The 57,671-nt window shown below is 32.5% G+C and carries 46 protein-coding genes and 1 other RNA gene (1 of these 47 running past the window's edge); 18 read left to right on the top strand and 29 right to left on the bottom strand.

From position 1 onward, the window contains the following. Window positions 1–592: 592 nt before the first annotated feature. The 12 genes from IRZ83_RS11505 to IRZ83_RS11560 all read right to left on the bottom strand — a co-directional run bounded on the left by IRZ83_RS11505 (window position 593) and on the right by IRZ83_RS11560 (window position 15,544). The gene (locus IRZ83_RS11505) at window positions 593–1,018 is read right to left on the bottom strand and encodes a hypothetical protein (protein ID WP_194568879.1); all 426 of its coding nucleotides are present in this window, start codon (window positions 1,016–1,018) and stop codon (window positions 593–595) included. Window positions 1,019–1,469: 451 nt separating this feature from the next. Then, entirely contained in the window at window positions 1,470–2,576 is a 1,107-nt protein-coding gene (locus tag IRZ83_RS11510) for an alkene reductase (protein WP_194568882.1), read from the bottom strand. A gap of 74 nt (window positions 2,577–2,650) precedes the next feature. Then, entirely contained in the window at window positions 2,651–3,607 is a 957-nt protein-coding gene (locus tag IRZ83_RS11515; RefSeq protein WP_194568884.1) for a polysaccharide deacetylase family protein, read from the bottom strand. A gap of 37 nt (window positions 3,608–3,644) precedes the next feature. Then, on the bottom strand, window positions 3,645–4,118 hold the full coding sequence (locus IRZ83_RS11520) for a nuclear transport factor 2 family protein (protein WP_194568886.1): 474 nt from the start codon (window positions 4,116–4,118) through the stop codon (window positions 3,645–3,647). Window positions 4,119–4,189: 71 nt separating this feature from the next. Beyond that, window positions 4,190–5,563: an alginate export family protein gene (locus IRZ83_RS11525; RefSeq protein ID WP_194568888.1), complete on the bottom strand. Its 1,374-nt coding sequence runs from the start codon at window positions 5,561–5,563 to the stop codon at window positions 4,190–4,192. Between the two features lie 14 nt (window positions 5,564–5,577). After that, complete coding sequence (locus IRZ83_RS11530; protein WP_194568908.1) at window positions 5,578–6,597, bottom strand: MBL fold metallo-hydrolase; 1,020 nt, start codon at window positions 6,595–6,597, stop codon at window positions 5,578–5,580. 209 nt (window positions 6,598–6,806) lie between these two features. Next, window positions 6,807–8,576 carry an amidohydrolase gene (locus tag IRZ83_RS11535; RefSeq protein WP_194568910.1) on the bottom strand — a complete coding sequence of 590 codons (1,770 nt, stop codon included), beginning with the start codon at window positions 8,574–8,576 and terminating at the stop codon, window positions 6,807–6,809. Window positions 8,577–8,609: 33 nt separating this feature from the next. Further along, window positions 8,610–9,629 (bottom strand): alpha/beta fold hydrolase, encoded by a 1,020-nt coding sequence (locus IRZ83_RS11540; RefSeq protein WP_194568912.1) that lies wholly within the window; start codon window positions 9,627–9,629, stop codon window positions 8,610–8,612. 46 nt (window positions 9,630–9,675) lie between these two features. Continuing rightward, window positions 9,676–10,464 (bottom strand): alpha/beta hydrolase, encoded by a 789-nt coding sequence (locus IRZ83_RS11545; protein ID WP_194568914.1) that lies wholly within the window; start codon window positions 10,462–10,464, stop codon window positions 9,676–9,678. Window positions 10,465–10,859: 395 nt separating this feature from the next. Next, window positions 10,860–12,809: a sigma 54-interacting response regulator gene (locus IRZ83_RS11550; protein ID WP_194568916.1), complete on the bottom strand. Its 1,950-nt coding sequence runs from the start codon at window positions 12,807–12,809 to the stop codon at window positions 10,860–10,862. A 14-nt stretch (window positions 12,810–12,823) separates the two neighbouring features. Beyond that, a complete protein-coding gene (locus IRZ83_RS11555) occupies window positions 12,824–14,362 on the bottom strand; it encodes a sensor histidine kinase (protein ID WP_194568918.1) in 1,539 nt (512 codons plus the stop codon). Window positions 14,363–14,653: 291 nt separating this feature from the next. After that, the gene (locus IRZ83_RS11560) at window positions 14,654–15,544 is read right to left on the bottom strand and encodes a LysR family transcriptional regulator (protein ID WP_194568920.1); all 891 of its coding nucleotides are present in this window, start codon (window positions 15,542–15,544) and stop codon (window positions 14,654–14,656) included. 128 nt (window positions 15,545–15,672) lie between these two features. Here IRZ83_RS11560 and IRZ83_RS11565 point away from each other — a divergent pair, with 128 nt between their 5' ends. Both IRZ83_RS11565 and IRZ83_RS11570 read left to right on the top strand, forming a co-directional pair. Further along, window positions 15,673–16,230, top strand: a complete 558-nt coding sequence (locus tag IRZ83_RS11565) for a hypothetical protein (RefSeq protein ID WP_194568922.1) — start codon at window positions 15,673–15,675, stop codon at window positions 16,228–16,230. A gap of 11 nt (window positions 16,231–16,241) precedes the next feature. After that, window positions 16,242–17,216 carry an NAD(P)H-quinone oxidoreductase gene (locus IRZ83_RS11570; RefSeq protein WP_194568924.1) on the top strand — a complete coding sequence of 325 codons (975 nt, stop codon included), beginning with the start codon at window positions 16,242–16,244 and terminating at the stop codon, window positions 17,214–17,216. A 263-nt stretch (window positions 17,217–17,479) separates the two neighbouring features. Here IRZ83_RS11570 and msrA read toward each other — a convergent pair whose 3' ends face one another. The 3 genes from msrA to IRZ83_RS11585 all read right to left on the bottom strand — a co-directional run bounded on the left by msrA (window position 17,480) and on the right by IRZ83_RS11585 (window position 19,631). Continuing rightward, on the bottom strand, window positions 17,480–17,974 hold the full coding sequence (gene msrA / locus IRZ83_RS11575) for a peptide-methionine (S)-S-oxide reductase MsrA (RefSeq protein WP_029273609.1): 495 nt from the start codon (window positions 17,972–17,974) through the stop codon (window positions 17,480–17,482). Between the two features lie 266 nt (window positions 17,975–18,240). Continuing rightward, window positions 18,241–18,930 (bottom strand): SIMPL domain-containing protein, encoded by a 690-nt coding sequence (locus IRZ83_RS11580; protein WP_194568926.1) that lies wholly within the window; start codon window positions 18,928–18,930, stop codon window positions 18,241–18,243. Between the two features lie 53 nt (window positions 18,931–18,983). Continuing rightward, window positions 18,984–19,631 (bottom strand): rhomboid family intramembrane serine protease, encoded by a 648-nt coding sequence (locus tag IRZ83_RS11585; protein WP_194568928.1) that lies wholly within the window; start codon window positions 19,629–19,631, stop codon window positions 18,984–18,986. A gap of 112 nt (window positions 19,632–19,743) precedes the next feature. Here IRZ83_RS11585 and IRZ83_RS11590 point away from each other — a divergent pair, with 112 nt between their 5' ends. Then, a complete protein-coding gene (locus IRZ83_RS11590) occupies window positions 19,744–20,616 on the top strand; it encodes a lysophospholipid acyltransferase family protein (RefSeq protein ID WP_029273612.1) in 873 nt (290 codons plus the stop codon). Between the two features lie 213 nt (window positions 20,617–20,829). After that, window positions 20,830–22,314, top strand: coding sequence for a glycosyl hydrolase (locus IRZ83_RS11595; protein WP_194568930.1), 1,485 nt, complete (start codon window positions 20,830–20,832; stop codon window positions 22,312–22,314). A gap of 78 nt (window positions 22,315–22,392) precedes the next feature. Here IRZ83_RS11595 and glmM read toward each other — a convergent pair whose 3' ends face one another. Further along, window positions 22,393–23,781, bottom strand: coding sequence for a phosphoglucosamine mutase (glmM, locus tag IRZ83_RS11600; protein ID WP_194568932.1), 1,389 nt, complete (start codon window positions 23,779–23,781; stop codon window positions 22,393–22,395). A gap of 258 nt (window positions 23,782–24,039) precedes the next feature. Here glmM and IRZ83_RS11605 point away from each other — a divergent pair, with 258 nt between their 5' ends. The 8 genes from IRZ83_RS11605 (at window position 24,040) to IRZ83_RS11640 (ending at window position 41,691) form a co-directional block, all read left to right on the top strand. Further along, window positions 24,040–24,624 carry an ACP phosphodiesterase gene (locus IRZ83_RS11605; RefSeq protein WP_029273615.1) on the top strand — a complete coding sequence of 195 codons (585 nt, stop codon included), beginning with the start codon at window positions 24,040–24,042 and terminating at the stop codon, window positions 24,622–24,624. A 35-nt stretch (window positions 24,625–24,659) separates the two neighbouring features. Continuing rightward, the gene (ggt, locus tag IRZ83_RS11610) at window positions 24,660–26,342 is read left to right on the top strand and encodes a gamma-glutamyltransferase (protein WP_194568934.1); all 1,683 of its coding nucleotides are present in this window, start codon (window positions 24,660–24,662) and stop codon (window positions 26,340–26,342) included. A gap of 84 nt (window positions 26,343–26,426) precedes the next feature. Then, entirely contained in the window at window positions 26,427–28,211 is a 1,785-nt protein-coding gene (locus IRZ83_RS11615) for a chloride channel protein (RefSeq protein WP_194568936.1), read from the top strand. A gap of 115 nt (window positions 28,212–28,326) precedes the next feature. Continuing rightward, on the top strand, window positions 28,327–31,158 hold the full coding sequence (uvrA, locus tag IRZ83_RS11620) for an excinuclease ABC subunit UvrA (protein WP_194568938.1): 2,832 nt from the start codon (window positions 28,327–28,329) through the stop codon (window positions 31,156–31,158). Window positions 31,159–31,172: 14 nt separating this feature from the next. Beyond that, the gene (locus IRZ83_RS11625; RefSeq protein WP_194568940.1) at window positions 31,173–34,985 is read left to right on the top strand and encodes a hypothetical protein; all 3,813 of its coding nucleotides are present in this window, start codon (window positions 31,173–31,175) and stop codon (window positions 34,983–34,985) included. A gap of 348 nt (window positions 34,986–35,333) precedes the next feature. After that, complete coding sequence (locus tag IRZ83_RS11630) at window positions 35,334–36,062, top strand: TIGR00730 family Rossman fold protein (RefSeq protein WP_029273620.1); 729 nt, start codon at window positions 35,334–35,336, stop codon at window positions 36,060–36,062. A gap of 278 nt (window positions 36,063–36,340) precedes the next feature. After that, window positions 36,341–39,091, top strand: a complete 2,751-nt coding sequence (locus IRZ83_RS11635; RefSeq protein WP_194568942.1) for an aminopeptidase — start codon at window positions 36,341–36,343, stop codon at window positions 39,089–39,091. A 188-nt stretch (window positions 39,092–39,279) separates the two neighbouring features. Further along, window positions 39,280–41,691, top strand: coding sequence for a thiamine pyrophosphate-dependent enzyme (locus IRZ83_RS11640; RefSeq protein WP_194568944.1), 2,412 nt, complete (start codon window positions 39,280–39,282; stop codon window positions 41,689–41,691). Between the two features lie 203 nt (window positions 41,692–41,894). Here the strand turns inward: IRZ83_RS11640 and kdsB are convergent, their stop codons facing one another. From kdsB to IRZ83_RS11655, 3 genes are all read right to left on the bottom strand, one after another. After that, a complete protein-coding gene (gene kdsB / locus IRZ83_RS11645; RefSeq protein WP_194568946.1) occupies window positions 41,895–42,629 on the bottom strand; it encodes a 3-deoxy-manno-octulosonate cytidylyltransferase in 735 nt (244 codons plus the stop codon). Between the two features lie 118 nt (window positions 42,630–42,747). Next, complete coding sequence (ygiD, locus tag IRZ83_RS11650; protein ID WP_194568948.1) at window positions 42,748–43,578, bottom strand: 4,5-DOPA dioxygenase extradiol; 831 nt, start codon at window positions 43,576–43,578, stop codon at window positions 42,748–42,750. 89 nt (window positions 43,579–43,667) lie between these two features. Beyond that, window positions 43,668–45,092, bottom strand: coding sequence for an ATP-dependent RecD-like DNA helicase (locus tag IRZ83_RS11655; protein WP_029273625.1), 1,425 nt, complete (start codon window positions 45,090–45,092; stop codon window positions 43,668–43,670). Between the two features lie 283 nt (window positions 45,093–45,375). On the opposite strand from IRZ83_RS11655, the gene IRZ83_RS11660 reads away from it, so the two are divergent. Next, entirely contained in the window at window positions 45,376–46,197 is an 822-nt protein-coding gene (locus IRZ83_RS11660; protein WP_029273626.1) for a DUF3822 family protein, read from the top strand. Beyond that, window positions 46,194–46,796, top strand: coding sequence for an RsmD family RNA methyltransferase (locus tag IRZ83_RS11665; protein ID WP_029273627.1), 603 nt, complete (start codon window positions 46,194–46,196; stop codon window positions 46,794–46,796). Before IRZ83_RS11660 ends, IRZ83_RS11665 begins: the two co-directional genes overlap by 4 nt. A gap of 52 nt (window positions 46,797–46,848) precedes the next feature. Here IRZ83_RS11665 and IRZ83_RS11670 read toward each other — a convergent pair whose 3' ends face one another. Then, a complete protein-coding gene (locus tag IRZ83_RS11670; protein ID WP_194568950.1) occupies window positions 46,849–48,963 on the bottom strand; it encodes a TonB-dependent receptor domain-containing protein in 2,115 nt (704 codons plus the stop codon). A gap of 294 nt (window positions 48,964–49,257) precedes the next feature. On the opposite strand from IRZ83_RS11670, the gene IRZ83_RS11675 reads away from it, so the two are divergent. Continuing rightward, the gene (locus tag IRZ83_RS11675; RefSeq protein ID WP_194568952.1) at window positions 49,258–50,616 is read left to right on the top strand and encodes a sensor histidine kinase; all 1,359 of its coding nucleotides are present in this window, start codon (window positions 49,258–49,260) and stop codon (window positions 50,614–50,616) included. Between the two features lie 10 nt (window positions 50,617–50,626). Beyond that, entirely contained in the window at window positions 50,627–51,316 is a 690-nt protein-coding gene (locus IRZ83_RS11680; protein WP_194568954.1) for a response regulator transcription factor, read from the top strand. A 31-nt stretch (window positions 51,317–51,347) separates the two neighbouring features. Here IRZ83_RS11680 and IRZ83_RS11685 read toward each other — a convergent pair whose 3' ends face one another. After that, the gene (locus IRZ83_RS11685; RefSeq protein WP_228520685.1) at window positions 51,348–51,719 is read right to left on the bottom strand and encodes a hypothetical protein; all 372 of its coding nucleotides are present in this window, start codon (window positions 51,717–51,719) and stop codon (window positions 51,348–51,350) included. A gap of 9 nt (window positions 51,720–51,728) precedes the next feature. Next, entirely contained in the window at window positions 51,729–51,896 is a 168-nt protein-coding gene (locus tag IRZ83_RS19505; RefSeq protein WP_228520686.1) for a hypothetical protein, read from the bottom strand. A 222-nt stretch (window positions 51,897–52,118) separates the two neighbouring features. Between IRZ83_RS19505 and IRZ83_RS11690 the strand changes: the two genes are divergently transcribed. Beyond that, the gene (locus IRZ83_RS11690) at window positions 52,119–52,313 is read left to right on the top strand and encodes a hypothetical protein (protein WP_029273632.1); all 195 of its coding nucleotides are present in this window, start codon (window positions 52,119–52,121) and stop codon (window positions 52,311–52,313) included. 4 nt (window positions 52,314–52,317) lie between these two features. Here IRZ83_RS11690 and IRZ83_RS11695 read toward each other — a convergent pair whose 3' ends face one another. The 3 genes from IRZ83_RS11695 to rnpB form a co-directional block, all read right to left on the bottom strand. Further along, window positions 52,318–53,232, bottom strand: a complete 915-nt coding sequence (locus IRZ83_RS11695) for a ketopantoate reductase family protein (protein WP_194568956.1) — start codon at window positions 53,230–53,232, stop codon at window positions 52,318–52,320. Between the two features lie 88 nt (window positions 53,233–53,320). Further along, the gene (locus IRZ83_RS11700; protein WP_194568958.1) at window positions 53,321–54,571 is read right to left on the bottom strand and encodes a cation:dicarboxylate symporter family transporter; all 1,251 of its coding nucleotides are present in this window, start codon (window positions 54,569–54,571) and stop codon (window positions 53,321–53,323) included. Between the two features lie 30 nt (window positions 54,572–54,601). Beyond that, an RNA gene (gene rnpB, locus IRZ83_RS11705) (RNase P RNA component class A) lies at window positions 54,602–54,919 on the bottom strand. 123 nt (window positions 54,920–55,042) lie between these two features. On the opposite strand from rnpB, the gene IRZ83_RS11710 reads away from it, so the two are divergent. Continuing rightward, complete coding sequence (locus IRZ83_RS11710; protein ID WP_029273635.1) at window positions 55,043–55,336, top strand: hypothetical protein; 294 nt, start codon at window positions 55,043–55,045, stop codon at window positions 55,334–55,336. Window positions 55,337–55,488: 152 nt separating this feature from the next. Here the strand turns inward: IRZ83_RS11710 and IRZ83_RS11715 are convergent, their stop codons facing one another. From IRZ83_RS11715 to IRZ83_RS11730, 4 genes are all read right to left on the bottom strand, one after another. Beyond that, window positions 55,489–55,860, bottom strand: a complete 372-nt coding sequence (locus tag IRZ83_RS11715) for a LysM peptidoglycan-binding domain-containing protein (protein WP_194568960.1) — start codon at window positions 55,858–55,860, stop codon at window positions 55,489–55,491. A gap of 7 nt (window positions 55,861–55,867) precedes the next feature. Next, entirely contained in the window at window positions 55,868–56,347 is a 480-nt protein-coding gene (locus IRZ83_RS11720; protein ID WP_029273637.1) for a BON domain-containing protein, read from the bottom strand. A gap of 107 nt (window positions 56,348–56,454) precedes the next feature. Next, window positions 56,455–56,937, bottom strand: coding sequence for a hypothetical protein (locus IRZ83_RS11725; protein ID WP_194568962.1), 483 nt, complete (start codon window positions 56,935–56,937; stop codon window positions 56,455–56,457). A gap of 150 nt (window positions 56,938–57,087) precedes the next feature. Beyond that, window positions 57,088–57,671: the 3' portion of a DUF1963 domain-containing protein gene (locus tag IRZ83_RS11730; RefSeq protein WP_194568964.1), read on the bottom strand. 565 nt of this gene lie beyond the right edge of the window; 584 of the gene's 1,149 nt are visible here — the last part of the coding sequence; its start codon lies off the right edge, out of view — the gene reads right to left on this strand; the stop codon is at window positions 57,088–57,090.

A 57,671-nucleotide genomic window follows, 5' to 3' on the forward strand; every position in this document is an offset into this window, starting at 1 on the left:
TCAGTTTATCAGCATTTACAAGTTTTTTTTTCGCTTTTTTTTATTTTTTTTTAAAACTTTTTCTTAACAATCTGATAATGCTAAATTTAGAATATAATTTATTTTTTAATTAATAAAGAATTTTCTTTCTTTTTAAAGTTTTTCATAACATCGCCCTTTGGAAAAAGTACGTTTTTATCGAACTGATAATTTTTATTGCTGTTCTATAACAACTTTATGAACCCTTATATAAGATCAATTTGATATTAAAATTTGAAAAATTATAAAACCAGTTTTTTAAGTAGTAACAAATACTTAAATTTTACATGCATTTATGGGAGAATTGTGGTACATGCAGCTTTAGTAAATTAAAAAAATCGCTATAGACAACATATTCTTAATTTGAATTCGATGTATAAAGTTCCAAAATCAAATGCCTTACACTATCCACATACTATATATGATGTAATATGAAATTAATTCAATTACTATCCTTAATAGTTATTTGAGTCGTTTTGTTTTTAAATAATTTACTTAAAGATTGAATTATTCGAATCTGAATTCAATACGCAATTATAATTTGGTTAATTTAAATGGTAAATTGAATTATTTTCTATTCTTTAATTAGCTTATAAACTTCAATTTTCCCTATTACGTCAAAATCCAAAGTGTAGTCAATGTTGAATTCATAATTTTTATCCATTAAGACAATGTTCATCGCTCTATAAATTTGATTATTTAAACTCGTATTTTTTGACAAAATAAGATACCAAGGCAATAAACTTTCAGATAAATCATTACTGACCAGCAGGTCAAATCCTTCTTTTCTGGTTTCTTCAACAAAGTAAGAACTAGGAAAGTTATGTTGATTCTCATCTATAAATCTTTTAAATAGCTCAAGATCTGATTTGTTAAAAGAAAGTGCCTGTAAATTTAAATTGCTAAACTTATCAAGTTTAAACCATTTAATATTTACAATTAATTTTTTAGAATCTAAATTGTATTTAAAATAGGCAAGTTGCGTATTTATAGTATACATGGATAATATTTCTAATTAAATTATTACAAGACAGTTTATATACAATTCTTCACAATTGGATATATAATATTGCTAAGGCTGCTAAATCAAAAAATTGGTGTTTTGATTTTAAAAACAGTACTTTTTAAATAATGGCTAATTTAGTATGAATTGGAGTATAAAAAACAATTAATCTAACATTTAGAATTATTCTAATCAGTAGGAAAAAACTTGTAGTTATGTCTTTATTGCTCTTTAGCTTTTAATAGCATTTTTATATATAATGCCATCTGTCTGGGAAGTGGATACCTTTTCTGCTACAAAAACGTAAGGCTGTTTATTAGAAATTTTACATTAAAAGAAGGAGTGAACTATTTTTTTTTTAATTAAACTAGAATATTAAATATCAACAAATTAAGCGTAAAACCAATTGAAAAATATTAAAAAATTGATGTTTTAATCTGGTTCGTTTTTACTTCATAAAGGGATAATCTGTATAACCTCGCTCTGTACCACCTCCAAATAAGGTATGATTGTCTATAATTTGATTTAAGCTTAGATTTCTTTCTACTCTTGCAGGATAATCTGGATTAGTTAAAAAATTTCTTCCAAACCCAATTAAATCGACTAAATTTTCTTGAAGTAACATCTCACCCTCTTCAGGAGTTTTATTACCAGTAGCAATAATTGTATTTTTGAAATTAGATCTAAGATCTATTCTAAAATCTACTGGAATTTGAGGAGCATCATCCCAATCTGCCTCACAAAGATGAATATAAGCTATATCAAGTTTATTTAGTTTTTTGACTGCAAGCATTATAGTATGTAATATTTCCGGATCGTTCATATCTTTAAAACTGATAAAAGGAGAAAGTCTTACTCCTGTTTTTTCTTTTCCGACTGCATTAGCTACTGCTTGCGAAATTTCAATCAGTAAACGAATTCTTTTCTGCTTTGTTCCTCCATATTCATCAGTTCTTGTATTGCTATTGCTTCGCAAAAATTGATCAATCAAATAACCGTTTGCACCGTGAATTTCAACTCCGTCAAAACCGGCTTCAATAGCATTTTTTGCGCCCTTTACAAATTCGTCAATTACAGTATTTATATCCGTTTTGTCCATTTCTCGAGGTTGTTCTACCGGAACAAAAGTTGCATCTCCATTAACAGCACCATCAAATATATAAACATTTGTATTTTGAGCTAATAATGCTGAAGGAGCTATAGGCTGTAATCCATTAACTTTTGAACTGCTTACTCTCCCAACATGCCATAACTGCAAAAATATTTTACTTCCGTTTTTATGTACTGCCTCTGTTACTAATTTCCAGCCTTCCTTTTGTTCTTTACTGTAAATTCCAGGAGTTTTAGCGTAGCCCTTTCCTTGTAAAGAAACCTGAACTGCTTCTGTAATTATGATACCGGCTGTGCTTCGTTGCGCGTAATATTCTGCCATCAATGCATTGGGAATATCGCCCGGCTGTGAAGCTCTAGAACGCGTCATTGGAGCCATTAAAAAGCGATTTTCTAAATGATTGCCACTTAAATTGTACTGCTGAAATAATTTCTGATACTTCATATTATTTATTGTTTTTATACATAAAAAGTTTATTTTTTTATTTTAAAATCAAACACTTAATTGCCCTTGCATCATCATTCGCGTATAATGCTCTTATCCTGATAAGCCATTTGAGCAATTTCATCTTTTCTTTTAAAACTTACTCCTTTATGTTTTTGAATGTAGCTGATGATTTCTGTAGTCGCGCTAACCATTTGCGGTGTGCCTCCTATTCGATCGTGAAAACTTATTGAGAGCTGTCTCCGCTTTTTTTCGGATTCCTTATACAGCTGATCAAATTCCATTATCACCTGACGGGCAAATTGATCTGCGCTAAAATTTTTCCCTTCTACTAATACAATATCGTTACAGCGTATCGTATACGGAACCACCGCAAAATCATTTCCTTTTACCTTTAATAAAAAGGGCTCGTCGCGGCTTAAATCATCAATATGATATTTAAAACCCAATTCCTGCAAAATTTCGAGTGTATTTGTGCCGCGTCTTAACCAGTTTGCATTATAACCAACGGGTTCAAAACCAGTTACTTTTTTTATGGCATCTGCTCCGTCTTTGATGAACTTTTTCTCTGTTTCATAAGGCATAGAATATTGCGTAGCCCAATCCATTCCGTGAGCAGCGGCTTCATGTCCTCTTTGTACTATTTCCTTTGCTAGTTCCGGATTTTTAAATACTGCTGATCCTACCATATGTGAAGTCACTTTGATTCCGAAGTTATCCCAGTTGTCCAGCATTCTCGGTATTCCTTCCTTATATCCGTATTGATACCAGCTCTCACCCGGAAGATCTACAAATCCTTTCTGCATATTTTGCGGAAACGGGCTCTCTGAATTTACAGGTTGTCCCCCCGCTTCAAACTGCATAGAAACGGATACGACCAAACGTGATCCGTCAGCCCACTTAGTTGGAGAAACTTCTTCATTAGTTTGTAATTTTGGTTGTAAATCACCTGCAAGTAAAGTGTTTGTTGGCAACAATCCTGCAATTCCAACAAGGCTTGCTTGTTTTAGAAATGTTCGTCTGTCTTTCATATTTTATAATGTTAGGTTTGATAGTATTTATTGCTTTTTATTTAAGCACTTTTTCAATAATCAATGTTTCTTCATAGAGTGAAAATTTGCTTATCAAATTATTTTCCACTGTAATATGAATCGCAAGTGGCATTTTAAAATGTTTGCCATTTTTTTTCACAGTTCTTTCGACAAAACCAAAAACAGCAACTTCCTTTCCCCTCAATAAAAAAGACTGTGCTTCAAGTTTTTCGCTTCCATCAAAAAAATAACTAAAGAGCGTTTTAAACAATTCTGAAATTTCTTCGCGTTTGGAGCGATGTCCCGTCCAAGGCATATATTTCGATTCGAAAATATACCAGTCCACTTTTTCAGCAACCATAGAGGCAATCTTTTCGGGATCTTTTTCTGCTATATATTTAAAGAACTTTTCTGCAGTTTCTTTTGTTTTGATTTCTTCGTCAGTATAAACTTGCGCTTGTGCCGAAAAATTAATCAATAGCATCACCACTATCCATTTTATAATTTTCATTTTTGTTTTAAAGACCCCTTTTTTCATAAGATTGTTTTTTTTAATTATTTTGACCTAACTGCATTCTACGCTTAAAAATGAAGCTGCATCGTAATTCCCGTAAAGAATATATTTTTACCTGTTCCAGATGCCTGAATGTACTCTTTGGCCTGAAACCAAGTTGCTTCGAGTCTGAAATACAAATATTGATTGGGTTCCCAGATGATTTCACTTTCGAGCTGATTTCCTATTTTCTTTTCGGTTGTTGTATCTCCCGGATAAATCAAAGTTGTATTAGGTGCATAAATACCGTCGTTGCTGCTGTATCTCCAAAACATATCATAATCAATAACCCACTCTACATTTTTAGCTACTTCTAAACTCAATGAAGGATGAAAATCAATTAAATTGGAAGGTCCGATAACAGAAGCAAGACCAAAATAAGCACCTCTTGGAAATAGCGGATTAAAGGTTTGCAAACTTGTATCGCCTGCCGTTTTATCTCCGCTGATTACTTCAGTTTTAAAACCAATTTCGGGACGAAACTTCACAGCATTAAAACGATAACCTGCATTAATCGAAGCCGTCCACGCACTAATGTTTTTAGCCTCTACAGTACCAAATTGGTAAACAGCTTCTCCGTCATAACGCCAGTTTTCTGTTTTTCCCCAAATTCTTGTGCCTACAGACTGTCGGTTTTCTTTACCCGATGCATCATTAAAAGCAGCATTAGCCCTCTCATAACCTAAATAATAAATATCAATGTTTTTGATTGCTGGTATTTTATTAAAGACAAAATAACTTCCCCATAGTTGCCTGTCCTTATTCGATGCATCATCAAAAATACCATCGTGTGCTACGACGTAATGTGTATAAAAAAAGTCTGTTGTTAAATTTTGTCTGGACACTATAGCTTTTATTCCGTCAAACGATTGTCTGTTGTTAGGTCCTTCTCTAACAGCCACCAAACGCTGTGATCCGTAAGTGAGTTCCTGCCTTCCTACTCTTAAAATAAGTTTTTTATTGTCCTCATTTATAATATTAAAATCTGCAAAAGCCTGATGTACTTCAAGCGGGTTTTGTTCTACAGGATTCGGATCAATTCTACCATCTGCCATACTGCTTTGCGTCTGAACAAAAGTTCTAAAAAATTTTCCGGCATGAAAATCGGCATGAAATAAATATCTTCCTAAAACATAACCATCGTTATCCTGCGGACCATCGCCCCAATTTTCATTTTTAGCATAGAAGTACTGAAAACGTATATCGCCCCCAAAACTGATATAGGTTTCTTTAGAAGCAGAAACTGGCAGGAATTTCACTGTTTTATACCAGCCATTGCTTACGGTATCGTTTTTCAAAAACCCATAATTTTCATCAAACCGAAGTGATTTAAAATCAGGATACCGCTGTGCAAAACCAGAAAATGAAAGCATTAAAATCACTAATAGGATCTTGTTTTTCATAATTCAATTTTTAATTACTTAACCCCATTTTGCTTAATATCCTTGTACGCATTTGGCACATTGAAATTAAAATGAAGCCAGTTAAAAAGTTCGTAACCTTTATTAAATTCTTTCATGGTTACAGCAGCTTTGGTTTCTTCTAATGTCAAGCCTTTCTTCACTGCCTGCTCCACATTCGATTGCAAAGCCGTTACATAATCGATGGTATATTTGATTCCGGCTTTATTCGTAATGCGTCCGTGTCCGGGAACTACAATATCTTTATCCGAAATCATATTGTAAATTTTGTTCAGGTTTTGTACCGGTTCTAAAAAGTAGCCATCAAACAACCACGGAATTGTCGGGCTTTCTGCAATAAAAGGGTTTCCTGCCCACAACACATTCCCTGAAGCTGATTTTAAATACACAAAAAGATCTGCCGGAGATTGTGCCGTTCCCACATTAATTACCTCCACAATATTGCCTTTTCCCATATCAATTTTCATCGTCTGATTGATTGCTATTGTAATATCCGCTGGACGGTACACACTTTCTTCAATTCCTCTTCCTTTACCAAAAAGCATAATCATAAACTGTTTGATATTATCGTAATTTTTAGCCAGATTTTCTTTGCAGAATTCGTTCTGAATTACAATAGTTTCTTTTGGAAGCAAATAATTCCCAAAACAATGATCACCGTGATCGCTGGTATTTATGGCATAAATAATAGGTTTTGGCGTAACAGATCGGATTAGTTTATAAAGTTGATCGTACAATCCTTTACTTAGCATTGTTTCGATTAGCAAAACCCCTTTATCACCAACAATAAATCCTGCCGAAGTAGCCTGGGCAATTCCTTTTGTGGTTTCTGTTTCAGTTGTACTTGGAGAAACTGCATATACATTCTCTGCAATTTTATGCAATTTTAAAGTTACTTTGTTGGCGTCCCAAATGGGTACATGATCGGGCATTGGAAATTGTGCATATGCCTCTGTATTGGCTGAAACACAAAGTAGGATAATTGCCAATCGCAAAATTATTTTTTGAATTTTCATGATCTAAATTTTAATGGTGAGTTGTGAGTGGTGAGTTGTGATTTGTGAAATGTAAGATGTAAAATGTGAAATGTGAGGTTTGAGGTTTGAAATGTGATATATAAACTGCTCATTTTTATTTTCACATTTCACATTTCACATTTCACATCTTACATTTCACAAATCACATCTTACATTTCACATTTCACATTTTTTCACATTTTTACTTTTTACTGCTTCTTTTGATAGCCACCAAAGTATTTTACTGGCGACCAATCTGGAATTACCGGAGCAATTTCAGGATCAAATGTTTTAAAATCTCTGGTAGCGTATACTATTTTTCCATTTACAATTGTCAAATCCGATTCGATATTTCGAACTTTGTCTGCTGAAATTGTAAAATAATCCTCTGATAAAATCGAAAAATCAGCATACATTCCTTTTATCAGTTTTCCTTTTTCTTTTTCTTCGCCAGAAAACCAGGCGCTTCCTGAAGTGTACAATTGAAGTGCGGTGAACTTATCCAACACCTGATCTTTTGGCCAAAACTGCATGCCTCCTAAAGTTTTTCCGGTAATGAGCCAATGCAGTGCCATCCACGGGTTGTATGTTGAAATGCGCGTTGCATCAGTTCCCATTCCGACAGGAATTCCCATTTCAAGCATTTTTTTAATAGGAGGCAGTTGTGTTTTAGGAGCACCATACATTTTCTCGTATAATTCTCCCTGAAAGTACATTCTAAACTGAACTGCGATTCCTCCGTTTAATACTTTTACTCTTTCCAATTCCTGAGGTGTAATGGTTTCGGCATGATCAAAAAACCAGCGCAATCCGTTAAACGGAATTTCTTTATTGACTTTCTCAAAAACATGCAGCATTTTGTCAATCGATTCGCCGTAAGTGGCATGCAATCGAAATGGCCATCTGTTCTTAACAAGCAAGCGAATAATGGGTTCAAGATCTTTTTCCATTTCATCAGAAAGTACAATTCTTGGTTCCAGAAAGTTTTCGAAATCTGCTGCAGAGGCCACAATATTTTCTCCCGCTCCTTCTTCGGTATAACCGTTGGCTGTCAAAAGATTATCATTTTTATTGATAACCGTTTCAGCAACCCATTTTTCATAATCCTGAAGTTCTTTGCCTTTTTGCTGTGCAAAGAGATAATACGAAATTCTAAGATTCAGTTTTCCCTGTTTGGCCAATTCCATCGAAGTCGCATAATCTGACGGGAAATTTTGTGATCCACCAGCTGCATCAATCGCCGATGTTAAACCAAAGCGATTGAGTTCTCGGTTAAACTGAAGCGAACTGTTGATCCTTTCTTCGGGAGTCAACTTTGTGGTTAGTCCTAAAGTGGTATAAATGGCTTTTGGCGTTTCTTTTGCAAACATTAATCCGGTTAAATTTCCGTTTTTATCTTGTTCCAAAACGCTTCCTTCATAATGTGTATCTTTAGTATAGCCTAAAACTTCGATTCCTTTTTTATTCAAAAATGCTTTACCATATAAATAGGTTATGAAAACAGGTTTGTCTGGAACTGCGGCGTTTATTTCTTCAATAGTGGGCTGTCTTTTTTCTTCGAATCCAAATTCATTCCAGCCTCCAATAACTTTAATCCAAACTCCGGGCGGTGTTCTTGCTGCTTGTTCTTTCAACATTTCCATTGCTTTTTTCAGTGTTTTTACACCATCCCAACGCAATTCTGAATTATAATTAAGTCCTTCACGAATCACATGAATATGACTGTCGTTTAAACCTGGCACTACAGTTTTGCCTTTTGCATCAATGATTTTTGTTGCTGTGGTTTTATAACTTTCTAAAATGTTTTTTGAAGTTCCTGTTGCCAGAATAATTCCGTTTTTTATCGCCAGTGCCTGAACAAATTCATTGGATTTCTGCATTGTTGCAATTTTCCCGTTATAGACAATTAGGTCTGCTTTTTCCTGAGACTGTACCAACAGACCAAAGAAAAATAATAGTATTAAAAATATTTGCTTCATTTTTTTAGATTTAATTGGTCTGTTTTTGGAGTTTTATTTTGAAAGAAAAAATGCCAGTAAATCTTTTTGAACTTGTGCCGTATTTTCCTGAACCAGCCAGTGCCCAGAACCAGCAATTTTCGATTCGGTTACATTTTCGGCAACTAATTTAGAATGGTCTTTCAGGAATGCAGCCGCAAAATATTCGCCACCCATTGCAAGCAAAGGCATTTTAAGTTTCGTTTTGGCCAAAACCAAATTGTCTTTTCCGTCCTGAGGAAATGCTCCAAACCATTTAAAAGTAGATTTTGCGCCATCTTTAACAGAATAGGCTCTAATAAATTCTGCCGTTTCTTCAGCTGTAAAAGGGTCTTTTGCATGTCCTACAACCGGCCAGAAATTCGTTAAAAATTCTTTCTCTTTCCCGCTCACAATATCTCCTGAAGCCGGCCACGCAAAAAATCCAAACCACCATGCCGAAGCCGAAACTTGCGACCAAACAGGTTCTATACCAGGAAGTAGCGCATCCATTAAAGCTACTTTTTTAACTTCACTTCCGTATTGCGCCGCGTATGCATAAGCTACCATAAGTCCAATATCATGTCCTGCTAAATTGATATTATTATATCCTAATTTTTTAACTAGTTCATGAATATCTTTTGCCATGTTTTTTTTATCATATCCTCCTTCTGGCTTATCAGATTCTCCCACACCTCTCAAGTCTGGAGCGATAACTGTAAAATGTTTTGAAAGTTCTGGCAGCAGACGATTCCACATGTACCAATTTTGTCCAAAACCATGAACCAATACAAGAGGATCACCTTTTCCTCCAATTACATAGTGAATTTTAACTCCGTTTACATCTGCGTAAGCATGTTTAAAATTTGCTGGCGGATTTGCAGGTTCAGTTTGAGGTGCTTCAGACGATGCAACAGGCGTTGTTTCTGTTGCAGGAGTTTCTTCTGTTTTTTTATTACAGGAAATTAACGTCAATAATAAAAAGCTAAACGTTATAAGCTGGGCTGTTTTACTTTTAAAGTTTAAAAAAGTAATGTTTAATAAATTCGTTTTCATAATTTTAATTTTAATTGGTTACTAAATAATGGGTTATTATAATTTTTTATACTGGCAATTTTGAAATCCATTCTTGTATAAAGACTGCGATTTCCTGCCAGCCGGGCTGATTTAAAACAAAGTGATTTCTTTCGGGAAAAACCTTGTAATCTGTTATAGAATTTTTATGCGTATATTTTTTGAAGTTGGAATAATTGAGCGATTCCGGAATAGTGTGATCTGTTGATCCTGCAATTAGTAATAATGGATTGTGGGCTGTATGAAAATCTACTCTTGCTGCTGAAGTTATTGTATCGCGGACGATTAACTTAGATTCAGGAATAACATAGTCACAATATGCTTTTTCCTGCCATTCTTCGGGCATACCATTAGTAAAAGCATACTGCCACTGGCTAAAACTCATTAAGAAAGTTTTTTTTGCAGAAGTAAAAAAACCGAGAGGACCCCAACCTGCTTTTAAAAAGGAAAATTTAAAAGTCATAATTCCCTGAGGCGGAACCGAATGTATAGCAATTGCAGCCGAAGCCAGATTGCGTTGTAAAAGTATTTGAGCTGTAAGTCCGCCAATAGAATGGCCGATTATAATTGGCTTTTGAGGAAGGTCTTTTGCTATTTTTTCAAAATGATCTATTAACTGCGTTAATCGCAAACCTGCAATCTGCGGATCTGGATGACGAGAGCGCAAAACATCAACTGGAGCATCTTTATAAGGCCATGCCGGTGCAAGGGTTTTAAAACCTTTACTCTCAAAAAAGGTTTGCCATTCATCCCAGCATTTATTGCTTACAAATGCACCTGTAATAAAAAGTATTGTAGTAGGGTTTTCAGTCAGCATAATACATATTTTAATGTTATGCCAAAGTATAAACGAAAACCGAACCTTTTTATTAACTACTTGATTATCATTACTTTATTATTTAAACGATAATTTTAAACGACTGTATTTCGTCGTAAAACGAAACTAAAGCAACTTAATATCGTTTTTTGAGTTGTGAAATGTGAGTTGATTTGTGAATTGTGAAATGTGAAATGTGAAATGTGAAATGCAATATGTAAAATTTGGAGGTAAAATATAACGAAATATATTTCGACTAAATTTAGATTCCACAATTTATAACTCCTAACTCATAATTCACATTTCACATTTCACATTTCACATATTGCATTTCACATTTCACAACTCACAACTCACATTTCACATTTCACAATTCACAACTTATAACTCCTAACTTAAAAATGACTTCTCTTTATGCCCAATTTTTGCATTCTGGAAGCAAGCGTAGTCGGCGGAAGTCCTAATATCTCTGATGCCCCGCCTGCTCCTCTGATTCTTCCGTTGCATTTTTCAAGTACATTGATAATATGCTCTCTTTCATTTTCCTGAATAGTTTTAAAGTACCATTCATTTGTATTATTATTTATTTTGGTTTCTTCAAAAGCCGGAAGCGGAATGTGCTCAATGGTATCTGTCTTTGCTAAAAGAATACTTCTTTCAATAAGATTCTCCAATTCACGAATATTTCCCGGCCATTGATAGGATAAAAGACTCTTTAAAGCGATTTCTGATATTTCGGTCACATTTTTCCCCGTTTTAGAACTATAGAAAGCAATAAAATGACGGGCAAGAAGTCCGATGTCTTCTTTACGCTCTCGCAATGGCGGCAGTTGAATAGGAAATACATTAAGCCTGTAATACAAATCAAGCCTAAAACGGCCGTCGGCAACTTCTTTTTCCAGATTGCAATTGGTAGCCGCAATAATTCGGACGTTTACTTTTATGGAAGCATTTCCTCCAACACGTTCAATTTCTTTTTCCTGAATTGCCCTAAGCAACTTTGCCTGCATTTCTAAAGGCATATCACCAATTTCATCCAAAAATAAAGTACCATTGTCGGCTTGTTCAAATTTACCTATTCGTCGTTCTGATGCTCCTGTAAAAGATCCTTTTTCATGTCCGAATAGTTCCGATTCAATTAAGCTTGCAGGCAGAGCAGAACAGTTTATTTTCACAAAAGGCTGATTGTTTCTATTAGAAAGCTCTTTAATACTGTGGGCAATACTTTCTTTTCCCGTGCCGCTTTCTCCAGTAATTAAAACGGTTGTATCGGCTGGCGCAACTTGCAAAATATGATCGAATATTTTTAACAGCGCCGGACTTTTACCTACAATCGATTCAAAACCTGATATCTTTAATTTTTTTCCCGTACCCGGATTTACAGATGACGTATTTTTTTTGTCTAATTTTTTGTCATGACTGATTAAATTTTCAATGGCATAAATTAAAGGTTCTTGAAGCCTTTCACAAAGCGTTAAATGATTTTTGTTATAATTATCAGGCCTTCTGCTGAAAAAAGACAGATACAGTCCGCCATTCTCACTGAGAGATAAAGGAACGGGCAGCATTAAATTCGATTTCATGTTCATTGAATTTGCGATTAGCTTTTTGATCGGAGTTTTATCGCATATTTTTACAAAATCCTGATTATTATAAAATGTAGCTTCGGTTTCCACTCTGCTTCTATCTCGTAATTCATTTATTTCAGATTCTTTTAACGCAGTGATATTCTGCAATTCTTCAATGCCAATTCTCTGATATTCGTGCAAACCTGTTCTCGCATATCCCAAAACTCTGCTTGATAATTTATTGTCCATATAAAAAACAGCCATTACAAGATCAAAAGAAATAAGAGATTGCAGGGAAGTAATGATATTAAGAACCCGATCGTCCCAATTGCCACTTTTTGTTACTATTGTTTTTAATTGTTTTTGAAACAAAAGTTCTTTTCTGATAGAAGATTCAATGCCATGCTGTTGATGATATTCGGCAATTTCAATTGTTACCAATAAATCTTTTTCTCTAAAAGGTTTTACTAAAAAGCCGTACGGATGAGTTAGTTTCGCTTTGCTGAGCACTTCTTCATTAGAATTAGCAGAAAGATAAATAAACGGAATATTATCTTCTTTTAGTTTTTCAGCCAGATCAATACCCGTTTCTTTTCCGGAAAGAAAAATATCCAGAAGCACCAATTCCGGTTTTTCCTGAGCAATATAATATTTAGCATCAGGAACCGAACGTGCCATGCCAATTATAGAGTGACCGGCTTTTTTGAGCATTAACCGCAAATGATTTGCCTCAACAAACTGATCTTCAACAATGAGAATTTTTAATGGTTTTGCCATTTTGCAGAATTAAATTAATGAGAATTATTTTCGTCGAAAGTAAATTCCAGCGTTATTTTAGTACCGTCCGCATTAGTGATTAGAAACTTCCCATCAATATCTGCAGAAAGTCCATGCATTAATTTCACTCCTAATGAAGGATTGTTATAAGGGTCAAAATCATCAGGAAGTCCGATCCCGTTATCCTGAATAATTAAAGTATAATTATGATTATCAGTTGTTTTAAGCGAAATATTTATTATGCCGTTTTCATTGTTGGGAAAGGCGTATTTAATAGCATTAGTAACAGCTTCATTAAAAATTAGCCCAATAGGAATTGAATGTGATAAAGGCAGGTTAAAACTATCAATATCAAGTATAAATCGTATTTCATTTCCGATTTCGAATGAATCTTTTAAATATTCGGTTAATTCGAATATATAAGACGGCATATTAATTATCGATAAATCTTCTGATTGATATAATTTCTGATGAATCAATGACATTGAATAAATTCGGTTTTGACTGTTGTTGATCGCCTGGATCGCTTCTTCATTTTTCAAAAATTCAACCTGACTTGCAAGCAGTCCTACTACCATTTGCAGGTTATTTTTTACTCTGTGATGAATTTCGCGCAAAAGCCATTCTTTCTCCACCAGCATATTTTGGAGCTCCACATTTTTTTGATTGATTTCCTCCTGCTGTACTTCTAAAAGTCTGTTTGTTCTCTTTTTAAAGGTAAACCTTTTGTATAATAAGCCGAGAATGATAAGCAAAAGCAACAAAAATGTTATCATAGAATTTCTTAAAAATGCCTCATTCTTAAGCCTGCTTTGCTGCAACAAGGTTTTATTTTTAAGTTTGACAATATCCATGCTTTTCTTCTCGGTCTCATAAATAATATTAAGCCTGACGGAAATAGGATAAATATCGCTTTCTTTAAGATTGGCCGCTTTATAGAAAAATATCGCTTTTTTTAATGAATTTAGAGAGTTGTGAAAATCGGATATTGAAAAATACAATTCGCTGATTTCTCTGTAACAGTCACCGCTTCTTTTATTGTTTCCCGACTTTTCAAATAACGATGCGGCTTTAAAAATTGGCGTCAATCTTTCTTCTATTGGTGCATCAGTACGCATTTTGGCCGACCATACCATTACCCATGCCTCTCCCAAATCATCTGTTTGATTTGTTTTACTTAACATTTCTATTGCTTTTCTGGCATTGACTTCTATCATTGAATTGTTATTTCTCAACTCTTGCACCATGGAAAGCTGTAGATAACATTTACCGGAATAAATATTAGAATGAAGTGCCTGACTTATCTGAAGAGCTTCTTCAGCATATTGATATGCCTTTTGCAATGTTATAGGGTTACTATAAGAAGCCTCATACCAATCGCTTACTTTTAATAACGTTTTTATCTTATCAATACCCTGCAATTCTTTTAAGGAACTTTCGTCTTTTTTTACCTCTATCTCCGTATACAGCGGGATCTGGGCATTTATACCAAACGAATTACCTATTATCAGCAGGATAACGATAAAGTATTCTATGCAGGCAGACGTTTTCATCTAATTATAATAAGAGTTAAATGCTCATCCAAAGTTATTCATAAATTGGATTTTAAGACTCTTAAATTATATTTTTTAAGACCAACGATATATCGTTGTTTTCATTTATGCTTTCCTTTAAAGACCTGCAAAATTTGATGAGATTTTTGTTTTGCCCTTATAAAAGAACATTTTGGTTCAGGCTTTCCAACTTTTTTACACAAAATAAATGTTGAAATTGTTTATTATGCAATTGTCATTTAAAAAAATAGAAACTTAAAGAATTTAGTAAAATGCAGATTTGCAATTCTCTTATGCTAAGTTCGTCATCTCAGCCTTTTTCTTTATTAAATTATGAAAAAGTAAAATTGACGCCTTTCTGTAAATTCCCGCAGGAAATATTATAGTGGCTTCACGGCTCATATTTTTACCTTCAATTGGAACTGCAATAAGTTCAGAAAAATCAAATAAGGATGAATTCATTAATACAGTAAACCATTTTTTTGTACTAACCAGTTCCAATAAACTATGGATATCATTGATTTCTATTTTTGCCTTCAATTTTATATTGTTTTTTAGAAGCGTTTCGTCCAGAAAATTACGGATACTGAAACTCGGAGAGGGCAATACCAAAGGTAATTCTGTTATTTTTTCAAGTCCTATTTTTTTAAGCTTACTCCACGGATGCGATTTATGAAGAATCAAAGACAGATTGGCAGAGAATAATGGCATTATATCAAACTGCTTATCTTCAGATGGAGGCATAAAAGACAGCATACAGTCAATTTCATACAAGCGTATTTTCTGCATCAAATCTGAAGTAGACCCCAGTACAACCTCAATCTGGATATCCGGAAATTCTTCATTAAACTCCGTGATCGTTTGAAGCAGTAAATTTACCAGTCCATACGTAGATCCGATCGTTATTTTTCCGGTTTTTACATTATTCAAATCCATTAAAACCTGCTTTCCTTCTTCTGCCTGACGAATCGTTTTTCGGGCGTAATCCAGCATAATTTCACCTGCTTCCGTAAGTTTAACCCGCTTTCCTACTCTGTCAAAGAGAAGAACCGTTAATGAATTTTCTAATTCTTTTATTTGATGAGATAATGTACTTTGAGTAATGTATAAATCATCTGCAGCCTGAGTGAAATTTAAAAGTTCTGCCGCGCGGACAAAGTATTTCAATTGACGAAGTTCCATTTTCTTTAATTTTTTATAAAAGTAAAACTCTAAATCGAAAATTTCGATCGATTACATTTAAAAATTTCATTTCCACGATTGGTTTATATTGCAGACCTTTGACATAAGTTAATTAAAAAATAGAAAAGATGGAAATTTTACAAACACCCGAAAACGCATTATCAGCATCAATTGTTTCAGCAATAATTAATGCTCCAATTGAAAAAATTAATATTGCCGACTGGCTGCTTAACCTGCCAGATGCAGAATATCAACGTTGCTCTGTTAACCACATTGCTGCCGGAATAACTTCTAATTTTGAAGGTATACCGATGTCTATTAATGTCGAATATGTAGGAACAGCACTTGTTGTACAGCATTACATTTTTGATGAATATAGTCCTGATTATTGCCGAATGCTTTCAATTTCTGATACAATTACTGCAGGCGGAAGATCTAAAGTACAGGTTCTTTGGGAGTTGAAAGCAGATAAAATAGATGATACAACAACAAAATTTACTAATACCATTCATGCAACCGCGACTCCTGAATTTTTAGATTTCATCAAACAACACGGAATTTCTCTAGCCGATGCTGCAAAAGCAAGACAGGATGCTTCTGACGCCCATAATCATGAAGAAACACCGCTGTTTGCAAAAAGTATTGAGAACAAAGCGCTATTTGGAAAATATAATCTACCTTTTTAAAAAATTAGATTATGAAAGCGATTACAATCTCAAAATTTGGAGGGCCTGAAGTTTTGCAATTGGCCGAAGTTCCTGATTTAATTCCATCACAAAATGAAGTGTTAATTCAGGTAAAAGCTTCCGGCATTAACAGAAGTGATATTTTGCAGCGTCAGGGAAAATATGCTGCTCCAAGCAGTATTTCTAATGAAATACCAGGGCTGGAAGTATCTGGAATTATCGTAGACTGTGGTCCAGAAGTTACGCAATGGAAAAAAGGTGATCACGTTTGCGCCTTACTTCCCGGAGGAGGCTATGCATCATATGTTACTGTAAAAGAAGGACAATGTTTACCTATTCCTAAAGGTTTAAATTTTATAGAGGCAGCCAGTTTGCCTGAAACAGTATTTACAGTCTGGTCTAATATTTTTGAACGAGCAAAATTAAAACCAGACGAAACTTTATTAGTTCACGGAGGCAGCAGCGGTATCGGAATCACAGCTATTCAGATTGCTCATGCTTTTGGTTCAAAGGTTATAACAACAGTTGGCACAGATGAAAAAGCACAATATTGCTATGAATTAGGTGCTGCTCTTTCTATAAATTATAAAAAAGAAGACTTCGAAGAAATTTTAAAAACCAAAGGTGTAGATGTTATTCTTGATATGATAGCGGGAAACTATTTTCAAAAGAATCTTACTGTTTTAAACGAAGAAGGAAGGCTTATTCATATCAATGCCCAAAATGGTAAAAACGTAGAACTGGATATCTGGCAGTTAATGCTAAAAAGAATCACTATCTCAGGAAGTACACTGCGTGCACGAAATTACGAATACAAAAAACGATTAGCCGCAGAAGTATTCAAAAATGTCTGGCCATTAATTGAAAATGGGAAGTTCAGACCTGTTGTTTACAAAACTTTTTCGTACGGCAATGCTGTAAGTGCTCACGAATGCATGGAAAATGGCAACCATATTGGAAAAATAATACTCGACTGGAAATCATGAAAATTCTTTTTTGTATTGAAAGTATTACCACATTGAATTAGTTTTTAAAATTTGCTGGTGTATTTTACAGTTTTCTGAATGCGCTCCTTTAAGATAAGCTATGCTTATTAGAAAGTCATTTACAATCTTACCGCCTGTAAACTTGAAAGTAATCCAATAAAATAAAGGTTAGCTATGCATTTACCCCTAGTTCACTATAAATTTATTGTTTTTTGTGCCATCCTGAAATCCAGGTTTAAACCTAGATATTTATCATCTTTATTTTATAAAAAAGAAGTGCCAAATCGCTCAAAATGGCAAGTATATCCATTTGGATGTTTGATAAGATAATCTTGATGATATTCTTCAGCTGGCCAAAATTTAATAAAAGGTTCTAGCGTTGTGACTACATTACCGTTCCATTTACCCGATTGATCAACGATTTTAATTACTTCATCAGCAATTTGCTTTTCTTCTTCATTTTGAATGAATATTGCAGATCTGTAACTTGAGCCTCTGTCATTTCCCTGTCTGTCAACAGTCGTTGGATCATGCATTCTGAAAAAGTAATCTAACAGTTCTTTAAAAGAAGTTTGATTAGCATCATACGTAATTTCGATTCCTTCAGCATGTCCCGGGTGGTTTTCATAAGTTGGATTTTCATTATCCCCTCCAATGTAACCTACCTGAGTATCTTTTACGCCTGGACGTACACGAAACAGTTCTTCCATTCCCCAAAAACATCCACCGGCTATATAAGCTTTTTTTAAACTTTCCATAAATAAGATTAATTTTTAAATCAATATTGTTCAATCAGTAAACATTTTAGTTATTCACCTAAAATTGAAAATTTCGATTAATAACATATTTACTAAGATACGTATTCTCCAGAAAAGAAAGCAGAATTTAAGTTATAATTTCTCTTCAAAAACTAAAACGTCCTAAATTATTTGGTAAGTTGCTTTGAAGAATTTACAATAAAAAAATCCAAACCCCAATATTAAATTGGAATTTGGAATTTAAAAAATATTGAGATTTAAAAGCCTTAGTCTAATATAAAGCTTACGCTTACATTTGCTGTGATTTCGATTTCTCCAATAGCTAAAGTTTCATTTGCTGGCGCAGCATCTGCAGATTCTTTCATTCTCATTGCAGCATACATTGGCTGCGGGTGATATACTTGAGAGTTGTCTGAAATAGTTATTGCTTTACCTACTTTTTGTCCTAAAACTGATACGTAATCTTCTGCTTTAGCTTTAGCATCTTTAATAGCTAATTTTCTAGCTTCTGATTGGTATTGCAATAATTTAGATGATTCAAAAGAAACGTTATCTAAACGGTTAATTCCTTGTTGAACCAACCCTTCCATTAATTCATCATATTTAGATAAATCTTTTAGAAGAATTTCTACAGTTTGTGTAGCATTGTAGCTTGTTTTCTTTTTTTCGTAATCGTATTGCGGATTTAACGCAACTTGTTTTGTTCTAAAATCTGCTGCTGGAATATTCATTTTTTTGATGAACTTTAATACAGCATCCATTTTTTCGTCATTTTGTTTTTTGACGTCTTTAGCATTATTTCCTTTTGTTTCAACTGTAGCTGAAATAGAAACCTGATCTGGAGCTATTTTTACTTTTCCTTCTCCATTTACATTGATCTGAGGAATTTGTTTGGTTTCTTGGCCGTAAGACATAGTCATAAACATGATTGTTAAAAATAATACTAGTTTTTTCATTTTTGTTATATTTTAAAATTGTTAAAAAGGATATTTCAAAAGTTGTGCCAGCATTACAACTTCCCTAATTTAGCCATAACAAAAAGGATTAAAATTGGTATTGCCAATAAAATTACCATTAAGCTGTGATCCACAATTAACGAAGGTTCTTTCACTAAAGTAATCAAATAACCGCCTATGGCACCTCCAAAATGTGCAGTGTGTCCAATATTATCATTCTTGGCTTTCATTCCGTAAATTGAATACAATAAATATAAAATTCCGAAAAGATATGCCGGAATCGGAATTATACCAAAAATCCCCAGCATCATATCAGGCTGCAGTAAAATTGCCGAATATAAAACACCCGTTACAGCACCAGAAGCTCCAACGGCGCGGTAGCTGTAATCGTTTTTATGGAAGAGCATTGTAAGCAGACTTCCAAAAATTAAACTTCCAAAATAAATTAAAGCGAAAGAAATACTTCCCATCCACTGTATTACAACAGGTGCAAAAAACCAAAGTGTCAGCATATTAAAAAATAAATGCATATAATCGGCATGCAAAAAACCAGATGAAATCATTCTGATCTGTTCTCCACAACGAATGCTTCCGACATGAAATTCGTATTTCCTAAAAAAGGCATAATCATTAAAACCTTTATAACTAATCAAGGCATTGGCAACTATAATCCCAACTAAAATGGTATTAACGGTATTCATAAAAAATGTTTAATGTGAAATGTAAATATAGTCATTCTCCTATACAAGTTGGCTGCAAACCAAAATATCCGTGGTTATTCATTTTTGCTTTATATTTGTAAAAAAAAATTACATGCAATTTCTCGTTTATATTTTAGCCTATCCTTTGCTTTGGCTTATCTCTATACTTCCTTTTCGCATATTTTATTGGTTTTCAGATTTTGTATATTTTATTATTTACAGAGTCGTGGGGTATCGCAAAAAAGTGGTTCGCGAAAACTTAGCCCTTACTTTACCACATTTAAGTGTTGAAGAAAGAAGAGAAATTGAAAAGAAATTTTATCAGCACATGTGCGATATGTTCTTAGAAATGATCAAGACGATGAGTATTACGCCTGAGGAAATGGAAAAAAGATTTACCATTACCAATATGGATCTTTTTCATGAATATGAAAGAAAAGGCAAAAGCGTAATTTTAGTCGCTTCGCACTATGCGAGCTGGGAGTGGCTGTTAACTCTTAATAAAAGAATGTTATTTAACGGTGTTGCTGTTTACAAAAAAATTGCCAATCCTTATTTTGATAAATTAGTTCGAAAAATTAGAGGGAAATATGATGCTCAATTAGTCGAAACTAAAAAGGCAATTCCGATGATGGCTCAAAATCAGCGCGACGGAATATTAAGTTTATACGGTTTAGCAAGCGACCAATCTCCTAAATTAGACCGAATTTTTCATTCGATGAAATTTATGGGAATTGAAGTTCCCGTGCACACTGGAGCAGAAATGCTGGCTAAAAAATACGATTTGAGCGTTATTTTCATCAAAGTAAAAAAAGTTGGAAGAGGATATTATGAAGCGACAATTGTTCCGATTGCAGATAATCCAAAAGAATATGAAAATTTTGAAGTGACGGAAATGTATTTGCGTGAAGTAGAAAAACAAATCCTTGAAGCTCCAGAATATTATTTATGGACACATAAAAGATGGAAACATAGAGTTCAGTAAAAACAAAATTAAAGTCTGAAAAAGCAATGTCGCTTTTTCAGACTTTTTTATTTTGCAAAAGTTCTTAAAACTGTTCTAAAACTTATAAAAGATATTTTGATGGGTTTTTGTAATGATTTTTTTTGAATTTGAAAAAATGATAATTTCAATAAACAGCATACATTTGAAGTTGACTAAATCCTATCCCAAAAAACCAAATCAAAATTATAACTCATGATTAAAAAATTATTTTTTGCATTTTTAATAGCATTCATTTCGACAACAGCTTTTGCTCAAAGTCCGAAACGAGGCATCGCGTACGTAAACAATTCTACAGCAGATTTATTAGCGCTTAAACCCGGAATTTCTTGGTGGTATAATTGGGGAACTATACCAGAAAATGACACAAATGCCAACTACGAATCTATTGGACTTGAATATGTACCAATGGCTTGGGGAAAACAAAGTGATGCCGATGTACAGACTTTTATCAGCAAAATAAAACCTGGCGCTAAATATTTATTAGCTTTTAATGAACCCAATTTTAATGACGGCGCAAGATTAACACCACAGGAAGCTGTAAATGCGTGGGCAAATGTTGAGAAAATTGCTGCCGCAAAAAATCTCGAAATAGTAAGTGCTTCGCCGGCTTATAATGGACCAAATAATTATGGAGGATTTAGCGATCCTGTTGCGTGGCACGATCAATTTTTTCTTTTATGTCCAAATTGTAAAGTAGATTATATTGCATTTCATACATATGATAACACAGCCGGTTCTGTAATTGGAGTAACAGGAAACTTAAAAAAATATAACCGTCCGGTTTGGGTTACTGAATTTGCCAATAGAGTAATTCAAACAGAAGCTCAAAAGATTGCTTTCATGAAAGATATAGTTACCAGTTTTGAAAACGATCCGGATATTTACAGATATTCTTGGTTTACTGGAAGAGTTCCTGCAGATTGGACAGACATGTTAGAAGGACAATTATTAAGTCCGACAAGCGGCGTTTTGAAACCTATCGGAACTGAATATGTAAACGCAACTTATACGAATAAAAAAATGAACGTTCCTGGCCGTATTACGGCAAACAAACATTACAGAAGGAAAGGAACTGGCCTGCAAAATACAACAGATTCTGGAACAGGTCAAAATGTATGTTTTATTGAAAATGGAGATTGGAACGAGTTTATGCTGAATGTGGCTGACGCAGGAACTTATAATCTTACTTTTAGAGTGGCATCACCAACGATTCCGGGGAAATTTGATATCAGCGTAAACAATGTTATTGTCAAAACAGATGAAACTTTTCCCGTTACTGGAGGATATCAAACGTATGCAGACAAAATAGTAAACGGAATTAATTTGCCTAAAGGCGAAGTTTACCTGAAAATTAAATTCAAATCAAACGATATGAATTTTAATTATATTGATGTTGTAGCAACAAATTTAGGCGTAAACGATCCCATTGCAGAAAAAGATTCTTTTAACGTTTATCCAAATCCTTTTAAAAACCAATCGACCCTGCATATTAAATCTTCCATTACAGAGCCATTAACTTTAAAAATTGTTGATATGAAAGGCGCTGTTTGTTATTCTTCAGATGAATATTTTACCAATGAAGATATTAAAATTGGAGATAAACTTGCCACGGGAATTTATATTGTAAATGCTTCGTATGGTTTGGTTAAAAAATCAATTAAGATTATTAAGAATTAAAATCTAAGCTTCGAGAATAAAAAAACACCTCTTTCATAAACTGGATAGAGGTGTTTTTATTTGGATTAAAATTTAAAATTAAATTCCAGCAATTGCTTTTATTTCATCAATAATTCGAAGTGCTAATACATCTGCTTTTTCTTGAGATGGAGCTTCTGTATAAATACGAATAATGGGCTCTGTATTTGATTTTCTTAAATGTACCCATTCTGAAGCAAAATCAATTTTCACACCATCAATTGTGGTAATATCTTCGTTTTTGTATTTTTCTGTCATTGCAACTAAAATCGCATCAACATCAATTTGCGGAGTCAATTCGATTTTATTTTTACTCATATAATATTCTGGGTATGAAGCACGCAAAGCTGAAACTGACATTTTCTTATTTGCCAAATGCGTCAAGAATAAGGCAACTCCAACTAAGCTGTCTCTTCCGTAATGAGATTCTGGATAAATAATACCGCCGTTTCCTTCTCCACCAATAATAGCATTATTTTTTTTCATTAATTCTACAACGTTCACCTCGCCTACTGCGCTGGCTTCGTAACTTCCATTATGCAAATTTGTAACATCGCGCAACGCACGAGAAGATGACATATTCGAAACCGTATTTCCAGGTGTTTTGCTCAAAACATAATCGGCGCAAGCCACTAAAGTATATTCTTCTCCAAACATTTCTCCGTCTTCGCTAATAAATGCCAAACGGTCAACATCTGGATCTACAACAACTCCTAGATCTGCTTTTTCTTTTACAACCAATTCAGAAATATCCGTTAAATGTTCTTTTAAAGGTTCTGGATTATGAGGAAAATGTCCGTTTGGTTCGCAGTACAATTTAACAACTTCAACACCCATTAATTCTAATAATTTCGGAATAATAATTCCACCAGAAGAATTTACTCCATCAACAACTACTTTAAATTTTGCCGCTTTTACCGCTTCAACATCAACCAATGGCAAATTTAAAACCTCGTCGATATGAATATCCATATAAGCATCATTCACAGTAATTTCGCCTAAATTATCAACATCAGAGAAATCGAAAGCTTCAGCTTCAGCAATTTCTAGAATTTTTGCTCCTTCATCTCCGCTTAAAAATTCTCCTTTTTCATTTAGCAATTTCAGAGCATTCCATTGTTTTGGATTGTGAGATGCAGTCAAAATAATACCTCCATCTGCTTTTTCTAGCGGAACAGCAACTTCTACAGTTGGTGTTGTCGAAAGGCCAAGATCAATCACATTAATTCCTAAACCTATTAAAGTATTTACAACAAGATTGTGAATCATCGGTCCAGAAATTCTGGCGTCACGACCAATTACAACCGTTAGTTTTTCTTTTGAAGTATTGTTTTTAAGAAAAGTTCCGTATGCCGATGCAAATTTTACCGCATCAACAGGAGTCAGGTTATCTCCTACTTTCCCCCCGATTGTTCCTCGTATACCTGAGATCGATTTTATTAAAGTCATTTTTGTGAGTTATGGTTACCAAATACAAATATAGAAAAGTTGCTAAGATACTAAGTTGCTAAGGGACTAAGATTTTAAAAAAGTTGCTAATAGACTAAGATGCTGAGATATTAAATAGTTAAGTTTAGAAGCTAAATACCAATCCTTAAAAACGATGTCAAAAAGTTTTCATACTTTTACTAAAATAAGCTTAGCAGCTTAGTCCCCAAGTTTCGGGATATCTAAAAAAAAACTTAGTGCATCAGCAACTTTAAAAAAATGAACTTCCTAGCCCATATATATCTTTCAGGAGACAATGATTTGATCAAAATTGGTAATTTTATGGCCGATGGAATTCGCGGTAAACAGTTTGAGCATTTTCCTCAAGATGTTCAAAAAGGAATTATTTTGCATCGATTTATTGATACTTATACTGATTCGCACGATATTTTCAGGCAAAGCACAAAGCGTTTGCATGAAAAATATCATCATTATGCCGGCGTGATTGTAGACATTGTTTACGATCATTTTTTAGCTAAAAACTGGAGCAAATATTCTGACGAAAAACTGGAAGATTTCATTAATAGATTTTACAATTCATTACACGAAAACTATTCTATCCTGACTGAAAAAACACAAGGTTTAATGCCTTACATGATCGAAAGAAACTGGCTTTTGAGCTATCGAACAGTCGAAGGTATTCATCAAATTTTAACTCAGATGGATCGAAGATCAAAAAACATATCTAAAATGCAATTTGCCAGCGAAGAACTAAAAGAATTCTATGACGAATTTGAGCAGGAATTCACCTTGTTTTTTGAAGAAATTCAACAGCAGGCAAAACAAAAACTGCATTCATTGTAAAATCTAGCTGATTTTATAAAACCTATATTCTTTTTATGAAAAAAACCACTTTCTTACTTTATTTTGTTTCTCTTTTTGGTTTCGCACAACAAACTGTAAAACCAACCGGATTAGTAGCTTCAAAAGCTATGGTTGTTTCTGCTCGAGCCGAAGCATCAAAAATTGGTGTCGAAATCATGAAAAAAGGAGGTAATGCTTTTGATGCTATGGTTGCCACCGAATTAGCCCTTGCAGTCGCGTATCCGTTTGCTGGAAATCTTGGAGGCGGCGGCTTTATGGTATACCGAAAAGCCAATGGCGAAGTAGGCTCACTAGACTACCGCGAAAAAGCACCCTTAGCAGCCACAAAAGATATGTTTTTAGATAAAGACGGAAATGTTATTAAAGGAAAAAGTACTGAGACAGCTCTAGCAATTGGCGTTCCTGGAACTATTGCCGGTATTTTTGCCGTTCATAAAAAATTAGGCTCTCTGCCAATGTCAGAAATTTTAAAACCTGTAATTGCTCTGGCTGAAAGAGGTGTAATTGTTACTATAAAGCAACAAAAACAGCTTGAAAATTATCATGATGCTATTGTAAAAGTTAATGGTCCAACCACGCTAATGGCTGGAAAATTCAAAGAAAATGATACCATAAAATATCCGGCGCTTGCTCAAACTCTAAAGAGAATTTTAAAAAACGGAAAAGACGAATTTTATAAGGGTGAAAGTGCAAAGATTTTAGTTGATTACCTCCAGAAAAAAGGCGGAATAATTACACTTAAGGATTTAGCCAGTTATGAAGCTAAATGGAGAAAACCTCTGCAGTTTAATTATAAAGATTTAAAAATCACTTCGATGTCCCCGCCAAGCAGTGGTGGAATCTGTCTTGCTCAAATCCTAAAAATGATCGCTCCCTATGACTTATCAAAAATGGGACATAATTCGGAAGAATCTATTCAGGTAATTGTCGAAGCTGAAAGAAGAGCTTACGCAGACAGAAGCCAATTTTTAGGTGATCCAGATTTTGTAAAAATTCCAATTAAGACTTTACTGGATGATCCATATTTAAAAGAAAGAATGTCTAATTTTAATGTAGAAAAAGCAAGTTTATCTTCAGAAATAAAAGAAGGAAAGGTAACGTACAACGAAAGTCTTGAAACAACACATTATTCTATTGTAGATGCTCAAGGAAATGCAGTTGCAGCAACGACAACCATAAATGACGGTTTCGGTTCAAAATACTATTGCGATGAGCTGGGTTTCTTTTTAAACAACGAAATGGACGATTTCAGCGCCAAGCCTGGATCTCCAAATATGTTTGGTTTAGTAGGAAATGAAGCCAACAGCATTGCCCCTCAAAAAAGAATGCTCAGTTCGATGACACCTACGATTGTCGAGAAAAACGGAAAGCTGTTTATGGTCGTTGGTTCGCCAGGCGGTTCTACGATTATTACAACTGTACTACAGGCAATTTTAAATGTTTACGAATACAATCTGAGTATGCAGGATGCGGTAAATGCACCCCGTTTTCATCATCAGTGGCTTCCGGATTTAATAACATTTGAACCTAATGCTTTTGACAATAATACAATTGACAAATTAAAAGCAAAAGGATATTTAATTAATGAAAAAACAACGCCAGTAATTGGAAAATTAGATTGCATTTTGGTTCTGCCCAATAAAAATCTTGAAGGCGGTGCTGATTTTCGAGGTGATGATACTGCAGTTGGTTTTTAAATTATAAAATATTTGTCTTAAAAATTATACAATTTTGAATGTTATAGGCTAAATTTGCAATATCCCTAACTTTTTACAAACAGAATGCTAAAAAAATATTTTAGAAAACTAGAAAGCATTATTGCTTTGGCACAATCCTTAATGACTCCAAAGCAGTTTATTTTTTTATCAAGTGTTCTAATTGGTATATCATGCTCTTTGGCTGTAATTGTTTTAAAAACTTTTGCTCACAGCGTTTTCTCATTTGCTACTTATATCAACGGAATTTTAAAATTGAGTTTCATTAACAGTATACTTCCTATTATCGGAATTGTGCTTACTGTTTTTGTTGTAAAAAGAGTTTTAAACGGAAGTATTGAAAAGGGTACTTCGCAAATTTTGTATGCTGTTGCTAAGAAAGCAAGTATTATTCCTAAAAAACAAATGTATGCGCAAATTGTAACTAGTTCGTTAACTGTTGGTTTAGGAGGTTCTGCGGGTTTAGAAAGTCCGATTGTGATTACAGGGGCGGCATTTGGTTCAAACTTTGCCCAAAATTATAAATTACCTTATAAAGACAGGACTTTACTTATTGGGTGTGGCGTTGCAGCGGGAATTTCTGCTGCTTTTAATGCTCCAATTGCCGGTGTTTTATTTGCAATTGAAGTGCTATTGGTTGATGTAAGTATTTCAGCCTTTACTCCTATTATGATATCGGCAGCTACAGGTGCTTTGGTTTCTGCAATTGTTTTAGATGAAAGTATTTTATTGTCCTTCAAGAAACAAGAAGTTTTTAATTATCATAATATTCCTTTTTATGTACTTTTAGGAGTATTGACTGGATTTATAGCAGTTTATTATGCACGAAATTTTCAAAAAGTCGAGCATTATTTTTCTAAATCAAAATGGAACCCGTATAAAAAAGCTTTAATCGGTTCTTCGTTACTGGCACTGCTTATTTTTATTTTTCCAACTCTTTTTGGAGAGGGTTATGAAAGTATTAAAACCCTATCTGAAAATGATCCAGGGCAATTATTAGACAATACTTTATTTGCAGATTTGAGAAACAATCAGTGGGTTTTACTTCTATTTGTTGGCTGCACTATGATGGTAAAAGTATTTGCTACTGGACTTACAATTGGAAGCGGAGGAAACGGAGGAAATTTTGCGCCGTCTTTGTTTTTAGGTTCTTATTTAGGTTATTTCTTTTCAAAATTCATTAGCCTTATTGGCCTATCAAAACTGCCGATCAGTAATTTTACAATGGTTGGAATGGCTGGTATTTTGAGTGGATTATTTCACGCGCCACTTACAGCAATCTTCTTAATTGCCGAAATAACTGGAGGTTACGGATTAATGATTCCGCTTATGATTGTTTCCTCAATTAGTTTTGCTATTTCTAAGCGTTTTGAAAAATATTCACTTGACGTAAAAAATCTGGCTAAAAAAGGACATGCTTTTACGAGCAATAAAGATTCTAATATTCTATCAACTTTAGATATTGATACGATCATTCAATGTGATTATTTAACGGTTCATCCAGATGAGCATTTAAATAAATTAGTAGATCTTATTTCACACTCAAATCAAGTTGTTTTTGCCGTTGTCAATAACGAAAAAGAACTTGTTGGAATAGTTCATTTTAATGATATCCGCGAAATTATCTTTAATGCATATCGTGTAAAATACACCTTGATCAGAGATGTTATGAAAACACCTCCTGCTACAATTTCATCTTTTGACAGTATGGAAATTGTAATGGGTAAATTCGAAAAATCGAAAACGGCATTTCTTCCTGTTATACGAAACGAAAAATACTATGGCTTCATTTCCAAATCTATAGCGCTGGAAGCTTATAGAATGAAACTGCGTTCTATGACAATTGAATAATGCCCAATAAACGTTTTACAGTAGCGTTATTTTGTTACAATTTTTAACATAAACTTCTATTCTCTAGTACTAAAAGAACAAATCAAAGTGGTAACTTTGCGTTTTGCTCAAATTTATGCTAGATAAAGACAATACTATTGAAGTTCTTGGTGCAAGAGTTCATAATCTAAAAAATATCGATATTTCTATTCCGAGAGAAAAACTGGTTGTAATTACAGGTCTTTCTGGTTCGGGAAAATCTTCTTTGGCTTTTGATACCATTTATGCTGAAGGACAGCGTCGTTATGTCGAAACTTTTTCGGCGTATGCCAGACAATTCCTTGGTGGTTTAGAACGTCCGGATGTGGATAAAATCGACGGACTTTCTCCGGTAATTGCTATTGAACAAAAAACAACCAGTAAAAGTCCGCGTTCAACCGTTGGAACTATTACTGAAATATATGATTTCCTCCGCCTTCTATATGCGCGTGGTGCAGATGCTTACAGTTACAACACCGGCGAAAAAATGGTTTCGTATTCTGATGACCAAATCAAAGATTTGATTATGCAGGATTTTAGCGGAAAACGAATCAATATTTTAGCCCCAATTATTAGAGCTAGAAAAGGGCATTACGCTGAACTGTTTCAACAAATTACAAAGCAGGGATTCTTAAAGGTTCGCGTAAATGGCGAAGTTCAGGATTTGGTTTCAGGAATGAAATTAGACCGCTACAAAACCCATGATATCGAAATTGTCGTTGACAGAATGTTAATTGAAAATACAGAAGACAATCAAAAACGATTGGCGGAAAGTATAAACACTGCAATGCACCATGGCGAAAATGTTTTGATGATTTTAGATCAGGATACGAATGAAGTTCGTTATTTCAGTAGAAATTTAATGTGTCCGACAACCGGAATTTCATACCAAAATCCAGAACCAAATTTATTTTCGTTCAACTCTCCTAAAGGAGCTTGTCCGCATTGTAATGGATTGGGAACTGTACATGAAATTAATGTAAAAAAGATTATTCCGAATCCTAAATTATCGATTAAAAGTGGTGGTTTTGCTCCACTTGGTGAATATAAATCATCTTGGATTTTTAAGCAATTAGAAGTTATTGGAGAAAAATTTGGTTTCAAAATAACAGATCCGATTGAGAAAATTCCAGAAGAAGCAATGACCATGATTTTGCATGGAGGAAAAGATAAATTTGTCGTAAATTCAAAAGATTTAGGCGTTACGCGCGATTATAAAATAGATTTTGAAGGAATTTCAAACTTCATTAAAAATCAATTTGACGAAACTTCTTCGACAACTATAAAACGTTGGGCAAAAGATTTTATGGACGAAATTAATTGTCCGGTTTGTGATGGTTCTCGTTTGAAAAAGGAAGCACAGTTTTTTAGAGTGAATGGGAAAAATATCACCGAATTATGTGATATGGACATTTCAGATTTGACAATCTGGTTTCAGGATTTGAATAATCACTTGTCTGAAAAACAACTTTTAATTGCTTCTGAAGTAGTAAAAGAAATCAAAGACCGTTTGAACTTTTTAATGAATGTTGGTCTTAATTATTTGGCTTTAAGCCGAAGTTCAAAATCACTTTCTGGTGGTGAAGCACAACGTATTCGTTTAGCAACCCAAATTGGTTCACAATTAGTTGGTGTTTTATATATTTTGGATGAGCCAAGTATTGGTTTGCACCAAAGAGACAATGAAAAATTAATTCATTCCTTAGAACAATTACGTGATATAGGAAACTCGGTTATTGTGGTTGAACACGACAAAGACATGATCGAACGTGCTGATTATGTAATTGATATTGGTCCGAAAGCAGGGAAATACGGCGGAGAAATTATTAGTATTGGAACTCCAGCGGAAACTTTAAAATCGAACACGATTACCGCTCAATATTTGAACGGTAAAATGAAATTAGAGATTCCGAAAGAGCGCAGAAAAGGAAATGGCAAGTTTTTAAAACTAACCGGAGCGACTGGAAATAATCTTAAAAATGTTTCAATCGAATTGCCTTTAGGACAATTAATTTGTGTGACAGGAGTTTCAGGAAGCGGGAAATCGACTTTGATTAATGAGACGCTCTACCCTATTTTGAACGCTTATTATTTTAATGGTGTAAAAAAACCACAGCCTTACAAAAAAATTGAAGGCTTAGAACATATCGACAAAGTAATTGACATTGACCAAAGTCCGATTGGAAGAACGCCTCGTTCAAATCCAGCAACTTATACAGAGGTTTTCACCGAAATCAGAAACCTGTTTACGATGACTTCTGAAAGTATGATTCGCGGTTATAAAGCCGGACGTTTTAGTTTTAACGTAAAAGGCGGACGCTGTGAAACCTGCGAAGGCTCTGGTGTTAGAACTATCGAAATGAACTTTTTGCCAGATGTTTATGTGGAATGTGAAACTTGTCAAGGGAAACGTTTTAACAGAGAAACACTAGAAATTCGATACAAAGGAAAATCGATTTCAGATGTATTGAATATGACGGTTGATGAAGCAGTTCCATTTTTTGAAAACATTCCGAAGATTTACAGAAAAGTAAAAACAATTCAGGATGTTGGTTTAGGATATATAACGCTTGGCCAGCAAAGCACAACACTTTCTGGTGGTGAAGCACAGCGTATAAAACTAGCAGGAGAATTATCTAAAAAAGATACCGGAAACACTTTTTATATTCTGGATGAACCTACAACTGGATTGCATTTTGAAGACATTCGTGTTTTGATGGATGTAATTAATAAATTGGTTGATAAAGGAAATACAATCCTGGTTATCGAACATAACATGGACGTAATTAAACTTGCTGATTATATTATAGACATTGGTCCTGAAGGCGGAAAAGGCGGCGGACAATTAATCGCTAAAGGAACTCCTGAAGAAGTGGCGAAAAATAAAAAAAGTTATACAGCTAAGTTTTTGAAAAAAGAGTTAAACTAATCTATTGAATTATTATGAATATATTCGTTTTATTAATTTCTGAAGTAAATAAGTTAATACCAATAAGTCAAATTAATAAACGTAAAACAAAAATTAGAATATTTTTTAAAAAACTACTAATCAATACATTACAAAATACTATCTATTTATCCAACAATTGGTATAAGAGATTAAACAAAAATAATGATTTAATTAATCTTCAAAATTTTGAAGATTTCACACCTATAATACTCAACGACGAAGACGATAAGTATAGTGATATCATAAAATATTCCATTGATAATCCAAATACAAAAAATGTAGCGTTGACTGGACCTTATGGTTCGGGAAAAAGTTCAATTCTTAAAACATTTGAATACAAAAATATTGAATACAAATATCTGAGCATTTCTTTGGCAACTTTTGACGAAAAAGCACATACTATAAAAGAAATAGAATATTGCATCTTAAAACAACTATTTTACAAAATTGAACAAAAGAAAATTCCCGAATCAAGATTTAAGAGAATTGTTAATCATAAAAATGTTGCTTGGAAAGCTTTCTTATTTTTTCTGTGGTTACTATCATTAACTTATTTCTTTAATGTCAATTTCCTAAATGATATTGCCACACTTTTCTCATTAAACTATTATTCTAAATTTTCTAACATCGTTTATTTTCTATATTTTTTAGCAGGATTTGGATACATAATATACAAAACAATGGGATTTGTATTAAATTTCAAACTTACTAAATTTAGCTTTCAAGATGCTGAAATTGAAAATGGAGATGATAAGAGAAGTGTAAATTTTGAAAATGAAATCGATGAGATTTTATATTTTTTTGAAATAAATCCTTTCAATGTCATTTTTATTGAGGATTTAGATAGATTTAAAAACACAGAAATTTTTATAAAACTTAGAGAAATTAATTATTTAATAAATAATTACGATCCAATAAAAGAGAAAAGAAAAATAACTTTTATCTATGCCGTTCAAGATGATACCTTCAAAGAAGAAGAAAGAGCAAAATTCTTCGACTTCATTATCCCAGTAATTCCAGTAATAAATTATTCTAATTCTAGTGTTGAATTATTAGATAAAATTGATATAACGAAAGATGAAATACCAAAAATTTTCATTAAGCAAGTTGCCCGTTATCTATGTGATAAAAGGACATTAATCTCAATTAATAATGAATATAAAATTTATAAAAACATAATTGGCGATAATTTAGATAAAACTAAACTTTTGGCGATGATGATTTATAAAAATGTAGAACCTAAAGATTTTGATAATTTAAACAGTCAGAGAGGATATGTTTATTCTGTTTTTAATAACTTTTTTAAACTTATAAAAGATACTATTGGTTCTATAGAACAAGATATCTCCAAAGAAAATCTCAAAATTGAAAATTCAAAAAAAGAATTGATCAAAGATGTTAACGAATTAAGAAGATTATATATCGTAAAATTTTATGAAAGATTGCTTCTGAACCAAAATCAAAATATACAAAATATATTGATTAATAATGAACAATGTTCTATAGATAAACTTGTACTTGACAGCTACTTTGATTCTTTTTGTAAACTTAGTAATATTTCATATTATCACTGGAATACATCCTTTGGAAGGTATTCTACTTCAAATAGTGGAATTTCTTTTCAAAATTTAGAATCAGAAGTTGGATCCTACACGGAACGCTTTGAGATTATAGAAAATAAAAAAAATGATAAAATAAATGAGATTAAAAAGGAAATTGAAAGATTAGAAAATGAAAAACAAATTCTAAGAACTCAAAAAATTAAAGACATAGTATCTGACGAATACTTTCAAAAATGCTTGGATGCTATGCAATACAAAAAAAGTATAAATTCAAAAGAAACGATCGACGGAAAAGAGATCATAATTACTAGTGAGATTATAGTTTTTCCTAAAGTTAATAATTATGATTTAATCAATTTTCTAATAAGATATGGCCATATTGATGAAAGTTATTCTCATTATATTTCGTATTTCTATCCAGGAACTATTACCAAAGAAGACAATGATTTCTTAAAGAGCTTTACAAACAACAAACCGTTGCCATACGATTTCACATTACAAGAAATTGATAATTTATTCCCTGACATTTTAGAATCTGATTTCAGTCGAGAAGAAATATTAAATTTTTCACTTCTAGATTATATCATTGAAAGAAACAACACAGATAAACAGTTAAATCAAATCATAACATTATTAAGCACTAAAATAATTAAGCCTGTTACATTCATAGATGAATATTTAAATTATACGAAAGATGCAAATAAAAAATCATTTTTTCAAGCCTTGTGTAAAAATTGGAAAAATGTTAACCAGAACATTTGGGAGGAAATAGTATCAAATTTATCAAACTATAAAATTATTGAGTACTTAAATTTCATGTTTTCGAAACTAGATTTATCTACTTTACAAAACTTAAATATCAGGAATAGCATTTCTAATTATATTTCAGAAATGGATAGTTTGGCTCCATTTATAAACATAGATAAAGAATTAAACGATTTTATATCAAAAAATGATATTAAATTTAAAATATTGGATAATAAGGGTTCTAAAGCTGTTTTAGATTTTATTTATAAAAATAATTATTATGCAATCAATTATCATATGATTGAATTATTTGCAGATTTATACAAAAAAAACGAAATAGATATCTCATTACTCGAAACTGAAAATTATACAACTATTATAAATTCAGGTGCCTCAATACTTAAATCTTATATTGATGAAAATATAGAAAAGTATTTAGAAAACGTATTTCAACAACTGAAAAACAATAATAATGAATCTGAAAAAACAATTATTGAAATTTTAAATAAAGATATTAAGCCAGAACTTAAAGTTGAAATTATTTACAAAAATCGAAATTTAATCAATAATATTTATGAAATAGAGGATATCTCAATTTGGAATACTTTATTGGAAGCGGATAAAGTCGTAATTTCTTGGAATAATTTAATACAATATTTTAAAACAATAGATAGTTTTGACAATACATTAATTAAATATATAAACATTAGTGAACATAGTAAAGAACTTAAGTATAAAATTAATAAAGATTCAAAAGAAGACACAGACATAATTAAAAGATTTACACGCGAATTTTTAAAAAGCAATATTTCACTAAGTGCATTTACTATTTTAGCCACAAATTTAACAATTCCCTATTCTTATACAAAAGGAGAAATTTATTTTAGCGAAATTTCTAATGAAAAAATGAAGCTGTTGATTAGTAATAAAATACTAACGCTTACTTTAGAAAATTATAATTTCATCGACACTCAATTTACAGATTTACTTATAGTTTTATTAGAAATAAACATAACTGAATTTTTAAAAAACATAAATATCTACTCTTTAGGAAGTGAAATTATTTTAAAGCTTCTAAATTCAAAATTTACAGCAGGGAACGAAACTTTTATAATTGAAAACACAAAAGATTCAATACTTCTCGAGAATACAGAATTATTAAAAGAAGTTTGCCACTATCTATCAAAAAGTGATAAAATAAAAATCAGTAAAGAATTGTTTAAAGAACTATTATCAAAAAGTAAATCCCAAGAAGACAAAATAAAACTCTTTAATAGATATTACATAACTATTGATAAAACAGAATTAAAAAGTTTAATCCTATTATTAGGTGATCCATACTCCACAATCACTGTCGGAAAAGTTAGTAAATTCCAAAATAATACTGAAAATTTAACATTTATTAATCTCTTAGAAACTGACAAAGTCTTTATTTCGAGTAAAAACTTTATTGAAGACGGTAAAAGAATCAAAGTAAATTTAAAAAATAAAAAATAAGAAATCCATTTTCTTTAATCCATTGATAATGAAATAAAAACCTTAATTTCATTATTACCCAAATATTAACTTTAGATTATAAACTTGCCTTTTTGTAACAATTCTAATAAAAAGTGTTAATTTAGCATCCGCTCTTTTTTAAAATTTTAGAGACAAATGTTTCGATTAAGCCATTTGCTTATTTGAAAACGATGCCCTAGCCCTGATGGAAGTGGCATCCTTTTTCTTGCTTCTTTAGCAAGGAAAAGATATAGCGGACAGCAGGAAACAGCTCCTTATCTTTCGACCATAGTCAGGATGACAACAAGAGCCAAAACATAATAAAAATAATAAATTAAAATACCTAAAATGAGATTAGAAGATTTTGATAATGATGAAGATAAAATAATTCAGGATCGTTTAAAACAAAAAACGTGGAATGAAATTAGAACCAACGACAGCTGGGCGATTTTTAAAATCATGGCCGAATTTGTAAACGGTTACGAAAGCATGGGACGTATTGGTCCGTGTGTATCTATTTTTGGTTCGGCGAGAACAAAACCTGACGATAAATATTATTTATTGGCTGAAAAAATTGCTTACAAAATCAGTAAGGCCGGTTATGGTGTAATTACAGGTGGAGGGCCGGGAATTATGGAAGCCGGAAATAAAGGTGCACATTTAGGAGGCGGAACTTCGGTTGGTTTGAATATCGAATTGCCTTTTGAACAGCACTTTAACCCATATATTGATCACGATAAAAACTTGAATTTCGATTATTTCTTTGTGAGAAAAGTAATGTTCGTGAAATACTCGCAAGGTTTTGTGGTTATGCCAGGAGGTTTTGGAACGCTTGACGAAATGTTTGAAGCGATTACATTGATTCAGACTAAGAAAATCGGGAAATTTCCAATTATCTTGGTTGGCGTTGAATTCTGGTCAGGATTAATCGAATGGGTAAAAACGGTTTTAGTTGAAAAAATGCAGACTGTAAGTCCTGACGATTTAAACTTATTTAAGATTGTAGATACTGAAGATGAAGTTGTTGACGTATTAGATAAATTCTACAAGAAATACGATTTAAGTCCAAATTTCTAAATTTTTTTATACCATAGAAGTCATATAAGTTTATATATTTTGACCTAATAATTGTGAACTTAAATTTACTTATATCACTTATATGGTTAAATTTCAAAGCTGTTTTATAAACAGCTTTTTTTATGCTATTTTTACATAAAACCAAAAGAACTTTATGCTCGTAACTTAAGTATATACTATTAACTTTTAAACCATCCTTGAAATCATTTTATAAAATCATATTCCTTCTTTTAGTTTTATTCAGTTCGATAAAACAATATGCACAACATCATTCTAAGATGGAAGTGGCGGTTAATCTTGAACTTAAAACACTGAATGTAAGACAGGATATTACATTTTATAATGCATCAAATGATTCGCTCACTTCTATCGTTTTGAATGACTGGAATAATGCCTTTGCAAATAAAAACACACCTTTGGCAAAACGTTTTTCAGATGAATTTTATAGAGGTTTTCATGTAGCAAAAGCAGTTGAGAGAGGAAATACAACAATTTTAAACCTGACCTATTCTGAGAACATGGCTTTAGAATGGGAAAGAACCGATAAAAATCCAGATTTTATAATAGTTAAATTAAATCATAAACTGCTTCCTGGAGAAAAAATCGATTTGCATCTTATCTATATTTCTAAAATTCCGAGTGATAAATTTACACGTTACGGTTTTGACCAGAATGGCGGTATGAACTTGAAAAACTGGTTTTTAAGTCCTGCCAGATTTGAAAATCATCATTTTACTCAAAACAACAATTTTAATTTAGATGATATTGCAAATGCTGTAACAGATTATGAAGTTGAAATAAAAATTCCAAACAGCTATTCGATTACGACTGATTTGAATTCGGTTTCAAAAGATGTTTCAAATCCTTCATTCAGCACTTATTCGTTTTCAGGAACTAATAGAACTGATTTTAATTTGTTTATTGAAAAACAAAATAACTTTAGAAGCTATGACAACGGAACTATAGAGGTTTTGTCTGACTTAAAAAACAAGAAAATAACTGAAATTCAAAAAGCAATTGTGATCAATCGTGTTGCTGCTTTTGCCAATGAGTTTATTGGAAAATATCCCCACGAAAAAATTACAGTTTCACAGGCTGATTATGAAAGAAATCCATTTTACGGATTAAATCAGCTTCCCTCTTTTATAAGTCCGTTTTCTGATGAATTTATGTTTGAGATTACTTTTTTTAAAACCTATCTCAATAATTATTTAAAAAACTCGCTTCGACTTGATCCTCGAAAAGACAATTGGGTCTATGACGGAATCCAGATATACGCTATGATGAAATATATGGAAGAATATCATTTGGATGAAAAAATGCTGGGAAGGCTTTCGAGAATGAAACTTTTTAAAAGTTACAACATTACTAATCTGACTTTTAACGAGCAATACAGCTATTATTATATGCTGATGGCGCGAAAAAATTTGGATCAGCCACTTGGAGATCCAAAAAATACTTTAATTAAATTTAATGAGCAGATTGCCAGTAAATATCGCGCAGGTTTAAGTTTGAGTTATTTAGATGACTATTTAGATCATAATATTGTTCCGCAAAGTGTTCAGGAATTTTATAATTTGAATAAAACCGAGCAGACAAATCGTTATGATTTTGAAAAAATCTTAACTAAAAACAGTCCGAAAAATATCGACTGGTTTTTTAAAACTATAATAGATTCACGTGATATAATTGATTATAAATTTTCGAATGTTTCAAGAACCAAAGACAGTATTCAGTTTTCAATAAAAAGCAAAACAAATGTGTTTGCTCCGATCCCGGTTTATGGTCTGAAGAAAAATGAAATTGTTTTTAAAAAATGGATTGAACCTGAAAACACCGATTCGATTTATCAATTTGACAGAAAAAATGCAGATAAAATTGTAATTAATTACGACAATGAAGTTCCGGAATACAACCAAAGAAACAACTGGAAATCACTTAAAAGCCTTGTACTTACCAATCGACCGATAAAATTTAATTTTGCCAAAGATTTAGAAGATCCATATTATAACCAAATCTTATATATTCCTACGCTTACTTACAATTTATACGACGGATTAACGCCTGGAGTTCGTTTTCATAACAAAACAATTCTAGACAAACCTTTTACCTTCGACATTAACCCTGCATATTCTATAAATGCTGGCACATTATCTGGATCTTCGGCTTTTTCATGGAGCGAATATTACAGAAACAGCACGCTTTATAATGTGCGTTATTCGATTAGTCAAAATTATTTTCATTACGCGCCAGATGCTGCTTATTTAAGATTGAATCCGATGGTGCAGTTTCGAATTCGTGAAAAAAACTTTAGAGATAATAGAAAACAGTTGATCATGTTCAGGGAAGTTATCGTAAATCGGGAAGCAAGTGAATATATTACTGATAATTCTAAACCAAATTATTCGATTTTTAATGCCCGCTATTCGAATACTAAAACAGAATTAGTTGATCATTTCAGTTTTATGACCGATGTTCAATTCTCAGGTGATTTTGGTAAACTTTCTGGCGAAGTCGAATACAGACGATTATTTGAAAACAACCATAAACTGAATTTGAGATTATACGCTGGAAGTTTTATTTATAATACAACAAACTCAGATTATTTTAGTTTTGGATTAGATCGCCCAACCGATTATATGTTTGATTACAACTTTTTTGGAAGATCTGAAAGTACTGGGATTTTTAGTCAGCAATACGTGATGGCCGAAGGCGCATTTAAGTCAAAGATACCCCCAAGATACGCTAATCAATGGCTTACTGCGTTTAATGCCAGCTACTCGATTTGGAATTGGATTGAAGTATACGGCGATGTTGGTTTTATGAAAAGCAAACATCAAAATGGAGATTTTGTTTATGACAGCGGTATCCGATTAAATTTGGTTCAGGACTATTTTGAACTCTATTTTCCTGTTTATTCGAATAACGGATGGGAGATTTCTCAAAATAAATACAACGAAAAAATTAGATTTGTAGTAACATTTGCCCCAAAAACATTAGTTAATCTTTTTACTAGAAAATGGTTCTAATTAAATAAAATTTAAACAAAAACATGCGTAATTATCATTAAATTTAACTTTTATCTATACATAACACAAAAAAAGTAGGTAGTTTTTTGATTTTAAATACAAATAATTAAATTATATTTATTTTAAAGAATTATGATTATTGATTGTTTTTAAGTAATTTCGCAGTCTAAACATGACCCTACAAGATTATGATAACAGAAAAAAGCAATACTACATTAACATTTGAAGATTTCAAAATTGAGGTATTGAACGACTACAAAATTGCAGTAACTAGCCGTGAATGTAGTCTTTTAGGTCGTAAAGAAGTTTTAACGGGAAAAGCTAAATTTGGAATATTTGGTGACGGAAAAGAAGTGCCGCAGCTTGCAATGGCAAAAGCCTTTAAAAATGGAGATTTTCGTTCTGGATATTATCGCGATCAAACTTTTATGATGGCGATTGGAGAATTAACACCAAAACAATTTTTCGCAGGTTTATACGGTCATACCGATTTAGAATTTGATCCAATGTCAGCAGGAAGACAAATGGGCGGACACTTTGTAACGCACAGTCTAAACGAAGACGGATCTTGGAAAGACTTAACAAAACAAAAAAATTCAAGTTCAGATATATCTCCTACAGCAGGACAAATGCCAAGATTATTGGGATTAGCGCAGGCTTCTAAAATTTATAGAAATGTTGACGGCATTACTACGAAAGACAAATTTTCTGTAAATGGAAATGAAGTAGCCTGGGGAACAATTGGAAATGCAAGTACTTCTGAAGGTTTGTTTTTTGAAACCATAAATGCTGCCGGAGTTTTACAAGTTCCGATGGTTATGAGTGTTTGGGATGACGAATACGGAATTTCTGTTCACGCAAAACATCAGACTACAAAAGAAAACATCTCTGAAATTCTAAAAGGCTATCAACGTGATGAAGATTCAAAAGGTTATGATATTTTTAGAGTTAAAGGCTGGGATTATGCTGAGCTGGTTTCAACTTACGAAAGAGCCGGCGCCATTGCCCGCGAGGAACATATTCCGGTTTTAATACACGTAAACGAATTAACACAGCCACAAGGACACTCCACTTCAGGTTCTCACGAACGTTATAAAAACGCAGAAAGATTAGCTTGGGAAAGAGATTTTGACTGTATCCGCCAAATGCGTTTATGGATGATTGCTATTAATATTGCATCGCCAGAAGAATTATCAGAAATTGATTTTGAAATAAAAAAAGAAGTTCTTGAAGCTAAAAAAGAAGCTTGGAATTCTTTCATCAATCCGATAATTGAAGATCAAAAAAATCTTTTGTCTTTATTGGAACAGATTGCTGAAGCAAGCATCAATCACAAAGAAAAAATCAGAACTTACATAAAAGAATTAAGCGCTATAAAATCGCCTTTAAAAAAGGAAATGCTTGCGATAGCAAGAAAGACATTGCGTTTTATTGAAGTTCCAAACAGTAAAGTAATTCTATCAAAATGGATTACAGATTATATAGGAGTTACACAGCCAAGATTTAGCAGTAATTTACATTCTGAGTCTGATAAAAATGTGTTTTCTGTGCAAAAAGTACTTCCGGAATATGCCGAAAATGCCAAAGCAGATATCGATGGAAGAATGCTTTTACGCGATAATTTTGACGCTATTTTCACAAAATATCCAGAAACTTTAATTTTTGGTGAAGATGTTGGAAATATTGGAGATGTAAACCAAGGTTTAGAAGGTATGCAGGAAAAATACGGAGAACTTCGTGTTGCCGATGTCGGAATTCGTGAAGCTACCATTATTGGTCAGGGGATCGGAATGGCTTTGAGAGGTTTGCGCCCAATTGCTGAAATTCAGTATTTAGATTATTTATTATATGCGATTCAAATCATGAGTGATGATTTGGCTACATTGCAGTATAGAACTGTTGGCAAACAAAAAGCACCCTTAATTATCAGAACTCGTGGGCACCGTTTAGAAGGTATCTGGCATTCTGGTTCTCCGATGGGAATGATTATAAATGCTATTAGAGGTATTCATGTTTTGGTACCGAGAAATATGACTCAGGCGGCAGGATTTTACAATTCGCTTTTAGAATGTGACGAACCAGCTTTAGTTATCGAATGTTTGAATGGATATCGTTTAAAAGAAAAAACGCCTTTAAATTTTGGTGAGTTTAAAACGCCAATTGGTGTTGTAGAAACATTAAGAGAAGGATCAGATATTACTTTGGTTTCGTACGGATCAACTTTAAGATTAGTTGAACAAGCTGCAACCGAATTATTAGATTTAGGAATAGACTGCGAAATTATAGACGTTCAATCTCTGCTTCCGTTTGATGTTAATAAAGACATTGTAAAAAGTATTGCCAAAACAAATCGTCTTTTAGTCATCGACGAAGATGTTCCTGGAGGTGCATCAGCCTATATTTTACAGCAAATTTTAGAAGAACAAGATGCTTATAATTATCTAGACAGCAAACCGCAGACTTTAGCAGCAAAAGCTCACAGACCAGCATACGGAACTGATGGTGACTATTTCTCTAAACCTTCTGCTGAAGATATTTTTGAGAAAGTTTACAGCATGATGAACGAAGTTAATCCTTCTAAATTCCCTGATTTATACTAAGATTTAGAATATTTAAGATATAAAAAAGCTCCAAAATATTTGGAGCTTTTTGTTTTTACATACACAATGTTAGAGTCATTGTGAGGAACGAAGCAACCTCACTATAATTTGAACTTAGCAAACGAGATTGCTTCGTTCCTAGCAATAACATAAAATCCGTTTAAATCAGCGTCTTCGCGAAAGCGAATCCGTTTTATCCGTGTCTAAATATCACGTAACATTGCTCGAGCTCTTTCTAAATCCTCTGCAGTATCAATCCCAATTCCTACATGTGTAGTTTCGACCATTTTAATTCGTTTTCCGAATTCTAAATAACGTAACTGCTCTAACTTCTCAGAGGCTTCTAAAGATTTCATTGGAAGGCTGTAAAAGTCTAATAGAGCTTGTTTTCTAAAAGCATAAATTCCGATGTGCTGAAAATAACGAACTCCAACATTTTTATCTCTTGGATACGGAATTACAGAACGTGAAAAATACAAGGCAAACTGCGATTGATCTACCACAACTTTTACATTATTTGGATTATTGATTTCTTCTTCATCTTTGATTTCTCGCATTAATGAGGCCAGATCAATCTTCTTATCTTCATCGTTTCTAAAAACAGATAAAACCTGCTCTAATGGTCCAGATTCTGTAAAAGGTTCATCGCCTTGAACATTCACTACAATATCAACATCAAGACTCATTACCGCTTCTGCAATTCGGTCGCTTCCAGATTCGTGTTCTTTGATGCTCATAATGGCTTTTCCGCCATTCGAAACAATTTCATTAAAGATTAAATCTGAATCCGTTACAACAAAAACATCATCAAATAAATTTGTAGCAACTGAGGCTTCATAAGTTCTTAGAATTACAGTTTTACCTCCCAAATCCTGCATTAATTTGGCAGGAAAACGTGTTGATGCATATCGCGCCGGAATTACCGCTATTATTTTCATTCTACTATTTTTAAATTTATTTTTCTCTGCGAATCTTTGTGAAAGACTTTGCGTCACTTTGCGTTATAACTTTACCACAGAGATGCACAGAGTTTTCACAGAGATTCTCAAAGCTTTTTTACATCAATTTTACTGAAGTCATACTTAATGAACCTGCCAGTAATTTATCATTAAACAGACTTAAATCATCAGCTTTATCTTTTAATCCTAACGTATACAATAACGGAAGATAATGTTCGGGTGTTGGAACTGCTAATTGAATGGCTTTATTCAATTTTTCAAAATCAATTAAAGGTTGGAAATTTCCATCAAGCAAATAATTATTCACAGTTTCACGAGCTTCTATAGCCCAATCGTAACCGTAGTTATCTTTATCAAAATTTCTGAAATCGACCATTCTAAGATTGTGGACAATATTGCCGCTTCCGATAATTAGAACGCCTTTGTAGCGCAATGATTGCAATTTCTGAGCTAATTCAAAATGATACTGACCCGATTTGGTATAATCGATACTTAATTGAATTACAGGAACATCTGCATTCGGATACAAATGTTTAATGACGCTCCAAGCGCCGTGATCTAAACCCCAATGTTCATCTAATTTGACCATTACAGGATCTAGGATTTTCTGTGTTTCAACCGCTAATTCTGGACTTCCTTTTGCAGGATATTGAACATCAAAAAGTGCCTGCGGAAAACCTCCAAAATCATGAATTGTTCTCGGCATTTCCATTGCAGTAACTTTTGTTCCGTTTGTAAACCAGTGCGCCGAAATACACAAAATCGCATTTGGCTGTGGCAATGTTTTAGCCAAATTGCGAAAACCAGCTACAAACTGATTTTCTTCAATTGCATTCATCGGACTGCCGTGTCCTAAAAACAAAACCGGCATTTTATCGGTATTCGAAAACATTGATGAAATTGAATGTAGGTCGTTTAGTGTTATCATTGTTATACTATTTAAAACACGAATTTTACAGATTTACACAAATCTTGATCTTAAATAATTCGTGCTAATTAGTGGACTTAGTAGTGTTTTTACTCCTCAAAACTTTCGTCTTTAAATCCTATCAAATATAATTTATTTTTGGCACGAGTCATAGCTGTGTATAACCATCTGATGTAATCGCGATCGATTCCGTTTGGCAAATAAGGCTGTTCTACAAAAACGGTATTCCATTGTCCACCTTGCGATTTATGACATGTAATGGCGTAGGAGAATTTCACCTGCAATCCGTTAAAATATTCGTTTTCTTTTACTTTTTGAAACTTCTTATATTTTGTTGTTTCGTCTTCATAATCTTTCATCACTTCTTCATACAAACGATTTGATTCTTCGTAAGTTAAAGACGGAGATTCGCTTTTAATGGTGTCTAATAGTAAAACCGTCTCAAAAGGTTTCTGATCGGGATAATCGACCATTCTAATTTTTACTTTTGCGAAATTAAATCCATATAATTCTTTAATTCCAAAGAGTTCTAAAACTTCTATAATATCTCCATTGGCAATAAAACCGGCGACGTCAGTTTCTTTTAGCCAGAAATAATTATTTTTCACTACCATCAAAAAATCGCCAACAGAAAGTTCGCTTTCTTTAAACAAAATCCTTGTTCTGATTTGTTCATTATACTGATTTGCACGTTTGTTCGAACGCACAATAAAAGCCGTATCTTCAATACTATAATTACTGTAAGCTGTATTTATCGCATCCTGAATATCGTAACCGTCTGTCAGGCGAACAATATCTTTAAACTTTTTCACATTGAATTTAAACTCTGTAATAAAGCTTTCTTTCAATAATTCACGAAGTTCTGTTGCGTTGAATAAAATTCCAGAATTTTCTTCCTGGCGCATTACTTCATCTAATTCTATATGTTCAATTTCTTTATTGTAATGAATACCTAATGTTTGAACATCTAAAGCCGGGCTAATATCTAAATTAACAGGAGGCAACTGTGCTGTATCTCCCAAAAGAATCATTTTGCAATTGGTTCCAGAATAAACATACTGAATCAAATCATCTAAAAGCGATCCGTTATCGTATAATTTAGAATCTGAATTGCTATCTGAAATCATCGAGGCTTCATCGACGATAAAAATGGTGTTTTTATGTTTGTTTAATTGCTTTGTAAAAGCCACGCCTCCACCAGCTGATTTTTTAGGAAAGTATATTTTTTTATGAATCGTAAATGCGGGCGTATTTGAGTAATTTGCAATTACTTTTGCCGCTCGTCCGGTTGGTGCCAGCAAAACAAACTTTTTATTAATATCTCCCAGATTATTTACAATAGTCGAAATCACAGTAGTTTTTCCTGTTCCTGCATATCCTTTCAGTACAAAAATGGTATCGTTATGCGTATCGGTAAGGAAAATAGCTATTTTTTGAAAAAAAATATCCTGTTTGTAAGTGGGAGCAAATGGAAATCTTTTTTGTAAAACGCCGTAAAACAGTGATGAATTCATAGGGTTAAATTGAAATACAAAGTACGGTTTTTTAAACGGCATTGTCAACGTCAATTTAATTTAAACCGTATAAGAAATACAAGTTAATTTAAGTTCAAATCGAATCAACCGGAATTTAATATAAACTTATATTGGTCATATAGTAAAGAAAACTTAACCCTATTTTAAAATGCAATTGAAATTGTTTTTTGAAATTGCAATTGTAATAGTTCCTTTTTAATTTGTAAGTTTGTAATCGCCTTAAATTCTTTCTTGTAAAACAGGTAACGAATTGTAAATCAATATGTCATTGCAAAATACTAACATCACTTCAAAAAATTACAAAAAACTTTCTATTCAGGTTTCTTTGACCGGATTGTCGTTTTGTTGTTTTGATACTTTAAATAATACGATTACTACTTTAAAAGAAATTAATTTCGATACTTTTCATAAAGCAACTAAAATTGAAGAATTGTTTGGAGATGCTTTCAACAATCATCCTGAATTAAAAGATACTTACGACGAAATTTTAGTTATCCACAATAACAATCTTTCGACTTTTGTACCAACGGCTTTGTTTGATGAAAATTATCTGGGAAGCTATCTACAGTACAATACAAAGGTTTTTGAAACTGATTTTTTTGCTTACGATCAAGTTTCTAATTATCAAATGAATGCGGTTTATATTCCGTATGTCAATATCAATAATTTTTTTATTGATCAGTTTGGTGCTTTCGATTACAAACATGCCAACAGCATTTTAGTAGAGAAAATTTTAGATGCTTCTCGTAATAATGACGAAAAGAAAATGGTTGTCAATTTCAATAATGTACATTTTGAAATTATAGTAGTACAAAATCAAAAACTGCTGTTATTCAATTCTTTTGAATATCAGACTCCAGAAGATTTTATTTATTACCTGCTTTTTACTGCCGAACAATTAAATTTAAATCCAGAGATTTTTCAACTTGAATTATTAGGCATTATTGACAAAAACGATCCTTTTTATGCCATCGCATACAAATACATTCGTAATATATCCTTCTTGGATGTAAGCACTTTACAGCAAAAAAACAGCTTTTCAACTGCAGAAAATCAGAAACATTATATTTTATTTCAATCATGAGAATCATATCAGGAAAATACAAAGGACGCCGCATTTTTCCACCAAAAAACCTTCCTGTAAGACCAACTACTGACATGAGTAAAGAAGCATTATTTAATGTTTTGAACAATCATTTTAGTTTTGACAGCTTAAAGGTTTTGGATTTATTTTCGGGAACCGGCAATATCAGTTTTGAGTTCGCTTCACGCGGAAGCGCTCCCATCACATCTGTAGATGGCGATTTTGGATGCGTGAAATTTATCAAGCAAGTTTCATCAGAATACGATTTTGATATCGCTGCAACAAAAAGCGATGTTTTTAAATTTTTAGAAAACTGCAAAACTTCTTATGATATTATTTTTGCTGATCCTCCTTACGGATTAGATCAGGCAACTTTTGAAAAAATCGTTTTAACAGTTTTCGAAAGAGATTTGCTTCATGAAGACGGCATGATGGTTATCGAACATTCAAAATATACCAAAATGGAACATTTAAGTAATTTTTCTTTTCAGAAAAGTTACGGAGGTTCTTTTTTCAGTTTCTTCGAATTGAACTCAACTGATGACGATGAAGAACTTCCTGGTTCTTCAATAAAAGTTACTGAAGAAGACGAAGGATAATAGCTGCTTTCAATTATAAAAAAATCCCTTGAAATTTAAGGGATTTTTTATTTTATCTAATTCTGTTTTGATTTTCATCAATACTTTTTTCTATAAATTTTGTTTCTTTTATTTTTCCAAAAGAATATTTTATTGCCAGAGAAATTTCCTGATTATCTACAACATACCTTGCTTTAGAATTAATTCCATTTATTGTAAATTGTTCTGTTTGAATATTATTTTTAAAAATATTATTGAAGCTTAAAGTACAATTCCAGTTCTTGAAAAAGGTTTTTGAAACCGCCATATCTACTACAAATCTTGGCGCTGTTTCAAAAACACCTGTATATTGTTTTGTTAATCCCCAAAAATTTAAAACCAGAGCATATTCTTTTGGAAGTTTAAATTCATTGGTTGAACTAAAATACGAATAGGGTTTAGAAGCAAGAAATACTGCCGAATCATCTTCAACCTTTTCTAAAATAAAAAGCAAAGAATTTGTTGTTGTCCAGAGTTTATAGGTAAATGGCAATGTAAAATCTACAGTAAATCCAGAACTTTTATCAAAATTTATATCCTTAAAAGTCATTATATTCTTTTGATCATCAAAAGTAAAACTACTGTAAACAGGATCTTTAGCTTTTGTAAAACTAAATTTAACCGATTTATCATGGTACTGAAAAGTAGTCGAAATTTCATTTATAATTGTGGGACCCAAATTGATATTTCTTGCGTACAAAAAATAGGGATTAATGTAAGTTGAACCCTGACTTAAAGAGGAATAATTAGGCCGTGAAATACTTCTGGCATAGTTTACAGAAATACTTTTAATGCTATCTATTGGAAAACTAAATTGTGCCTTCGGGAAAAAATTGGTGTAATTTTTATCTAATAAAGGCAATGCATCTGTTCTAAATTTTCCAATTACCTTTGAGTTTTCAATTCTGAAACCAAGAGAAAAATCGGCTTTTTTAATTTTTCCAGACAATTGCGTATATCCAGATAGATTTTCCTCTTTAAAATCATAATAACTTAATTCATTTTGATTCGTTTCATTATAAAAAATCGAAATATCAGACTTAGAATCTGCTGCTGAATACAATCCGCCAGCTTCTAATTTCATTTCGTTTTTGAATTTTTTCTCTGCATCTATTCTTCCTGAAAAATAATTAATCTGAAATTTTTGATCTCTGATTTGTGACAATTCAAATTGAGTGTAATTATAATTGTTATTGACTTGAGTAAACAATCCCTGATCAAAATTAGAATACTGAAAACCAGTAAAAACTTGTGCATCGATAGATTTTATTTTCTCCTGATAATTTAAAAATGTATTTACAAAATTCTTTTTGCTGTCATTGTCAGTGTAAGTCACAACGTTATCTTCTTCATTTTTATTCTTATTATCCGTTATTGTATTGATTGGAAAAGTATCAGTTTGCAGCTTGCTATTTACGCTAAACGAAAAATAATCATCTTCATTTATTTTGTAAAACAAACCTGCACCAAAAACATATTGTTTTCTTTTTGTATTAGCAGTTACATCGTATTTAGAAGCAATATCAACTGTTGGAATTTGATAATCAATGCTATGACTTTCCCACGGATTCAGACGATTGTAGTTGAAATTAGCTTTTAGCTCTAATTTGTTCTTTTTAAAACTAAAATTAAATCCGAGATAATTATTGTAGTTTTTCTTGAAAGATGCCACTTCAGAAATCTCTGTTTTAAAACTATCTTTTTTACTAAATTTTCTTGTAACTAAAATCACAACGCGACCTTCTGCTTCATATTTTGATGATGGATTCTGAATAATTTCTATTGTTTTTATATCGGTGACAGACAAAGCATTCAAGTCATTTATGCCAGCTTTTTGATTGTCAATATAAATCAACGGATTTCCTTTACCAACAACTGAAATACTTTCTCTGTCAGCGCTAATTTGAACTGTAGGTAATTTTGCTAATAAATCGACTGTATTTGGAATGGAATTGTAGATAGAATTAGATACATCAACTTTAATATTTCCGTTGTTATTCTTAAATGTTTTTTTGTTTTGAGAAATTACAACTTCATTTAACTGGTTTGAAATACTGTCTTTTTGAGTTTCTGCCTGTGCATTTGCAAATAGAGAAAACAGAAAAAGCCAAAGTAGCAGGAAAAGTTTAAAAGGCAAATAAATGTTCATTTTATGAGTAGATTTTTTGATTTAGTCAATGCAAAAATGCTTTTAAAAAAGAGTTGCGAAAGTTAATTGAAGGTTAATGCGGCGTTAACGCGCCAATTGTATTACAAAAGCATTATTTTTGAATCGAGAAATGGCACGTAGATTTTATAGATCGCTATGCATAAGTTTCTCACAGATTTTGCAGATACAGGAGATTTAATGATACTTGGAGATAACTTTATCTGCAAAAATCTGTTTAATCTGGGAGAAAAAATAAAATAATTAAGTATAAATCAATTTGATCAGCGTGGTGTAATGAAGCAAAGAATCAATTTATTAATCGCATTTTCTGTCCTTGCATTAATTGTTTTAATGACGGTACAATGCTATTTGGTAAAAACCGCTTACGAATATAAAGTGGCGCAGTTTCATACGCAGATTAAAAATGAAATTGCACAAATAAGTAATAATTACAGCGATATTGATTCGGCATTGGTTGCTAGAAAAGAAGCGCTTTACAAGAGTCTGTCTGAGAATTATCTTAAAGGAAAAAATTCAAAACTGGCTATTAAAAATGGCATTCTAGAAAATGAATTCCGAGATGCTCTAACTCAAAAAATCCAACGAAAATTCGAAAGAGATTTGCCTAATTTCAAAATAGATTTTGCTATTGTTCTCAATAAATTTATTCTGTACAAAAACGCAAGAAAAGTTGATACTATTTTCTCTGAAAAGCCTTTTATTCAAAACAAATTATACGGTAATCTGACTTCTTTAAACAATGCCTTTTTGGTGAGAAGTTATGTTGGAACGACAAACGGAAACTTTGATAATCAAGAATATAAATTACTGACAGAAGATTCGATGTACGTCTCGGTTATCGATTGGGAAATGATTATTTTAAGAAGAATGGCATTTATTTTAGTGCTGTCTTTATTATCGATTCTCACACTAATTACACTTTTTGTAATTGCACTAAAAGCATTAATTAAACAAAAAAAAGTAAGTGATGTTAAAACCGATTTCATCAATAATATCACACACGAACTCAAAACGCCTTTGGCAACTTTAGGAATTTCAACAAAAATTTTGGAGCAGAAGAACATTCGTGACAACGATGAAAATTTCAATGCAATTGTCAATACAATTTCGCGTCAGAACAATCGCCTTCAAAGTTTGATTGATCAGGTTATGGCGAATTCTCTAGCCGAAAATGAACTTGAGTTACAGAAAGAAAAAATCGAAACCGAAGATTTTCTGCTTTCTATTGTAAATGATTTTAAAATTACGTTTCCAAAAATTACTCTAAAAACCGATTTTCAAACCCAGAAAACGATTTTAGTTTTAGATAAATTCCACTTGACAACTGCTTTTTTGAATGTTCTGGAAAATGCTGTAAAATATGGCTCAAGTACGATCACTATAAGAACAAGAATAGTCGAAAATCAATTTTCTATCAGCATTGAAGATGACGGAATTGGGATTGCTAAAAACAAACAATCGCTTCTTTTTGACAAATTCTATCGCGTAGAACAAGGAAATCTTCATAATACAAAAGGCTTAGGATTAGGTTTGTACTATGTTTCTCAAATTATAAAAGCACATCAGGGCTCTGTTAATGTTGTGAGTGAGTTAGGAAAAGGAACTCAGTTTATTATTTTATTAAAAGTTTAATTACCTTATTTTGAAAAAATTACTTTTAGCTGAAGATGATTTTGATTTTGCAGCAATTTTAAAACAATATTTAGAACTGCATCAATTTGAAGTAATCTGGGCAGAAAATGGCGAAATAGCTTTAGATTATTTTAAAAACCAGACTTTTGATATTTGTGTTTTTGATGTCATGATGCCCAAATTGGACGGATTTTCATTGGCTGAAAAAATAATTACCATCAATCCTGAAATTCCATTTATTTTCCTGACGGCAAGAAAGTTAAAAGAAGACAAAATCATTGGTTTAAAATTAGGCGCAGACGATTATATCGTAAAACCTTTTGAAGTTGATGAACTCGTTCTCCGCTTGCAAAATATTTTAAAAAGAATCGAACAAAAAAAAAGTCTTGAAGGAAATAATATAATTGAAATTGGTTCTTATATTTTTGACAATGAAAGATTAACGCTGAACAATAAAGATCACGTTCAGCAACTTACAGAGAAAGAAGCTTCTCTTATTGAGTATTTATATCTGAATCACAATCAGTTATTAAAGAGAGATCAAATTTTAATGTCTGTTTGGAAAAAAGATGATTATTTTTCAGGCCGAAGCATGGATGTTTTTATCAGCAGGCTTCGAAAATATTTCAATTCAGATCCAAAAATCAAGATTGAGAGTGTACGCAATATTGGCTTAGAATTTAAAATAGAAAAACCTTGACGAATAAAGGTTTTCTATGTTTATTTGAGAATTATTTTCCAATAACCCAGCCTAAACTAAAGTTAGCAATGGGGGTGAATTCAGTTTCAAACTGATCAATAATTACTCCGGCTCCAAGATGTAGATCTATATTTAATTTTCGTTTATATGTACGCTGGATTCCCCAAACTGGGCCTATAGTAAAAGAAGACACATGTTCATTAAACCATTCGTTTGTTGATATAGATTCAAAATCGTAATTGGCATGTAAAGCAACAAAATTTCCTGAGTTAAATTCGGTCTTTTTTCCTTTTTGAGCTCTTTTTTCTAAGTTGTAATAATGGCGAAATTGTTCTGTAATTCTTGGAGTAAAGTACCATGTAGATTCACCATAAAAATCGTTTTGACGATAACCAATTATCAAACTTGCCTCTTAATAAAGAGTGTTTTTTGCTGAAAACGCGTGCTCGTAAACAAATCCAGGTAATAATAAAGCATTGATTTTAAATTGATTTTTTTCTACACTTGGCGCTTCGTCTTGTGCTTGAACAGTATTCATTAAAAAAACGGAAAGAATTAATAACAAGTAATCTTTTTTCATTTTTGGTTTTTAAATTGGTTTGGGCAAAAATAGTATTTAAACTAAGTAATCAAATTAAAATCAAAATATTTTCTTACACATTGAAGACAAAATTCTTAATAAAATTTTACTCCATTTTCTAAAATTATCTTACTGCAAATCATATAAGTTTCCTAAGCAATTGTATAACAACCAAAAAGAATTTATCAGATACATTTGTTATGAACCTTAAAACATAATATCATGAATCTTAAAAGATTATTTGGAGGAATACTTACCGTTCTGGGAATTGTAGGTCTTATTTATACAGCAGTAATATTTGCTGGCACTTCAGGAGAAACAAGAGATGTTAAATCTCTTATCATTTACGGTATTCTTGGAATCGTATTTTTTACATCTGGAATTAGCTTAGTTCGTACTACAAAAGACGAATCTTAGAATTTTATAGTAAGGCAGTTGCAATTTTTTGGTAAAGCGGAATTTGCACACCATATTTTAAGCCTTCGTTGACTACAAATTGTGTCAGCGAAGTCGCTTCTATTTTTCTTCCAGCCAACAAATCTCTATGCATTGATGAAGTTGCGTCTTTTGGCGACTTTTTGAGTTTTGCAATAGTTTGTACCACAATATCTTCTGGCAATTTCAATCCTTTTGCTTTGGCAACAGCTTCAATTTCATCTAGTAATTCTTTATATAAAGCTTTAGATTTTTTATTCTCTAAGATCTGGCCGATATTTTCATTCAAGTAAGACGTTGCAGAAGCTAAAGCCGAAATAAAAATGAATTTTTCCCAAACCGTTTCTTCAATGTTTTCAGCTATATAACTTTCGATTTTAGCTTTTATTAAGATATTTTGCAATTCTTCTAATTTAGAATCAGGTGCTGTGTTTGATCCAAAAAACAATTTTTCATAAAAACCAATTTTTCGAATAGTTCCCGGCGATAAAATCATCGAAACAATATATACGCAACCTTGCAAAACTTCATTCTCAGGGAATATTTTTTTGATGCGTTCTGGCGCATCAACGCCATTGTACAAAGGCAAAATTACCGTTTTAGAAACAATACATTTTTTTAGGGAAAGCAAACTTTCCTCAATATCATACGTTTTTGTAGCGCAGATCAAATAATCTAATTCGCCAATTTCATCTGGATTATTCGAGACTAATTTTGGATAAACGATTAACTCAGATTCATCAGTAACTATTTTCAATCCGTCTTCTGCAATAATTTTTTGCGTTTCACCACGAGCAATAAAGATAATTTCAATATCGTCTGATTTGTAATACGCTTTCGCTAAAAGTCCGCCAAAATATCCTCCTACTCCGCCGATTCCTAAAATTCCAATTCTTCTCATAACTTTCAAATTTAAAATTTTAAATTCTAATAAAAATCTGTATCAATCAGTTTAATCCGTGCAATCTGCGTCCCATTACGCGAAGCAATTATTCTTTTAAAATAGGCTCTAAATTAAGCTCTGTAAAATCGCGTTCACTTTTCGAAATTATAATGGTTGCAACCGTATTTCCAATCAAATTTGTAATTGCTCGTGCTTCGCTCATAAATTTATCAACTCCTAATAAAAAAGCCAAACCTTCTACTGGAATTTTATGCAAAGCTGTCAAAGTCGAAGCTAAAACAATAAATCCGCTTCCGGTAACTCCCGCTGCACCTTTTGAAGTAACCATCAGAATTCCGATTACACTTAAAATTTCGAAAAAACTCAAATGCACATCATACAATTGAGCGAGGAAAATAACTGACATTGACAAGTAAATCGAAGTTCCGTCGAGATTAAAAGAATAACCCGTTGGAATCACTAAACCCACGACCGATTTACTACAACCCATTTGCTCTAATTTAACCATAATACTTGGCAAAGCAGCTTCAGAAGATGAAGTTCCCAAAACCAATAAAAGCTCTTCTTTGATGTATTTTAAAATCGATAAAATACTGATTTTATAATATCTTAAAATACTTCCTAAAATCAAAAACACAAACAATGCCATAGTGAGATAAACACAAAGCATCAGTTTTCCCAGCGGAATTAAAGTTTCTAATCCAAATTTTCCAATGGTGTATGCCATTCCTCCAAAAGCTCCTAATGGCGCTAGATACATTACATATTTCAATCCAGTAAAAACCACTTTCGAAAAACGTTCTAAAACTAGAATGGTCTGCTCTCTCTTTTTATAAAAATTTAAGGCAATTCCGCAAACAATTGCCGCTAATAAAACCTGCAAAGTAAAATTAGAAAAGAAAAACTGCAGCCATGAAAAATTTTCTGCGGCAGTATTTGTATATTTACTTGGATCCTGAAGTGTTAATCCAGTTCTGTCTATTTTTCCAGGCTGAAAAAAATACGCAACTCCTACTCCAATTGCCAAAGCTATTGTAGAAACAACTTCAAAATAAGCTAAAGCTTTTACACCAATGCGTCCCACTTTTTTAAGGTTTCCCATTCCAGATATTCCCAAAACGATTGTCAGGAAAATAATCGGGCCGATAAAAAGTTTGATAATATCAACAAAAGTCTTTCCGATGATTTCCATCTTTACACCGTTCTCTGGTGAGAAATGTCCGAGCAGAACTCCAGCAATAATGGCTATTAAAACCCAAAAAGTAAGATTGGTTATTACTGCGTGAAAAGTACTTTTTTTAGATTTTTTACCAGCGGATGGAGTAGTTATATTCATGAAGATAGATTAGAGACTTCACAAATATATAAAAAATGCAGACCTATAAGCCGGATTCTGTCTCTGATAAATCAGAGCCTTATCATTTATCTAGATCCCACATTACTGCGGGACTCGAGCTACCTACCCTTCAACAACGGACGAGAAGCCCTTAAATGCTGATATACTTGGTATTTCACCGCATAGAGTTTACCTGGTTTCACTACAGCCTTACCTGTACATACTTTCTGTTGCACTTGTCCTTGCGCTATTTCTAACGCCGACGGGTGTTACCCGCTATGCTTCTCTTTGGTGTCCGGACTTTCCTCCCTCCCGATGAATCGGAACGACGATAAGGCGGTCTGCGCGGCAAAAGTAGCGATTTATCAGCTAAGAATGCCGCTTTTAAATTTTAGATTTTCGTATAAAATTCGCAACGTTTTAATTTTAAATTAGTTATCTTTAAAATCCATAATTTTAAAATTCATTATCATGACAAGAATGTATCATTACGCAACTGTTTCAAAAGCTTTAGATCAATTGCATGAAAAAGGATTTACTTGTGATTTTAATCTAAACTCAGACATGATTAAAAAAAATCCTGAAAAATTTGAAATTGTACATGTGTATCGATACGAAGGGGAATCAGACCCAGGCGATGAGGCAGTTGTATACGGAATTAAATCAACATCAGGCAAAAAAGGAGTTTACGTAGCTGGTTTCTCAGCCGACTCGGATCAAGAAACAGCAAAATTTTTATTTGATTTGAGTATTAAGGGAAGGTAATTAACTTCAAAAATAAAGAGAAACTTAACCGCAAAGAACGCAAAGGAAATTACGCAATGATCGCAAGATGTAAAATAAGTTTAGGCTTTGCGTTTAAACAGTATTCATGAAAAAAGCCCATCATTGATGGGCTATAGAACAACGCACAAAAATTATGCAGTTGGTATTTTTAATTTCCAGCCTGGCTGAATCAGGTCTGGGTTTTTGATAACATCTTTATTTGCTTCGTATATTGTTTGCCACGAAATACCATATTCCTTTCCGATTTTTGACAAAGAATCACCGCTTTTAACAGTGTATTCTGTTGTAGCTCCCTCAGCGACAGTAATGTTCATTACCACATCTGCTGATCTAAAATCTGGATCTATTTTTCCGTAAGCACTCCACAGTTTTTCTTTCTCATCTCCAGATTTTGCTGCTCCGTCAATATATAATACATTGTCTTGTTCTCTTACTTGCAAATTCGAAATTCCTAAATTAGAAGCCAAATCTGTTAACTCTTTGTATTTATCTTGTAAACTCATGATGGATCTATTTAATAGTTAACTTATTTTCAACCTTTTTAGGTTTCAATTCCTGTACACTTTTTATCAAATTAGGCAATTGGTCTCTTTTGATATCTCCTGTAAGTGTTACAACACCGCCTACAATAGTTGCACTTACACCATCGTAAGCATCTACTACTTTATGTATCGATTTATCTAGTTCAGCATCTGAATTGATTACAACAGTTGCTGCAGCAGGTTCTTGGTTGGCTCTTGCAATTTCGCAGGTATTGACTACAGATTTTACGCCTTTCGTTGCTCTAACACTTTTTTCGATATTTTTTTTGAAAATTTCGTCGTCGCAAGTTCCAGTAATTGTTGCTACACCTTCATGCACAGTAACTTGTATGTTTGGTGTGTCGCTTAGTTTTTCACTAATAGCTTTTTCGATATCTGCATCTTTTGGTGCGCATGCTGCAAGTGAAACAAAAAGACCGATTCCCAATAAAATTGATTTGATTTTCATAACAATAATGTTTTAATAATTAACTATCTAAAATTAAACAGTTTAAAAACTAAAACATTATAACATATGCAGATGGGTTTTATATTTTTTCCAGTAAAAAAATTACATTATTTCTTGAGAGTTTCTAATATTAAGACTAATTCACCTACTTGAGTCATTGGCATTTTTACAACAGTTTCAATTTCAGCTTCATCAGAAGTTATTACCAAAGTTCCTTTCTTATCTTCTTCATATCCTTCGGCTAAAGCATAAAACTTTGGATTTGAAATTGATATTTCCTTCATTCCATCTTTAAACCAGCCATAATTGGCTTCATAAATGATTTTGTTTTCTAAAAACTGAATATTTTCTTCGCCGTAAGTATTCCACAGAGAAACTCTAAGTGTATAAAAACCTATTAGAGAGAATATACCAATTCCGATAAAGAAGCCAATATGTAAACCACTTCCAAGTGCGACACTAAAAATTGCTCCAACTACTGGAAAAATAAAAAAAGAAAAAGCTAAGGAAAACATCACTACTCTTACTAAGAACGGAGATTTTTTTACTTTTAAATTTAAGGTGTTATTCGATAAATTATATTGTTGCATACTTACTTACTACATTTTTTAGTTCAGATATAAACTTTTGAAAAAGGCATTTATAATCCCATTTTAAATTAAAATTGAATGGATAATAATTGATATCTGTAAAACTAATATAATTATTATTATCTGCTAATATAATTTAATAGCAAAGTATTAAGAGCAATCCCAATAGCTTTCAATACTTTTTTCTCCGCAGTGACTACATATGTAGTAGTAAATATTTCCAGCATCACCAATCATAATTCCAAGATTTGCCTTCTTAGAAGAATCACTTGAAAGTTGAAATAAAAACTCTTTAATTTTTCCACAATTACATTTTGGATAATAAGATGATTGCGTAAAACTTGGATATCCGCCAATTTTAGTATACGATTTAGTAACATATTTTTCTACGCTTTCTTCTAATAAACTTTCTTTAAAATTATTATCAAGCTTTGCCCAATCACTACTTTTATAATCATCAAATTTTGGATAATCAGAAGTTACTAAAGACTTTAAATAACAATCTGGAACTTCTGGTTCTATAAGATCTCCAACATTTTTAAGTTTCACAAACACTTTATTTTTTTTGCAATCTACTTTTGAGTAATAATGAAACATCTTTTGATCATAACGATCAGAAAAGGACTCATTACAATTATAATTAGGACAGCGAAAAAGTTGAAAAATATTAGCATCGCCAGGAAAATAAAATTCAGGAAAATCTTTCTTATAAAGTTGAAAAACAAAATTTAAAG

Source organism: Flavobacterium sp. JLP, assembly GCF_015350755.1.
Lineage (GTDB): Bacteria > Bacteroidota > Bacteroidia > Flavobacteriales > Flavobacteriaceae > Flavobacterium.

Excerpts from the sequence above, each read along its gene's own strand:
- IRZ83_RS11570 (WP_194568924.1), top strand. The coding sequence starts at position 16,242 with ATGAAAGCGATTACAATCTCAAAATTTGGAGGGCCTGAAGTTTTGCAA.
- IRZ83_RS11580 (WP_194568926.1), bottom strand. The coding sequence starts at position 18,930 with ATGAAAAAACTAGTATTATTTTTAACAATCATGTTTATGACTATGTCT.
- IRZ83_RS11515 (WP_194568884.1), bottom strand. The coding sequence starts at position 3,607 with ATGAAAGACAGACGAACATTTCTAAAACAAGCAAGCCTTGTTGGAATT.
- glmM (WP_194568932.1), bottom strand. The coding sequence starts at position 23,781 with ATGACTTTAATAAAATCGATCTCAGGTATACGAGGAACAATCGGGGGG.
- IRZ83_RS11700 (WP_194568958.1), bottom strand. The coding sequence starts at position 54,571 with ATGAATATAACTACTCCATCCGCTGGTAAAAAATCTAAAAAAAGTACT.
- IRZ83_RS11615 (WP_194568936.1), top strand. The coding sequence starts at position 26,427 with ATGCTAAAAAAATATTTTAGAAAACTAGAAAGCATTATTGCTTTGGCA.
- IRZ83_RS11590 (WP_029273612.1), top strand. The coding sequence starts at position 19,744 with ATGCAATTTCTCGTTTATATTTTAGCCTATCCTTTGCTTTGGCTTATC.
- IRZ83_RS19505 (WP_228520686.1), bottom strand. The coding sequence starts at position 51,896 with ATGAAAAAAGATTACTTGTTATTAATTCTTTCCGTTTTTTTAATGAAT.
- ggt (WP_194568934.1), top strand. The coding sequence starts at position 24,660 with ATGAAAAAAACCACTTTCTTACTTTATTTTGTTTCTCTTTTTGGTTTC.
- IRZ83_RS11545 (WP_194568914.1), bottom strand. The coding sequence starts at position 10,464 with ATGCTGACTGAAAACCCTACTACAATACTTTTTATTACAGGTGCATTT.
- IRZ83_RS11550 (WP_194568916.1), bottom strand. The coding sequence starts at position 12,809 with ATGGCAAAACCATTAAAAATTCTCATTGTTGAAGATCAGTTTGTTGAG.
- IRZ83_RS11690 (WP_029273632.1), top strand. The coding sequence starts at position 52,119 with ATGAATCTTAAAAGATTATTTGGAGGAATACTTACCGTTCTGGGAATT.
- IRZ83_RS11565 (WP_194568922.1), top strand. The coding sequence starts at position 15,673 with ATGGAAATTTTACAAACACCCGAAAACGCATTATCAGCATCAATTGTT.
- IRZ83_RS11535 (WP_194568910.1), bottom strand. The coding sequence starts at position 8,576 with ATGAAGCAAATATTTTTAATACTATTATTTTTCTTTGGTCTGTTGGTA.
- uvrA (WP_194568938.1), top strand. The coding sequence starts at position 28,327 with ATGCTAGATAAAGACAATACTATTGAAGTTCTTGGTGCAAGAGTTCAT.
- IRZ83_RS11625 (WP_194568940.1), top strand. The coding sequence starts at position 31,173 with ATGAATATATTCGTTTTATTAATTTCTGAAGTAAATAAGTTAATACCA.
- IRZ83_RS11695 (WP_194568956.1), bottom strand. The coding sequence starts at position 53,232 with ATGAGAAGAATTGGAATTTTAGGAATCGGCGGAGTAGGAGGATATTTT.
- IRZ83_RS11555 (WP_194568918.1), bottom strand. The coding sequence starts at position 14,362 with ATGAAAACGTCTGCCTGCATAGAATACTTTATCGTTATCCTGCTGATA.
- IRZ83_RS11525 (WP_194568888.1), bottom strand. The coding sequence starts at position 5,563 with ATGAAAAACAAGATCCTATTAGTGATTTTAATGCTTTCATTTTCTGGT.
- IRZ83_RS11655 (WP_029273625.1), bottom strand. The coding sequence starts at position 45,092 with ATGAATTCATCACTGTTTTACGGCGTTTTACAAAAAAGATTTCCATTT.
- msrA (WP_029273609.1), bottom strand. The coding sequence starts at position 17,974 with ATGGAAAGTTTAAAAAAAGCTTATATAGCCGGTGGATGTTTTTGGGGA.
- kdsB (WP_194568946.1), bottom strand. The coding sequence starts at position 42,629 with ATGAAAATAATAGCGGTAATTCCGGCGCGATATGCATCAACACGTTTT.
- IRZ83_RS11520 (WP_194568886.1), bottom strand. The coding sequence starts at position 4,118 with ATGAAAATTATAAAATGGATAGTGGTGATGCTATTGATTAATTTTTCG.
- IRZ83_RS11540 (WP_194568912.1), bottom strand. The coding sequence starts at position 9,629 with ATGAAAACGAATTTATTAAACATTACTTTTTTAAACTTTAAAAGTAAA.
- IRZ83_RS11640 (WP_194568944.1), top strand. The coding sequence starts at position 39,280 with ATGATAACAGAAAAAAGCAATACTACATTAACATTTGAAGATTTCAAA.
- IRZ83_RS11630 (WP_029273620.1), top strand. The coding sequence starts at position 35,334 with ATGAGATTAGAAGATTTTGATAATGATGAAGATAAAATAATTCAGGAT.
- IRZ83_RS11505 (WP_194568879.1), bottom strand. The coding sequence starts at position 1,018 with ATGTATACTATAAATACGCAACTTGCCTATTTTAAATACAATTTAGAT.
- IRZ83_RS11605 (WP_029273615.1), top strand. The coding sequence starts at position 24,040 with ATGAACTTCCTAGCCCATATATATCTTTCAGGAGACAATGATTTGATC.
- IRZ83_RS11715 (WP_194568960.1), bottom strand. The coding sequence starts at position 55,860 with ATGAGTTTACAAGATAAATACAAAGAGTTAACAGATTTGGCTTCTAAT.
- IRZ83_RS11720 (WP_029273637.1), bottom strand. The coding sequence starts at position 56,347 with ATGAAAATCAAATCAATTTTATTGGGAATCGGTCTTTTTGTTTCACTT.
- IRZ83_RS11665 (WP_029273627.1), top strand. The coding sequence starts at position 46,194 with ATGAGAATCATATCAGGAAAATACAAAGGACGCCGCATTTTTCCACCA.
- ygiD (WP_194568948.1), bottom strand. The coding sequence starts at position 43,578 with ATGATAACACTAAACGACCTACATTCAATTTCATCAATGTTTTCGAAT.
- IRZ83_RS11635 (WP_194568942.1), top strand. The coding sequence starts at position 36,341 with ATGGAAGTGGCGGTTAATCTTGAACTTAAAACACTGAATGTAAGACAG.
- IRZ83_RS11725 (WP_194568962.1), bottom strand. The coding sequence starts at position 56,937 with ATGCAACAATATAATTTATCGAATAACACCTTAAATTTAAAAGTAAAA.
- IRZ83_RS11675 (WP_194568952.1), top strand. The coding sequence starts at position 49,258 with ATGAAGCAAAGAATCAATTTATTAATCGCATTTTCTGTCCTTGCATTA.
- IRZ83_RS11530 (WP_194568908.1), bottom strand. The coding sequence starts at position 6,597 with ATGAAAATTCAAAAAATAATTTTGCGATTGGCAATTATCCTACTTTGT.
- IRZ83_RS11560 (WP_194568920.1), bottom strand. The coding sequence starts at position 15,544 with ATGGAACTTCGTCAATTGAAATACTTTGTCCGCGCGGCAGAACTTTTA.
- IRZ83_RS11595 (WP_194568930.1), top strand. The coding sequence starts at position 20,830 with ATGATTAAAAAATTATTTTTTGCATTTTTAATAGCATTCATTTCGACA.
- IRZ83_RS11670 (WP_194568950.1), bottom strand. The coding sequence starts at position 48,963 with ATGAACATTTATTTGCCTTTTAAACTTTTCCTGCTACTTTGGCTTTTT.
- IRZ83_RS11660 (WP_029273626.1), top strand. The coding sequence starts at position 45,376 with ATGTCATTGCAAAATACTAACATCACTTCAAAAAATTACAAAAAACTT.
- IRZ83_RS11510 (WP_194568882.1), bottom strand. The coding sequence starts at position 2,576 with ATGAAGTATCAGAAATTATTTCAGCAGTACAATTTAAGTGGCAATCAT.
- IRZ83_RS11710 (WP_029273635.1), top strand. The coding sequence starts at position 55,043 with ATGACAAGAATGTATCATTACGCAACTGTTTCAAAAGCTTTAGATCAA.
- IRZ83_RS11585 (WP_194568928.1), bottom strand. The coding sequence starts at position 19,631 with ATGAATACCGTTAATACCATTTTAGTTGGGATTATAGTTGCCAATGCC.